The following is a 55564-nucleotide window of genomic DNA, read 5'->3' on the forward strand; positions in this document are numbered from 1 at the left end:
AAACTCTCCGGAGAGCCGAAAGCCAGGGCGAGTTCAACGAGGATCAGCGCCGCGCCGGCGAAGAACGCCGCAGCGACCCAGGCCGCGCTCCTGGTTCGGCGCGCGGGGTGCTGGGATGCCTCGGCGCAGTGCCAGGGAATGAAGGCGTGGCGCAGGCTGCCGCCAGCGCGCCGGATCCCGGGGAGCCGGATTCCGATGATCACGGCAGAGAGCAGAACGCCGCCGGCCAGGACGGCAGCGGCCGTCCACGGGATGGACGCGAACGGCAAGAGTACGGCCAGGACCGCCGCAATGGAGATCGTGACCGGCCCGGCCAGGGCAGCCGCAGACAGTCCCCTCAGGCCAAGGCTGACCGTTACCAGGCCGCCCGGCAACAGGAGGAAAAGCATCGCCTCCAGCACGTATGGCAGCGTCTGGAGCCAGTTCAACTTTTCAGCCCGGGGCTGATGCGGGCACCGGCAAGTAGCGGCCCGCCACAGGCGGGCACATCAAGACAGCAGGGCACGTCAGATGGTCTGGTCCAGCAGTCCCAGCAGATAGGCACCGTAGCCGCTCTTGACCAAGGGTTCCGCACGCTGGCGAAGTTCGTCGTCGGTCAGGAAGCCCAGCCGCCAGGAAATTTCCTCCGGGGCGCCGACCTTAAGGCCTTGGCGGTGCTCGACAGTGCGGATGAAGTTTGAGGCGTCGCTGAGGTCGTCGAAGGTTCCGGTGTCCAGCCAGGCCGTGCCGCGCGGAAGTATCTCTACCTGCAGCTTGCCGCGCTCCAGGTAGGTCCGGTTGACATCGGTGATCTCCAGTTCACCGCGCGCAGAGGGCTTGAGGTTCTTGGCGATGTCGATGACGTCATTGTCATAGAAGTACAGGCCCGGCACGGCGTAGTGGCTGCGCGGCTTCGCGGGCTTCTCTTCGAGTGAGAGGGCCTTGCCGTCGTCGTCGAATTCCACGACGCCGTAGGCCTTGGGATCCCGGACCCAGTACCCGAACACGGCACCGCCGTCGATGTCGGCATGCTTGCGCAGCTGCGTGCCCATGCCCTGGCCGTAGAAGATGTTGTCACCGAGGACCAGCGCCACGGTCTCGTTCCCGATGTGCTCGGCACCGAGCACGAACGCCTGGGCCAGGCCGTCCGGCGAGGGCTGCTGGACGTAGGTGAGGTTGACGCCGAACTTGGACCCGTCGCCCAGGAGCCGCTGGAACTGCTCCGCGTCATGGGGTGTGGTGATGATGAGGATGTCCCGGATGCCCGCAAGGATCAGCGTGGACAAGGGGTAGTAGATCATCGGCTTGTCATACACGGGGACCAGCTGCTTGCTGATGCCGAGAGTGATCGGGTGAAGCCGGGAGCCGGTACCGCCGGCCAGAATTATTCCACGCATGGGCCCAATCCTCCCGTACCTTAGCCGGTCACAGCAAACTCGGAGCCGGATTGGGCGCACGCGACAGCTGGGCCGGGCACCCTGCGCCGGGGGTGCAGGGCCCGTGCAAGGTAGAATAACGGGTCTGGACTAAGTAACGGGTCTGGACTACGCAACGAAGGATACCGGGATTGAGCGCAGCTGTACTGACACCCAAAGCAAAGCCGGCTCCGGCAGTGGGGAGCCGGCTGGACCCGAGGAAGAACAGCCTGAACCTCATCCGGCTGATACTGGCGTTTTCGGTCCTGCTGGCGCATAGCTGGCACGTCGTCGGCGCCGGCAACGGCTGGGGGTTCCGCGGTGAAAACCTTGGCGGCTGGGCCGTGGCCGGATTCTTTGGCATCAGCGGTTACCTGATTACCGCCAGCCGCTTTGGCAGCGGGATCGGCCGGTACCTGGTTCATCGCGTCGCCCGCATCTTCCCGGCGTTTATCGTCTGCCTGATCGTCATGGCGTTCGTCTTCGCCCCGATTGCCTACGTGATCCAACACGGCTCGCTGCACGGTTTCCTGCAGACGGCCACCACACCCCTGAACTCCATCTTCGCGAACCTGTCCCTGCGGATTGTCAGCTATGACATTGCCGGCACCCCGGCAGGCGTGCCCTATCCGGGCGCCTGGAACGGCTCACTGTGGACGCTCTACTTTGAGTTCATGTGCTACCTGATGGTCGCCGTGATGGGGTTCATGCCCTTGGTCCGCAAGACCCCGTGGCCCGTGATTGCCGCGTTCATCGCCAGCGTGGTCCTCTGGGCCAATATCGGCGTCATCAAGCCCTACCTGCAGTCGAACCTGGATTTCGAGCTCGCCGCACGCCTGACCCCGTACTTCCTTGGCGGCGCCGTCGTGCAGGTTCTCAGCAGCAAGATCGGCATCCACAAGGTGGCCGGGCCGGTCTCGATCGTGCTGGCTGGCCTGTCGATCTTCTTCGTGGACGGCTTCGGCGGCCAGCTCGCCGCACCCTTTATTGCCTACGGGCTGCTCTGGATCTCCACCTGGCTTCCCCAGCCGGCCATTGTGGGCCGCCACGACATCTCCTACGGCGCCTACATCTATGCGTTTCCCGTCCAGCAGTTGCTGGCGGTCTTCGGGGCGTACCACTGGGGCGTGTGGTGGTTCACGGTGGCGGCCACGCTGTGCACAATCCCGCTGGCTGCGGCGAGTTGGTTCTTCGTGGAGCGCCCGATCATGCGGCGGGCCAAGAACGCGGGTTAGCGCCGCGGGCTACCGCCGGGGTCTCACGCCGGAGTCCCACTCTCCCGGCGCAGTACAGCTAGCGCCGCGCGCGCCGTCCCGAGACGCCACGGACGCCGTCGGCAACGCCGCGGAGGGCGTTCGCCAGCCGAATGCCGCGGCCGGGGGCCAGCAGCGTGACAATCGCCAGGTGGCGGTAGTCGGCCAGCAGTCCCTTGAGCGTCCACAGCGGGAAGCGCCGGCCATACTGGCGGGCGAGCAGGATCCGGTTCCTGAAGAGATAGTAGTAGCGCCAGTCGGCGGCCGTCCTGACCTTCAGCGGCCGGCCTCCGACGGACACGTCCCGGCCAAAGACGTTGGCTGCGGCCGGGCTGCCGAGGGCGTGATTGAGCGCGGCGTTCGGGGCCAGCACGGTGCGCAGTCCCTGGGTCTCGCACCGGAGGAAGAACTCGCTGTCCACGCCGTCGATGAACAGCGTGCCCTGGAAGAGGCCGAGCCGTTCAAGCACCGGCACGGGCACCAGGAGTCCTGACTGGATGGGCTCCCCTCCGAGCTGGATGCCGTTGAGGACCGGGCCGCGGCGCACGGGCAGGCCCCGGACCGAGGCCGGGGCGACCATGCCGACGGGGACGCCGGCTTCCGCGGCGGCCGCCGCGGCGGCCAGGAGCGCGTCGACGTAGCCGGCGTCCAGCAGCGAATCCTGGTCCATTGTCAGGACATAGTTGGGTTTCGTCTCCGCAGCCAGGGCCGCGGTGATTCCGGCGTTGAGCGCGGCCGCGATTCCGGAGTTCTCCGTGAGCCGCACTGCTTTGCAGCCCATGGACTCCAGTTCGGCCAGGATCCGTGCGGTGTCCTCGGGGCTGCCGTCGTCGACCACCACCACGGAGTCAACCTGGGCGAGCAGGGCAGCGGCGTTCGCCAGCACGCCGTCGTCGGGGTTAAACAGCGAAACGACGGCGGCAGTCTGAGGCACTGGGGGTCCGTCCGGGTCAGGCAGGCTGGACGTCGGGCTGGGCGTCGATCCAGTTGGCGAGGCGGTCGATGCCCTGAGCGAGGTTGTACTGCGGGGTCCACCCGAGCACGTCCTTCGCGGCCGAGATGTCCGCCCACGCGTGCCGGACGTCGCCCTGCCGGTACTGTCCGGTGACGTGGGGTTCGGGGGCGTTGTAGTGCGCCGCGATGAGTTTCGCCGCAGTGCCGATGGTCTGGAATTCACCGGATCCGATGTCCATGGGCTCGCCCTGGACCGTGGGGGAGACGGCGCCGGCGACTATCGCGGAGGCGACGTCGTCGATCAGGATGAAGTCGCGGCGCACTTCGCCGTCCTCGTACAGCGGAATCGACTTTCCGCCCATCGCCATGCGGCAGAACAGGCTCATGATGCCGGTGTAGGGGTTGATCAGCGACTGGCCGGGACCGTACACGTTCTGCAGCCGCAGGATGACGGTCTCGACGCCGTAGGACTTGGCCCAGGCCTGCAGGACGTGTTCCTGGGCCAGCTTGGTGGCGCCGTAGACGCTCACGGGGGCGGGGAACGTTGCGGAGGCCTTCATCGGCAGCGGGGTGGCGGCGGGGAAGTCCCACTGGGCCTGGTCCAGGGTGGCGCTGGTGCGCTGGCCCGGGTAGAAAGGCTTGCCGTCACTGTCGCTCCAGGCGCCCTCACCGTACACGGCGCGGCTGGAGGACAGGACGATCCTGCGCGGGAGCTTGCCGTGGCGGTTGAGCCCGTCCAGGAGCTGGGACGTGCCCACCACGTTGACGTGCGTGTGCCGGGTGGACTCTTCAAGCGACTGGCCCGTTCCGGTCTCAGCGGCCAGGTGGATGACGACGTCGGGGGAGTGCTGCGCCAGGACCGTGTCCCAGGTCTGGGCCTCGGCGACGTCTGCGACGATCAGTTCCGCCCGCCCGTCCAGCTCCGCCGGACGCTCGCCCGTGGCATGGATCTGCGGGTGGAGGCTGTCCACCACGACGACCCGGTCGAACGCGTCAGCGAGGGACGCGGAAATGGCGCAGCCGATGAAACCGGCGCCGCCGGTGACAAGGACAGTTCCGCCGGGGCGTGCGGAGGTTTCAGAAGAAGTCACAGCGGACCTTTCGTTGCGGGGCGTTTACTTGCCGAAGGAATGGCGCACGAGTGCGCTGACGGCTGTGGAGTTGCGGTCCAGGACGGCCTGCGGAAGCAGGGAGAGCGCGTGCGCCCGGGACGTAAGCCTCAGATTTGCGGCGCGCTTTGCCCGGCGCCAGCCGAGCGCGTCGGCCTGCGCCGCGGACAGGGCGAAGTATTCGCGTTCACCGGCGAACCGTGAACCGTCAACGAGCTTGGTTGAGGAGGCGCTGTTGGAGTGCCGGCGGTACTGGAAGCACACCGTGGGCTCGATCAGCAGCTGGTCGCCCTTGTAGATCATGTCCATGATGAGGGCGAGGTCCTGGATGATCGGGAACCCGTCCCGGAAATCCACTTCGCGGATCTTGTCGGTCCGGAAGGCCAGGGAGGGCCAGTACAGCCAGTCCCCGTGCATCAGATTGCTGGCGATGGCCTCGCCGGCGATGAGCTGCTTGCCGCGGCCGCGCGGCCGGACGATCTTCTGCTTGACGGAGTCCGCGAGCGTGGCCACCACCTGGCTTCGTTCGTCGATGACATGCACCCCCGGCTGGATGATCGCTGCGTCGGGGAAGCGCCGGTGGGCGGCAAGAATCACGTCAACGTAGTTCGGCAGCAGGACGTCGTCGCAGCCCAGGATGACCATGACTTCCTGGCTGGCCATCCCCACACACGTACGGTAGTTCTCCGTGATGCCCGCGTTGACGTCCTTGCGGATGTAGCGGACACGGGCGTCCTGGATCCCGGCCATGTACTCGGAAATTTCCGTTCCGGGGTAGGCGTCGTCAACCACAGTCAGGAGCCAATCGCCGTTTTCCTGGGCCAGGACACTGCGGACCGTTTCCTTCATATAGCCGGGGTCGCCCCAGTAAGGAATGAAAATATCGAGGGGCATCTTAGGAATCCGAGCTGTCAGCGGGGCGGTCGGTGGTGTGCATGCCGGCGGGTGCGGCCGCCCCTGGAAGGGGATTCAGGTGGGAATCAGGGAGGGGATTCGGGCGGGAATCAGGGAGGTGACTCGGGTGGGGGGCCGGAAGGGGAGTCGCGACCGGATCGGGGCGGGCCGTGTCCAGCGCAGACAGGTGGCGGTGCTGCTCCAGGGACTCGAGCTGGGTGCGCAGGATGGCCACCTCCTCTGCCAGGGTCCTGGTTTCGTCCTCCACGACGGAGATTTCCCACGACAGGTGCAGGCAGACGCCCAGCAGCATGAGGATGCTCATGGCAAACAGCAGGTTGGACGGGATCTGGACACCGACATATTCGGCGACGATGTTCAGCAGCCGGGGGAAGGCCGCGAGTACCAGGGTGGCGACGCCGACGATCAGCCAGAGGACGGCGTACTTCTCCCGGAGCTTTTTGCGCCGGAGCATTTCGATGACCAGGGCAACGATGGCGAGCGCCAGCAGGAAGGCGGCGATATTTCCCATCCCTAGGCTCCTGCCGGTTCAGCGGCCACGGTGGCCAGTCGTGTGGGTTTCCGGGTGAGGGCGAAGAGCAGGGCGAACACGGACCTTCCGAGGTAGATGGCGGCCTTGACGGGGTTGTGGCTGGGCTTCCCGCCCTGGCGTGCCCGCATCTCCACGGGTACCTGGGTGACCGTGCAGCCTGAGCGGATGGCCACGACGAGGGAGTCGATCGTGTCGCCCAGGTATTCGGCGGGGTAGTGGTCGAGGTACTGGGCGACGGCGCGCTCGTTGGCGGCCCGGAAGCCGCTGGTGACGTCCGTCAGGCGTGTCTTGGCCAGGCCCGAAATGACTTTGGCCAACAGTTGCATGGCCCACTTGCGGGGGCCGGTGACCCTGTATTCGCCGCGGTCGGCGAAGCGGGCGCCGATCGAGATATCCGCGTGCTGAAGGCCCGCGAGGACTTCGTCGATGTTCCGGGGATCGTGCTGGCCGTCGGAGTCCACCTGGATTACCTGGACGTAGCCGAGACGTTGGGCGTACTTGAAGCCGGCCCGCATGGCGCCGCCGACGCCGAGGTTGAAGGGCAGGTTCAGGACGGTCGCGCCGGCCGCTGCTGCCTCGTCCGCCGTCGAGTCCGTGGAGCCGTCGTTGACGACCAGCACGTCGTAGCGGGCATTGGTGCGGAGGACTTCACGCACGGTGCTGCCAACTACGGCGCCTTCGTTCCAGGCAGGCATGATCACCAGGACGCGCGGGGAGGGTTGGGCTTTCATATCGTCCAAACTATATCAATTCAGTGCAGGGTCCTCGCTGGCGCGGGCCGCCCGGGCGGCGTCGGGCGCCCCCGGCGTCAGCGCAGGCGCCGCTCGAGCTCCGCCGGAATGCGCCCCGTGGAGCCCCGGAAAGCGTCCGCGAACCCCGCGGCGGCGGCGCGCAGGAGCTTGCCGCGGCCGGGACTGAAGGTAAAGCGAAGGACGTGGGCCTTCGTCTCTTCAACGAGGCGGCGCAGCACCCAGCCCGGATATTTACGCAGGTAGCGAAGGGTCAGCAGCGTCCCGTTCCGGCAGATGTAGTAGACCCGGCTCGGGGAATGGTAATTGTAGGAAATTTCCCGGCCCAGCACCTTCAACGGCCGGCCGAAGAGCCGGCCGGGTTCGCGCTGCCCCAGGTCGTGGGCGATGTCACAGCCTTCGCCCACCAGTACGGCGAGCCCGGCCGCACGCGTGCGCATGGTGAATTCGGAGTCGACGCCGTCGATGAACAGGGCCTCCTCGAAGGGGCCCATCCTGGCGACCGTGGAGCGCGGGATGAGGAAACCGGACTGCATCGGATCGAAGGCGTGAACGAATGGGCCGTCGGCGTGCAGCACGGGGATCGGGTGTCCGCTGTATGAGGCGGCCGTCACGAATCCGACGCCGACACCGGCGGCACTGGCTTGCGCGTAGGTGGCCAGGCCCCGCCGGACGTACTCGCCGGTGGGACGGGAGTCCTGGTCCAGTGTCAGGAAGAAGTCCGGGTTCCAGTGTGCCCGCGCCGCCGCCACGCCGGCATTCAGCGCGGCCGCGATCCCGGAATTCTGCTGCTGACGGACCACCAGGGCGCCGGCCTCGGCGAGGGCCGCCAGTACGGCTTGGGACCCGGCGGGCGATCCGTCGTCCACGACGACGACGTGGCCCACCTGCTGCTGGAGGGCCCGCACCGTGTCGGTCAGGGATGGGTCCGGGCGGTAGGCGGCGACGACGGCGGCGACGGTCGGGGATGGATCATTCGGCGTCAACGGTTTCCTTGCTTTCTGTGGCGAGCAGTTTCGACCCCGGGATCAGCAAGGTCACGAACAGGATGGCTTCGCTGAGGGCCATGCCCAGGGCGATGCCCGGGGCATTCCCCATGGACCCGGCATAGATCATGGCCGCGACCCCGAACACGGCCGAAATCAGCGTCCAGCGAAGCACAAGGCCCTGTTGGCCGGCCGGGATGAGCAGATTGCGGATGAACGGGGTGCTGGCGCTCAGGAAGAGGAAGGCGAGCCCGTAGTAAAGGCACAACTGGGTGGTGGCCTGGGCCTGCCCGGCAAAAAGGAGGCTGCTGACAAACGGTCCGGCGACCGTCAGGACGGCCGCGCCTATCACGCCGAGCCCGATATGGGACCAAATGGCCGCCAGGTGGCGCTTCTTGCGGCCGGACGCTCCGTGTTCCAGGGTCCAGCCCTGGAAGGCGTTGCCGAGGGCCACCACGGTGAACAGGCCGAAGCGGTACAGCGTGTCCGCCGTCGCCAGGCTGCCCGATGCCGCCGGCGCGGTGGTGGCGGTCGCAATCGGGGCGGGCGTGGAGGCATAGGCATTGCCGGCAAGGCTGATGCCCGCCGTCCGGCCCTGGGCCCCCAGTTCGCGGACGGCGCCGCGGAGATCGCGGGGCCACCAGTTTCCTCCGGGGGAGTAGGTCCGGTGAAACACGATGAGGGAGGCCAGGGTCGTTGCTGCCAGCAGGCCCGTGTAGTACCACATTTGGTGGCTGATCAGCAGTACGGGGACCGCCAGCGCGGTGGCGACAAAGCGGGGGACGGTGTCGTAGACGGCCAGCAGCCGGGGCTGGCCCAGGCCGATGCAGAACCACGACGGCGACATCCCGGCGATGGCGACCGCGCAGGTCATGGCCACGGCTTCCCACCGGAACGCGGGAACGGCCACGATCGCGGCGACAGCTGCGGCGGCGGGCAGGGTCAGGACCAGCAGGATGAGCCTGGTCCGGATGCTGCGCAGGTAGACGCCGGCCCGGTCCGAACTGCTGGCTGCCCGGGCGACGGCGACCGGCCCGTCCACGTTCCAGCCCCACATCAGCACGGTGGCGGCAAAGGTGCCGATCGCCTGCCCGGAGATGACGCTGGAGATTCCTTCGCCGCCGACGAAGCCCGAGATGACGGGGATGAGGAGGAGCGGAGTGATCAAGGACAGCAGGGGCAAAATGGTGAACCCTGAAAGGCGCAGCAGTACGGTTCTCATTCGAGCCGGAATCCTTGTTTCTTAGACATCGTCCCTCGATCCTACGGGATGCCAAGGCGCTGCCCGCGGTCCCCTAGGATGGTGCAGATGAACGATCAGAACCTGTTGCCCGACGTTCCGCTCCGGGCCAGCATCTGCATGGCAACGTACAACGGCGCGGAGTTCGTGGCGGAGCAGCTCGCCTCGATCCTGGCCCAGCTGGGCCCGGACGACGAGATCGTGATCGTGGACGATGCTTCAAAAGATGACACGGTGGCGCGGATCAGGGAGCACGGCGACCCCCGGATCCGCCTGATCGAGGCCGCCGCCAACCAGGGGTACGTCCGCTCCTTTGAGCAGGCCGTGCGGGCCAGCCGCGGCGCCGCGATCTTCCTGGCGGACCAGGATGATGTCTGGATCGAGGGACGGCTGGACGCCATGCTGGACGCACTGGCGACGCACGCCGTCGTGGCCAGCAACTTCGATGTGCTCGGCGGCGGTGACCGTCCCCGGATTCCCCGGCTCCGCGCGGCCGACAGCGGCCGCCACCGGGCCAATCTCTGGGGCATCCTGGTGGGCTACCGCGCGTACTACGGCTGCGGGATGGCCTTCCGCCGTGAAGTCCTCGGCAGCTTCGTCCCGGTGCCCGCGTACCTGCGCGAGTCCCACGACCTCTGGCTGGCGATCCTGGGCAACACGGCCGGCTCGATCGGCCACCTGGACGCCTCGACCCTGCGGCGAAGGCTGCACGAGAGCAATGCCACCCCGCGCGGCTGGCGTTCGCTCCGCGTGATCCTGGCCGCCCGGGTGGTCCTCCTGCGCCTCATGATCGAGGCCCGCCGGAGGCTCCGCGCGGCGTCCTGAGCGGGAAACCCCCATCCGCTGTTCCTAGAAGTAGGAGATGTCCACTGTCCGTTTGGCGAGGCTGTTGGTCAGCTGCCAGTTGTTGCCGCGCACAATGCCGACGGTGGTCAGCCGGTCCCCGTTCCAGTCGCCGGTGATGGGTCGGTCGGTGCCGATCCCGAAGGCGATGAAGTTGGACACAACGGGGGACTTGATGCGGTTGCTGAGCCACCACTCGCCCTTGCGCCACACGCCGATGCTGGTCCTTCCGTCGCCGTCCCAGTCGCCGACGATCGGCGTATCGGAGGGAATCCCGAAGCCGCTGTACTCATTGACCACCGGATTGCTGATGTTGTAGCTGACCTGGAAGCTGGAGTTGCGCCAGATGCCGATCCCGTCGCGGCCGGAGCCGTTCCAGTCGCCAACGATTGGGGTGTCGGATCCGACGCCGAAGCCGACGACCTTCGTGATGGCCCTGGTGTTGATGTCGTCCACGAGCCACCACATGCCGTTCCGGAAGATGCCGATCCCGGCCCGGCCGTTACCGTTCCAGTCTCCGACGACGGGTTTGTCGCCCGGGCTTCCGTAACCGAAGCAGCGCCGCGGGGCCGAGGGCATCTGCAGGCACCAGTATCCGTCCTTGAACCAGCCGGTGTAGGACTTGCCGTCGCCTGCCCATTTGCCGCTGAGCAGGGTGGCGCCGGGAATGAGGCCGATTGGGTAGGTGTCAGGCGTGGAAGCGAGTTTCCGCAGCTGGTCCATCGAGCCGTTGAAGACGTTCTGGTCGCCGGGGAACGTGGCCCTGACGGTCTGGGACGCGTCCGCAAAGGCGTTGGCGTACTGCCAGACCGTGTAGGTGGGCCAACCGCCGGGCACGGACGGTCCGTTGGTGTAGTAGGAGGCCAGCCACAGCGGGTTGACCTTGCTGAATTCGCTGGTGTTGCCCAGGCAGTCGCGCCAGAAGTAGTAGCTGGTGTAGATCATGGCCTGTTTGTTGGTCATCCGGTACACGGTCCGGGTGAAGTCCCTGACCCAGGTGGCCAGCTGCCCGGGCGTGGCACCGTAGCAGCGGTTGAGGCCGGCGTAGGGGTTGTCCTCGATGTCGAGGACCGGGGGCATCGTGACGCCGTCCGGGGACCAGCCGCCGCCGTTGTTGACGAAGAACCGGGCCTGGGCGGCGCCGTCGGAGACATCGGGGCGGCCAAAATGGTAGGCGCCGCGGAGCAGGCCGACGGAACGCGCACCGGTGTACTGCGCCCCGAATTCGCTGTTCCGGAAGGTGGTGCCCTCCGTGGCCTTGACGTACGCGAAGCGGGCGCCGTTGGCGCGCACGGAAGACCAGTTGACGGTGCCTTGCCAGCCGCTGACGTCCAGGCCCAGAGGCTGCCCGCGTGTGGCGAAGGGCTGCTCTGCCACCCAGGGCTCGGTGGCCTGGGCCACCGGGACCTGCTGCGTCGTGGCCATGGCGGCGGAGGTCGAGGCCGGATTGAGGCCCGCCCGGCCCATTCTCGCCTGGCCCTGTTCCGGCGCGGACACCGGCGTGATGGCGGCCTGCGCACGGGCTGACGGGGTCGCCGTTGCCGGCGCCGCCGCGGTCGCCGGGGTGCTGGCCGGCGCGGTCGCCTTTATCGGGGCGGCGCTGGTAACCGCCGTCGCCGTCGGTTTGGGTGTCGCCGCAGCCGCCGATGCGGTGGGCGCAGGGGCCTTGGTGGTGGCGGGCGAGGGGCTGGGCGCCGGTGCCGCAGCGGCAGGACTGGCCCAGGTCAGCGCCAGCGCGAGAGGAAGGCAGAGTGCAGCGGCGGTCCGTAGTTTGTGGATTTTGATAGTCTTCACCATTACTCCGGAGGATCTGGACAGAGGCCAGGATCACCCCCGTATGTGCGTAAAGAGTACCCAATTGCCATCACTGTTACTACTGTGGCCAGTGTTGCGGCTGGTGTGCCGCCCCGGCGAGGGGGAAATGAGGCAGCCGGTAAGCTGGCCTAATGCAGAAACTCCTCGTCACCGGCGGTGCCGGATTCATCGGTTCCAATTTTGTCCACTACGTACTGGAGAACACAGACCACCACGTCACTGTCCTCGACAAGCTCACCTACGCGGGCAATATAGAGTCGCTGGCGGACCTGCCTGCAGACCGCTTTACGCTGGTGCAGGGCGACATCTGCGACGCCGCTGTGGTTGAGAGCCTGGTTGCCGCAACGGATGTGGTGGTCCACTACGCGGCGGAATCCCACAACGACAACTCGCTGCACGATCCGCGACCGTTCCTGGACACGAACATCATCGGGACGTACACCCTGATCGAGGCCGCGCGGAAGCACAACAAGCGGTTCCACCACATCTCCACCGACGAGGTTTACGGCGACCTCGAGCTCGATGACCCGGAACGGTTCACCGAGAGCACACCGTACAACCCCTCCAGCCCGTATTCCTCCACCAAGGCGGGCTCGGACCTCCTGGTCCGCGCCTGGGTGCGGTCCTTTGGCCTGCAGGCGACCATCAGCAACTGCTCGAACAACTACGGCCCGTACCAGCACGTGGAGAAGTTCATCCCGCGCCAGATCACCAACGTGATCGACGGCATCCGCCCCAAGCTGTATGGCAAGGGCGAGAACGTCCGGGACTGGATCCACGCCAATGACCACTCGTCCGCCGTCCTGGCGATCATCGCCAAGGGCCGGATCGGGGAGACCTACCTGATCGGCGCCGACGGCGAGAAGAACAACAAGGACGTCGTCGAACTGATCCTCAAGCACATGGGCCAGGCGCCGGACGCCTACGACCACGTGGTGGACCGGCCCGGGCACGACATGCGGTACGCGATCGACTCCGCCAAGCTTCGCGACGAACTCGGCTGGGAGCCGCAGTTCTCCAACTTCGAGGCCGGCATTGAAGACACCATCGCCTGGTACCGGAACAACGAGGACTGGTGGCGTCCGCAGAAGGCCGCGACGGAAGCCAAGTACAAGGAACAGGGCCAGTAGATAATGACGATCGAGTTCTCGAAGAAGCTCACAGCGCACGAAACCCCGATTCCCGGCGTCGTCCTCTACGACCTTCCGGTCCACGGCGACAACCGGGGCTGGTTCAAGGAGAACTGGCAGCGGGAAAAGATGGTGGCGCTCGGCCTGCCCGACTTCCATCCGGTGCAGAACAACATCTCGTTCAACGAATCGGCCGGCACCACGCGCGGCATCCATGCCGAGCCGTGGGACAAGTTCATCTCCGTGGCCACCGGCAGGATTTTCGGCGCCTGGGTGGACCTGCGCGAAGGCCCGACGTTCGGCGCCGTGTTCACCGCCGAGATGGATCCCAGCCAGGCCATCTTCATTCCCCGCGGGGTGGGGAACGCCTTCCAGACGCTGGAGGACAACACCGCCTACACCTACCTCGTCAACGACCACTGGTCCGCCGACGCGCAGGGCCAGTACACGTTCCTGAACCTCGCCGACGAGACGGCGGCCATCAGCTGGCCGGTGCCGCTGGGCCAGGCGGAGCTCTCGGACAAGGACAAGGCGCACCCGCGCCTGGCTGACGTCACCCCGATGCCGCCGAAAAAGGTCCTCGTGGTGGGCGCCAACGGCCAGCTCGGCAAGGCCCTGCGCCAACAGTACGACGGCGACACGTCCGTTGAGTTTGCCGGCCGGGACGAGTTGGACCTCGGCAGCGAGGACGCCTTCGCCGGACGCAACTGGAAGAACTACTCGGCCATCATCAACGCCGCGGCCTACACTGCGGTGGATGCTGCCGAGTCGGCCGAGGGCCGTGCCGCCGCCTGGGCGGTCAACGTCACCGCCGTGGCCCGGCTGGCCCGCACCGCCGTCGAGCACGACCTCACACTGGTGCACGTGTCCTCGGACTATGTGTTCGACGGCGCCCGCGCCACGCACGATGAATCGGAGCCGGTGGCGCCCCTGGGCGTCTACGGCCAGACCAAAGCCGCGGGCGACGCCGTCGTCAGCGTGGTGCCCCGGCACTACATCGTGCGCACCAGCTGGGTGATCGGCGAGGGCAACAACTTCGTCCGGACCATGGCCTCGCTCGCGGGGCGCGGCATTGAACCGTCGGTTGTCGACGACCAGATCGGGCGGCTGAGCTTCACGGAAGACATTGCCGCCGGCATCCGGCACCTGCTGGAATCGGGCGCCGCTTACGGTGTCTACAACCTCAGCAGCGACGGCGAGCCGCAGTCCTGGGCGGACATCGCCGGGGACGTCTACGAGCTCGCCGGCAAGCCGCGGGAGGCCGTGACCGGCGTGAGCACGGAGGAGTACTTCAAGGGCAAGGCCGTCTCGCCGCGCCCGTTGAACAGCGCCCTCGAGCTGGCGAAGATCAAGGCCACCGGGTTTGTCCCGCCGCTGTCCTCCGAACGGCTCAAGCAGTACATGGGGGCATCGGTTTCCCAGCACTGAGGATTGGCAAAAAAGACCCGTTCACGCGCTTCGCGTGGATGGGTCTTTTTTGGTGCTGGCCTGGTGTTGTTTTGTGCAGGCCGGGGGAGTGCGGTTCAGTTGGCCGCCGTGGCGGCAGCGGGACGCTTGCCGGAGCGCTTCCTCCTGAGCCATGGCCCCTTCGGGAGCAGGGCATGGCCCGGGAAAAGGTAGCCGAAGAGTTTGGACGCACACAGCAGCACCGCGGCAGCGAAGGCCAGGGTGAGGACCTCCCAGGTCAGCGGCGGCTGCCAGCCAGGCACGGTGAACATCGTCTGCCAGTTGGCCGTTTCCTGGAGTCCGACGACGTAGCGCCGGAGCACGTTCACGAACGCGTAGGTCTGCGCGATGCAGCCGGCCAGCAGCAGGATCCGGGCGATCGTTCGGCTCTGCGGGCTCCGTCCGAACGGCCGGAACCGCATGGCAAGCCCCGCCGAGATGATCGCGATGGTGAACAGCGGCAGGCTGTACCGGCCCTGCCAGATGAAGCCGGCGGTGTTGATGAGGGCGGCCTGCACCACGGCTGGGACCACCGCCAGCAACGCGACCGCGACCCAGAACGCGGCCTGCAGCCGGTAGGGCCGGACCAGCAACACCGTGAGGATGAGGCCGAACAGCAACATGTTCCAGAACATGTGGACGGCCTGCGGAACGGGGGCATCCAGCCACCCCGCGACGCCGATGTACTGGCCGGCAAAGTCAAAGGACTTGTCCATCATGGTCAGGAACGCGTTGTAGGGGCGCACCTCGCCTTGGACGTTCGAAATCCCGGCCGGGGCTTCACCGGCGGAGGCCGGCGCCCTGAACATGAGGAAGTTCCACGCCACGCCCAGGACGATTCCCACGGTGGTCAGCGCGGTCACCGCCAGCACCACCCGGTTCCTGAAGATGGCGGCGATGTCCGCGCGCCGGAAGAAGAGGCAGGCAACGATTGCGCCGCAGAGCAGCCACAGGAGGGACACGTTCCGGGTGTTGGCGAGTGCCGCGGCCGCGATGCCGACGGTCAGGATGTCCGGGCGTGCCCGGTCAAGGTGCCGCGAATTCTCCAGCACGGACACCAGCCCGCAGAAGGCGGCCATGGACGCAGCGATTTCCAGCGAGTTGGGGTTGATGCCGCTGGCTAGGAACAGGACCATCGGCGTCGTCCCAATCGTCGCCGCGACGAGCGGCCACTTGGGGTGCCGCAGGCGGGATAAGGCGGTAAAGCCGGCGGCGTAGAAGGCGGCGGACAGCAGGCCGCTGACGATCCGCATGGCGAATATCGCCGGCGCACCGGACATGAAGAGGCTGGGCAGCCCGACGAGCCAGTAGTAGAAGGGGTTGTAGAGCCCGGCCGATGTCACACCGATGGTGAGGTCGTTGTCATCGAGGGGGATCGCCGGGGCGCAGCCTGCCGGTTTCGTCACCTGGAAGGGGAAGCACATCTGTGACTGCACGTTGGCGATGTAGGACGGAACCTGCACGTGGACTCCGTGGCCGTAGGATTCGCCGGGGCCCGGGAAGAACTGCCCCCGGGCGACAGCGGCCGCCTTGATGGTGTGCGAGGGTTCGTCCGGATAGGCCATGAGCGGTGTGGCCAGGATCCACAGGGTGATAAGGATCGAGAGGAGGCCGAAGACGGGAAGGAAGATGCCCATGCCGCTGCGGGTGGCCGGTGACAGTGCGAACCGCCGCGCCTTTCCGGTGCCCGGCGCGGAGCCTGCAGGGGAGGGCTGTTCCGCCTCGGTTGCGTGGATCACTGTGCGTCCCCGATCGTGTCAATCAGTTTCTTGGACTCCCGCATGGCAGCTTCGCTGGGTGAGGCGACATTGGCGAAGTACGCTGACGTGACCTGGCCGTCGGGACTGAGGACGAATTCCCCCCAGGACTTCACGAGGGTGCTGAGTTGGTGGTTCGAATACTCGCTGCAGAACGCCTGGTAGCCGACGACGCCGAGGGCGTAGCCTTGCTCGCTTGTCTCGGGCAGCGCGAATTCCACCCCGGTGGGCAGGGTCCGGGTGCTGCCCTCTTGGGCGGCTGTAGCGGCCGAGTCCTTGGACATGCGCACGTAACCGCCGCCGAAGGAGAGCAGCGCGGTTTCAAAGCGGCTGCCGATCGAGCCGAGGTCCATGAAGGCGATGCCGCCCGGGGTCTTGTCGACCTTGTCGGCAAGGTCGGAGTGTTTCTTGACCGTGACGGCGTTATCGTTCTCGGTCTTCGGCCACGTGGCGGACACTCCCGAGGTCCACGCGGCGTCGGCGCTGAGGTACTTTGTGGCCGCCTCGGTTTCCACGCTGGGCTCCGTGGCCATGATGGGGGCGATGTCGTCGGAGGGCAGGGCGGTCCCGGGGTTGATGTCCGCGATTTCAGGCGCGTCCCAGCGCGTGATGGAGCCGGAGAAGATGCCGGCGAGGACTTCGCGGCTGAGCTTTACGTTGCGAAGGCTCGGGTTGTTGAGGGCCACTCCGATGGAGGTCACGGAAACGGGAACGGAAAAAGCCCCGGCCGGTCCGCACACGTCCTTGGTCTGGTTCTGCTGTTCCGGGCTGAGGGGGCCGTCGAGGGCTGCGAAGTAGGCCTGGCGCGTGGCCAGGGCCGTCAGTCCGACGTTGGATCCGTCCGGGGAGTAGTTCAGCGATGTGGCGGTGAGATCTTTGCTCCAGGCGTTGCTCCAGGCACCGATCGGGTCCTTCTGCACGGGTGTGCCGATCGCCGTGAGTGATCCCCGGACCTCGCTGACGGGCGCGCCGCTGGAGCAACCGGTAACTCCGATTCCTAACAGCAGAATGCAGGCGAGAGCTCCGCCCGTGGACCGATTGCGCAAAAGAAAATCCCTTCCTGTTCCGGAATGCCTCCGAAAACCGTTCCCTATTACCCTAACCGGTCCCGCCGTGTCGAGGGGTTTTCAGATCAGGCCGCCGGGCAGTCCACAGGGCCGGGCAGTCCACAGGGTGGGCGGTGCTGGTCTAGACTTGCCGGATGTCCTTGCTAAACACGATGCCCGGACATATCAACGATTACAGGCGGTTTGTTCGGATCATGGGGATAGGACTGTGAGCCTGGCTCACCGCATGAAGACCATTGTGCGCGACGGCTACTTGGTTAAGTTCCTCGTGGTGGGAGGGCTTTCCTTCGCCATCGACCTCGGACTCCTGGCTCTCCTCCATGAGGTGGGCGGCGTCGATCTGTGGATCGCCACCCCGATCGCCTTCCTCACCAGCCTGGTTTTCAACTTCTTTGTCCAGAAGAATTTCACCTTCCAGTCCGGCGCCCGGGCACACGTCAGCTTCCTTAAATACGGTGCCCTCGTGGTGTTCAACGTCGTGGCTACAGACGTGATCGTCAACGTTATCGCAGATGCCGGCCAGTCCTATGCGCTCGGCAAGGTGATTTCCACCGTCGTCACGACAGTGTGGAACTTCCTGCTCTACAAGCACTGGATCTTCAAGGCCGCGCCGGCGCACGAGGGCGACACCGTCGACCTGGATGCCTCCGCCACTCCTGCCGGCGGTACCCACCACCGCAACTAGCGCAGGCTTGGCTCGGACTTCTACGGTTCCTCGAGCCGGGCCTGCCTGGGGGACAGCTGACGGTAGAGCAGGACTCCCGCCAGCGAGGTCACTGCCAAATAGGCCAGGGTCAGCGGGAGCCAGCCCAGCGGGGGCTCCCACTTGGCCGCGCCGAACATGTCGCCCCAGTTGGCCTCAGTGAAGATTCCGACACCGTACCTGCGCAGGGCGTTGGCGAAAACTGCGGTGTGCGCGGCCGCGGTGATCCCGATCGCCCATTTCGCGATTCTCGTGGCGAAGAGCGAATCCGGAAACGGGTGGAAGCGGAGGGCGAGTCCCGCGGCCAGCAGCATCGGGACTACCACGGGCAGAAGATACCTGCCCTGCCAGATGTAGCCCAGCTCCGAGACCACCTGCGCCTGGAGAATTGGCGGGATGGCGATGGTTGCGGCGAACAGCACGATGAATCCCAGCCGGGGTCGCCATTGTTTGATGGACACCGCTGCGACCATAAGTGCTCCGGTGAGGCAGGCCCACCAATAGAAGACGCCGGTGGGGCCGTTGGTGTCCAGCCATCCGAGCTGGGCCACGTAGGAGGCCGCGATCTCGAAGGTCCGGTCCAGCATGGTTCCGAATGCCTGCTCGGGAGTGGTGGTGCTCGGTGTTCCGAGCAAGCTGGCGAGAGTGTTGGAAGTCTTGAGCCAGAGGAGCCCGCAGGCTGTTGCGAGCGCTATCAGGCCCGTCATGGCGAGGACCAGCTTGTCCTTGAGCAACAGAAGCAGGTCCCGGAGCGGGACCATGAGCAGGGCGGCAATGACCGCCAGAGCAAGCCACAGCAGTGACAGGGCGCGCGTGTTGGCCAGGACGGCGGCGGAGACCCCAACAACAATGATGTTGAACCGGAACCTGGACAGGTCCCGCGCATTTTCAAGGACCAGGCAAAGGTTGACGAACACCGCGGACGTGGTGACGATCTCCAGCGCATTCGGGTTGATCGCCCCGCTGAGGTAGAGAACCATCGGGGTAATGGCGATCCCGGCCGCCACCACGGGCCAGCGGCGGTTGGCGAACTGCGTTGTCGCGAAGAGCGTGGCGGCCAGGAACAGCGAGCACAACAGGCCGCTGAGGATCCGCATGGCATAGATGGCCGGTTCGCCGCTCAGGATCCTGGAGGGCAGGCCCGCCACGAGGTAGTAGAGCGGGTTGTAGTTGCCGGCTGATGTCCCGCCGGGCGTCGGCTGCCGCTCGGCGGCGTCTAGCCCGGGTGAACAATCGGCGGTGACGTTTACCTTGAACGCGAAACAGGTCAGCGATCCGGTGTCGGCGATGTACTTGGGCACCACGACAAGCAGTTGTTCGCCCTGGTTCTGGCCCGACGTTCCCAGGAACTGCCCCCGTGCCACTGCGGCGGCCTTGACGGTGTGGGCCGGTTCGTCGGGGTAGGACATCAGGGGCGAAGCGAGGCTCCACAGGGTGCTGAAGAGGGACAGGAGCAGGAAGATGGCGCCGAAGCGCAGGACCGGTGCGGGGATCTTCGTCTGCGTGGGCCTCTTTTCCGTGGGCTCACTTTGCATGGGCTCAGTCCTGCGGGGCCGCAGCGCTCTGCGCAAGGGAAGGCTCATGGGTTCAGTGCACCATTTCGGTATGAGAGACGCGTCCTGCGCCGTTGGAGCGCCAAGGCGGAATGCTGCCCATGAAGATTCATGCAGAACACCGCGTTGGGACGCCGGGGCCAGTCTGTCCCCCCGTCGATCGTATGGCCACGAGGCTCAGGGTTCAAAAGCGCAGTCTGAGCAACCGGTGGGTTCGGCCCGGCGGAGGCGTGAGACCCGTGAGCCTGCTGTGACCGGTGTGGCTGGTGTTGAATTGCGGCGGCGACTGTTATCCACAGAGGGCCGCCGCACCCCTTGTCCGGCCGGTCAGCGCCGCCTAGGTTTAAGCCAATTTCATCGCCTCGTCACAGGGGCGGCAGTCATATGGGGGGCCACATGGAGGCTGTACGCATTGTCGAGGACGAGGTCCGCGAACTGATCCGCCGGCGCGGCCTGGACCCCCTGCGGCAGTCCGGGGAAGTCCGGCGCCTGGTCGAAGCGGCGGTCAGCGACTACGACGAACGGGCCCTCCTGGCGCCACTGCCTCCCTTGGGTCCGTTGGAGTCGGCCCGGAGATTCGTCTTCGACGCCGTGGCGGGCTTTGGTCCGCTCCAGCCACTTCTGGACGATCCCGGCATCGAGGAAATCTGGCTCAATGCGCCGAACGAAATCTATGTGGCGCGCAACGGCGAATCGGAACTGACCTCCGTGTCGCTGACGGACCAGCAGGTCCGGGACCTTGTGGAACGGATGCTGAAGAGCTCCGGCCGGCGTTTGGACATGTCCTCACCGTTCGTGGATGCGGCCATCCCTGACGGATCCCGTCTGCACGTGGTGATCCCGGATGTTACCCGGCGTCACTGGGCCATCAACATCCGCAAGTTCGTGGTCAAAGCCAGCCGGCTGGAGCACCTGGTGGAGCTGGGAACGCTGACCCCGCAGGCGGCCAGGTTTCTCGGTGCGGCCGTCGCCAGTGGCCTCAACATCCTCGTCTCGGGCGCCACCCAGGCCGGCAAGACCACCATGCTCAATTGCCTCGCCGCGAGCATCGGCACGCGCGAGCGGGTCATCACGGTGGAGGAAATCTTCGAGCTGCAGTTGCCGCTCCGCGACGTCGTGGGTCTTCAGTGCCGGCAGCCCAACCTGGAGGGGCAGGGGGAGATTCCGTTGCGGCGGCTCGTGAAGGAGGCCTTGCGTATGCGGCCGGACCGGCTGGTGGTCGGGGAGGTCCGGGAGGCCGAGAGCCTGGATATGCTCATTGCTTTGAATTCCGGCCTTCCCGGGATGTGCACCGTGCACGCGAACTCCGCACACGATGCGGTGACAAAAATCTGTACGCTGCCATTGCTCGCCGGCGACAACATCTCCAGCGCGTTCGTAGTTCCCACTGTCGCGTCCTGCATCGATCTCGTGGTCCATTGCAGCAGGCACGCCAGCGGGCGCCGGCAGGTCACGGAGATCCTGTCACTCGGCCGCCGGGTGGAAAACGGGATCATCGAGTCTTCCATGGTGTTCACGATCTCGGACGGGCAGCTACTGCCCAAGGCCAACTCCATGCCGGCCGCGGAAAAGTTTGCCCGCTCCGGGTACGACGTCGCTGCGCTGCTGGAGCAGCGCTGATGGCGCCGCTCCTGGGGATGCTGGGCGGCGCCGGTCTCCTGCTGATTTGGTGGTCCGCCTGGGAAAAGCCTGAGCGCGCTCGGCGCAAGTCCCGGACCAGTCGGCTTGAGGACCTCTTGCGGTCTGCGGGCATCGAAAAGGTCAGCGCGGCAGGGCTGCTCGCCTCGTGCCTTGGAATCGGGGCATTCGCAACTCTCGCGTTCTACGCAGTTACAGGGTCATGGCCGATCTCGGGATGCTTTGGCCTGTTTGGCGGCTGGCTGCCGATGGCAATGGTCCAGTGGCGTGCGAGAAAGCGCACGGCGGTCCTCCGCCAGCTCTGGCCCGACGTCGTTGATCATCTGCGTTCAGCCATCAGGGCGGGCCTGTCACTGCCCGAGGCCCTGATCCAACTAGGCGACAAGGGCCCCGTGGAGCTTCGACACGTGTTTGTGGACTTCGGTTCCGACTACCGTTCGGGAGGCCAATTTGATCCCTCGCTCACCCGGCTCAAGGACCGACTGGCCGATCCCGTGGCGGATCGGATCGTCGAGGCCCTCCGGCTCACCCGGGAGGTGGGCGGCTCGGACCTCGGGCGGCTGCTGGGCACCCTCGCCGAGTTCCTGCGGGAGAGTGCCCGGACCAGGAGTGAGCTGGAGGCGAGGCAATCCTGGACCGTCAACGCCGCCCGCCTGGCCGTCGCTGCGCCCTGGATTGTCCTGGTGTTGCTGGCCAGCCGTCCTGAGGCCGTGATGGCCTACAACACCCCGGTCGGTGCTGCGGTTCTTCTGGGCGGCCTCGCCGTCTCCCTGGTGTCCTACGCCATCATGTTGCGAATCGGTGCGCTGCCGGAAGAGCAGCGGGTCCTGCGATGACGGGGCTGATGGCGGGCGCCACGGTGTGCGGGGCCGTGCTCGGGGCCGGCCTCTGGCTGTTCCTCGTCCGGCTTCCCTTCATGCGCCCAACGACGTTTATCGAACGTATCGGCCCGCAATTGAGAACCCACAACCTGGAATCCCGGCTCCTGCGCGCAGCCCCAAGGAATCTCACCCCGTTTGGGCCGCTGGAACGAATCCTCCGCCCTGCGATCCGCGACGGTGTTAGGTCCCTGGGCCGCATCAACCTTGGCGCCACGGCGTTGAACCGCAGGCTGGCGCGCGCCGGCAGCCCCAAGTCAGCAGTGGACTTCCGGGCTGAGCAGCTCCTCTGGGCGGCCGGCGGCTTTGTCCTCGCCGTCGGCGTCGTGGCGCTCGCCGGCTCGATCGGCCGCTTCAGCCCGTTCGTCGCCGTTGTCGCCGTCGTGGGAAGCGCCGTCGGCGGGTTCCTGCTTCGGGACTACCTGTTGGGCGCGCACATCAAGAAACGGGAGACTCGGATGATGGCGGAGTTTCCCAGTATCGCCGAACTCATGGCCCTGGCCGTCAGCGCCGGCGAAAGCGCCACTGGTGCGCTGGACAGGGTCTGCCGCAGCGCACGGGGTGAACTGTCGCAGGAATTTGCCCGTGTCCTCGCCGAAACGCGGTCCGGCAAACCCCTCGTTGAAGCCCTCCACGAGTTCTCGGCCAGGACCGATCAGGGGCCGCTGGTCCGTTTCGTTGACGGAATGATCGTGGCCGTGGAGCGCGGAACGCCCCTCGCCGACGTTCTCCGGGCGCAAGCGCAGGATGTCCGGGACACGGCCAAGAGGGAGCTCATGGAGTCTGCGGGCAAGAAGGAAATCGGCATGATGGTCCCGCTCGTTTTCGGAGTCCTTCCGCTAACGGTCATCTTCGCCGTCTTCCCCGGCCTGGCTGCAGTCAGTCTCGGACTCTGAAGACCTCCCGCACCACGACGACAAACAGGACGAATAGAACGAGAGGGGCCACCCGGGCCGAAAGGGCAGGACTCAAGAAAAGTCATACGACGAGGGAACAGGATACGAAGAACGCCGCGCAGGCCCCAGACCGGCCAAACCGTGGTGCGAAGCGCGCAATCGGCCAGTGAAGCGTCACGAACCAACAGAAACGAAACATTCAGGACTCCAGAAAAACAGAAAAGCCATGAAACCAAAGAACCAAGAAAGAGGACACGGTGAAGAACTTCGGAACTCGGGTGGCGTTGGTGGTCTGCGCGCTCAGCTTGTTGACCTGGTGGTCTGCCGCGTCGCGACCGCGGTTGGGGCACCACACCGAAGGGGGAGCCGACCCTTCCCAGCGCGGGGACGTCCCAGGCTGGGTCATGATCACCCTGATGTCGGCAGTCCTCGTGGCCGCCCTACTGGCCCTCGCCGGTCCTGCGCTTGAGGGACTCTTCAACCAGGCCATGGACAAGGTCGGACAGTAGCCGGTGGCAGCTCAGGGTGAGGGGAACGGGCGCCACAGTAAAAACCTGCAGCTCAGCAACGGCGTTGAGCGCGGCGCCGCCGTCGTGGACTTCGTGCTGATCGGCGCGTTGCTCAGCCTGCTCTTCCTCGCAATCGTCCAGCTCACCCTGATCCTCCACGTCCGGAACACGCTGATCGACGCCGCCGCCTCGGGAGCCCGCTATGGCACGCTGGCCGACCGCAACGACGGGGATGCCAGGGACCGGACGGTCCAGCTGATCACGGCTGCGCTCAACTCCGAGTTCGCGCGGGACGTGGCCACGAGCGAATCGACGTACCAGGGCATCCGCACGCTGGAGGTGACAGTCCGGGCCCCCTTGCCCGTCATCGGGTTCATCGGTCCCCGGGCGCTCTTGGAGGTGAAGGGCCATGCGGCCATCCAGCCGTGAACGGCCACGGTCAGGGTCACAGTCGGGGTCACGGTTCCGTCCCGTCCCTGCTCTCCCCGTTGCCGACGGCGCGGGCCGGCTCTCCCGGAACCCTGGCCTCTCCCGGAACCCCGATCTCTCCCGGAACCCCGGGGGCAACCCGGACCACGGCACCTGCCCGGAGGACGCCATCTCGCCGGAACAGGGGAGTGCCGTGGTCGAGTTCGTCTTTCTCTCCGTGCTGCTGATGGTGCCGCTGGTGTACTTCATCATCACCGTGGGCCAGATCCAGGGTGGCTCGTTCGCGGTGGTCGGCGCCGCTGACCAGGCCGCCAAGGTCTACGTTGCCCAGCCAGACGCGGCAAGCGGCCAGGCCGCTGCGGAGCAAGCCGTGGTTCTGGCGCTCGCCGACTACGGCCAATCGGCGGAAAACGCCAGCGTCGACACCCGCTGCGAGCCGGCCGACTGCCTGGCCCCCGGCTCGGCGGTGACGGTCACCGTCCACCTCACGGTGCCCTTGCCGTTTGTGCCCTTCACCGATGCACTTCACCTGAACGCGAGCCAGCTCAGCGCATCGGCAACCCAGCTGGTGGGCAGGTTCCGGTGAGAATCCCTGCAGGCGCCGTCCGCCACCCCGGGGCCCGGCACTTCGGATACCAGCCCCGAGCCCGCCGGCAAGAGGGCCAGGTGCTGGTGCTGAGCATCGGCTTCATAGTGGTTGCCCTGCTGGTCGCGACCGTCGTGATGGCCGCGTCCAGCGTCTACCTCGAACACAAGAAGCTGCTCTCCCTCGCGGACGGCGCCTCGGTGGCCGCCGCGGACAGCTTCACCCTCGGCCAGCTGGGCAACGCCGGCGGCACACCGTCGGCCGTCCTGAGCGGGGCGAGGGTGCGCAGCGCCGCCGTCGACTATCTGGGCCGCAACGGCGCGTTCGGCCACTTCAGCGGCCTGACCGTGGCGCCGTCCACGGGCAGCCCGGATGGTGCCACCGCCGTCGTGGTGCTGAGCGCGGCCGTCCACCCGCCGGTGGTGAACTTCCTGGTGCCGGACGGCATCCGGATCGAGGCGACGTCGACGGCGCGGTCCCGCCTCAGCCGCTGAGCTGCCCGCGTCACTCCTGTTGCCCTATCAGTAAATGCTGCCAAACAGGCTTTTAGGCAACTCAAAGTGATAGCGCAACCAGTGATAAAGGCAACTCAAAGTGATACGGCAACCCGGGCGGGTCAGGGGGCTAGGACACATAGCGTAGGCTTAAAAAACCATGGCAAACATTGATTTTCCCGCTGAAATCCGCGCGCTGCGGGCCACCTATGCGTCCATCGAGAACGTCTCGAACGTCGAGGCGCTCAAGGAAGACATCGCCGAGCTCAGCGAGCGGGCCGGTGAACCCAATCTGTGGGATGACCCCGCCGCGGCACAGGTCATCACCTCGAAGCTCTCGCACAAGCAGACCGAGCTGGAGCGGCTCAACAAGCTCGTGGCCCGGATCGACGACCTTGAGGTCCTCGTGGAACTCGGCCAGGACGAGGACGACGCCGACTCCATGGGCGAGGCCGCCGCGGAGCTCGAATCGGTCCGCAAGGCGCTCGCCGACCTCGAAGTGGTCACCCTGCTCTCCGGCGAGTTCGACGAGCGCGAAGCCGTGGTGACCATCCGGGCCGGCGCGGGCGGCGTGGATGCGGCGGATTTCGCCGAGATGCTGCTGCGGATGTACCTGCGCTGGGCCGAGCGCCACGGTTACCCGACCACCATCATGGATACCTCCTATGCCGAGGAGGCCGGGCTGAAATCCGCCACCTTCGAGGTCAAGGCGCCGTACGCCTTCGGCACGCTCAGCGTCGAGGCCGGCACGCACCGCCTGGTCCGGATCAGCCCGTTCGATAACCAGGGCCGGCGCCAGACGTCCTTCGCGGCCGTGGAAGTGATCCCGCTGATCGAACAGACGGACTCCATCGACATCCCGGACAACGAGATCCGCGTTGACGTGTTCCGGTCCTCCGGCCCCGGCGGCCAGTCGGTGAACACCACCGATTCCGCCGTGCGCCTGACCCACATCCCCACCGGCACCGTGGTGTCCATGCAGAACGAGAAATCGCAGCTGCAGAACCGCGCCGCCGCCCTGCGCGTGCTGCAGTCCCGCCTGCTGCTGCTGAAGAAGGAACAGGAGGACGCGGAGAAGAAGGCGTTCGCCGGCGACGTCAAAGCCTCGTGGGGCGACCAGATGCGCTCCTACGTCCTGAACCCGTACCAGATGGTCAAGGATCTGCGCACCGAGCACGAGGTCGGCAACACCTCGGCCGTGTTCGACGGCGAAATCGACGACTTCATCGACGCCGGCATCCGCTGGCGGACGGACAACCGCAACGCCGAGAAGTAAGCCCGACGCCCCGGCCGGAACCCCGGCTGGCAGGTCCCTGACAATCGCGCGACACGCCCCGCCGTTCCGGCGGTTCCGCCGTTACCCGTGCGTATAGTCGAGGGGCCGGAGCTCTACTTCCCCCAAACGAAAGCCCTTGCCCCGGCGGCAGAACCGGGCCCTCGCGGCCCCGTCTTGCAGGGTACTTAGGGCCATGATCCGTTTCGAAAATGTCACCAAGGTCTATGACCAGAAGGCGCGGCCGGCGCTGGATTCGATCAACCTTGAGATCGACCGTGGCGAATTCGCCTTCCTCGTCGGTGCCTCCGGCTCCGGCAAATCCACGTTCCTGCGCCTGGTCCTCAAAGAGGACCGCGCCTCCTCCGGCGCCGTCTACGTCGCCGGCCAGAACGTCGCCAACATCTCCAGCTGGCGGGTGCCGCGGCTGCGCCGCGGAATCGGCGTCGTCTTCCAGGACTTCCGCCTGCTGCCGCAGAAAACCGTCTTCGCCAACGTCGCCTTCGCCATGCAGGTCATCGGCAAGAGCCGCAGCGTCATCCGCGACACCGTCCCCGAGGTCCTGAAGACCGTGGGCCTGGAAGGCAAGGAAAACCGCCTCCCGCACGAACTCTCCGGCGGTGAGCAGCAGCGCGTGGCGATCGCCCGCGCCGTCGTGAACCGTCCCGGCATCCTGCTGGCCGACGAGCCCACCGGAAACCTGGACCCCACCACATCCATGGGCATCATGGGCGTGCTGGACAAGATCAACCAGAACGGCACCACCGTGGTGATGGCCACGCACGACGACGACATCGTCAACGAGATGCGCAAACGGGTGGTGGAACTCAAGAACGGCGTCGTGATCCGCGACGAGGCCAAGGCCCTCTACACCTCCATGATTCCCGTGGTGGGCCAGTCGCGCCGCCTGCGCGACGCCAGCGGCCGGGACGAGCCGCCGGTTGTCCCGCCCCGGGCCGGGTCACGCGCCGAAGCCCGCGCCGAGGTCCGCCTTGCTGGGGAGGGACAGGCGTGAGGCTTGCATTCGTCTTGAGCGAGATCGGCAGCGGCCTGCGCCGCAACCTGTCCATGGTGATCTCCGTGATCCTGGTGACCTTCGTGTCGCTGACCTTCGTCGGCGCCGCCGGCATGCTGCAGCTGCAGATCAACCAGATGAAGGGCTACTGGTACGACAAAGTCCAGGTGGCCATCTTCCTCTGCAGTGACGGTTCGACGGCGACCGGCTGCGCCACCGGCCCGGCGACGCCGGAGCAGGAGGACAACCTGCGCAAGCTGCTGCAGTCGCCCGCGGTGGCCCAGTACGTCAACGACTTCCAGTACGAGTCCAAAGACGACGCCTACAAGCACTTCAAGGAACAGTTCTCCAATTCGCCGATCGTTGACTCGGTAACCCCGGACCAGCTTCCGGCGTCCTTCCGGATCAACATGAAGGACCCGGAGAAGTACGAGATCATCAGCGAGACCTTCTCCTCCCAGGCCGGGGTGGAGACCGTGATCGACCAGCGGCAGCTGCTGGAGCGGTTGTTTTCGGCCATGAACGCGGCGTCCCTGGTGGCCGTGAGCATCGCCGGCGTCATGATCATTTGCGCCATCTTGCTGATTGCGACCACCATCCGGCTCTCCGCGTTCAGCCGCCGCCGGGAAACAGGGATCATGCGCCTGGTGGGCGCGTCCAAGATGGTCATCCAGCTGCCGTTCATCCTCGAAGGCGTCATCGCCGCGGTGATCGGCGCGGCCCTGGCCTCAGGCACGCTGTGGGCCGTGGCCCACTTCTTCCTCGGCGAGGTCATGTCCAAGCAGTATCCGGACACCGCCTTCATTTCGCCCGGGCAGACCCTGATCCTGGCTCCTGCCCTGATTGGCCTGGGCGTCGTCCTGGCCGGAATTTCCTCCCTGCTGACCCTCCGCCGGTACTTGCGGGTCTAGCTTTGCGCAACGAAAAGGGAATGCTTATGACACCGATGGCCCGCCGCCCCGTACGGCAATCGCTCCGGCTTCGCTTGGTGGGACGCCGCAGCCGGATGATCAGCGCCACCCTGGCGCTGGTCCTGGCCGGGAGCATGGGAGCCTCGAGTCCGGTGGCATTCGCCGACGACCTTGAGGACCAGCAGGCCGCGCTCCGCGACGAAGCGGCCCGGGTCCAGCATTCCCTCGAATTCGTGGACGGCCGGATCGCCCAGGCGGCGGCGGACCTGGTCCTGTACCAGGGCCAGCTCCCGGGTGCCCAGCAGGCCCTCCTGGACGCCCAGGGCCGGGTGGCCGGAGCGGTCCAGGAAGTCCAGGCCCTCGCGGCCCGCGTGGACCTGGCGCAGCAAAACAAGGCAAAAATCACGCAGCAGCTCGAATCGGACAAGCAGAAGATTGCGGACACCCGGAAGCTGATCGGGCAGATCGCCACACAGGCGTACAAGTCCGGCGGCGTCCCGTCCAACCTGTCCTTGTTCTTCGGCTCGAACCAGGGCAGCAGCCTGACGGACACCATCGACCTCGCGGACCAGGCCCTGCGCAGCCAGAACTCCGCGATGGACAAGCTCACCCAGCAGAACGCCACGAACGTCAACGCGCAGGCGCGGCTGGCGGCCGTCGAGGCCGAGATCACGGACCTCAAGGCCAAGGCCGACGCCGCGCTGGCCCGGGAAAAGGCGGCGCGGGACGAGGCCCAGGCCAAGAAGGCCGCCGTGGACAAGCTGATCGCCGACACCACCCGGCTCGACGCCGAACTCCAGGCCGCCAAGCCCGGCATCCAGAACCAGCTGGCAAAGGTCAAGGCGCAGCAGGACGCCGTCGCCGCCGAAATCGCCGAACGCGACCGGAAGCTGCGTGAGGCCTGGGAGGCCGAGCAGCGGCGCATCGCTGAGGCCGCGGCGGCCGCCGCCCGCGCGCGGGGCCAAGCCACCCAGCCCTATGTCCCGCCGGCCCAGGGCTCACCGTCGGCCTTTGGCCTGCAGCACCCGTTCCCGGGCAATATTCCGATCACCTCCGGGTTTGGCTGGCGTCCGACGCCGGCGGGCACCATCGACTTCTACGGCCAGGGCGGCTACATGCACACCGGCATCGACTTCGGCGCCCCCTGCGGCACGCCCGTCTACGCCGCGGCGGCCGGCACCGTCTTCTCGGCCGGCTGGGCCAACGACGGCGGCGGCAACAACGTCAAGATCTCCCACGGCGTCATCCAGGGCAACTCCCTGACCACGATCTACTACCACAACACGTCCGTGGCGGTCTCGGCCGGCCAGCACGTCAACCGGGGGCAGCTGATCGCCTATTCGGGCACCACCGGCAACTCCACCGGCTGCCACTCGCACTTCGAAACCTGGCTCAACGGCCGGGCCGTGAACCCGATGAACCTGCTGTAGCCAGTCCGGTGGCCGGCGCTGCAGCATCTGCGCCGGCCGCCGCCCTGCCGTAAACTGGAAAGACTCCGCACCATCAGGCCGGAGTGAACCACCAACAAAACCTAGGAGTCCTACCGTGCCCAAAGAAAGTGGCCGTAAGGTAGTGGCCACCAACCGCAAGGCCCGGCACGACTACCTCATCCTTGACACCTATGAGGCCGGCATTGCGCTGATGGGCACGGAAGTTAAGTCCCTGCGCGAAGGCCATGCCTCGATGGTTGACGGCTTCTGCACGTTCTACAACGACGAGCTGTGGATGGAGGGCATCCACATCCCCGAGTACCACCAGGGAAGCTGGACCAACCACGCCGCACGCCGCCGCCGCAAGCTGCTGTTGCACCGCGAAGAGCTCACCAAGATCTCGCACAAGATCCGCGAATCGGGGTTCACGATCGTGCCGCTGCAGCTGTACTTCGTGGACGGACGCGCGAAAGTCGAAATCGGCGTCGCCCGCGGTAAGAAGGAATACGACAAGCGCCAGACCTTGCGCGAACAGCAGGACAAGCGCGAGGCGCAGCGGGTCATGCGCGAACGCAACCGCCGCTAGCCGCAACGGGCCGCTGGGAATGTTTCCTGGAGGCGGTGCGTTATGATTGGTAGTCCGGGAAGGATCCGAAAGTGTCCGGTCCGGGTTTGATAAAAAAATACGGGGATGATCGGTTTCGACGATGTTAGTCGCGACAGGTGAAGCGGGCCGAGGATGCAGAATTATCTCGTAAACGCTGTCTGCAAACCAATAAGTGCCGAATCAAAACGCACTGACTTCGCTCTCGCTGCCTAAGCAGTAAGACAGTCCGTCAGCCCGAGGTTGCTATTGCCCCGGATCCTGGCGTCATTTAGATAGCCACTGCTGTTTACCTCCGTCATCGGGGTAAACGGGACTCTTAGATGACTGGGCCCGGATCAGCCAGCTGTTTGTAGCATGGCTGGGGCCGAGAAAATCCAACGCAAACTGCGCCCGGAGAAGCCCTGACAACACGACATCGGACGGGGGTTCAATTCCCCCCATCTCCACTAGAGTTAGCCCCTAGATCCTTAGGATCTAGGGGTTTTCTTTTTGCCTGTTGGCGAGAAACGGCACCGATAGGGGACAGGCATGGAAGCGACACAGGACAGAACGGGACAACAAGATCTTGCGGGGGAGCGCTACGAGGCCGCCCGCGGCTGGCTGTCCTTCCTGACAAGGCGCTCGAGCTGAAGGCGTTCCTTGATGCCAATGGGAACAGCTACAAGCTTGCAGCCACGGCGAAGGTCCGGAAGGACTCCACGGCGCCGACCGTCTACGAAGTCGTGGTTCGGCACTTTGATCTGCTCCGCAAGCCGCAGCCCGGCACGATCGCGAAGTATCGGAAGATGGCTGCCGCGCACGTCGCCTCCAGCGACCTCGGCCGGACGCCGTGGACAAGGTCAACAAATCCGCCGTCATCGACTGGCTAGACGGACTCACGGTAGAGCAGGGCGCCAACCAGACCAAGGGGCAGCCGCTCTCGCGTAAGACCAAGCAGAACATCCACGCGCTGCTCTCCGCCGCGTTCGTTACCGCCATGGATGCCGAGACCATGACCCGCAACCCGGCCAAGGGGGTGGCCGAGGCCGATCTCAACGAGGCGCGGGAAGCCGTCTACCTCTCGCCCGAGGATCTAGTCATGCTTGCCGAGCGCATCGACCCGCACTACTCCCTCTTTATCCGCTTCCTGGGCGGCACGGGCCTCCGGTACTCCGAAGCAACAGCGCTGCGCCGGCGGGACATCACAATCCGGGACGGGCGCGCCGCGGTGCGCGTCAGCCGGGCATGGAAGTCCAAGGGCAAGGGCGAAGAGATCGGGCCGCCGAAGACGAAGAAGGCCAACCGCACCGTGACCTGTAACGCGAGCCTCTCCGCCGCTCTCGCGGAGCGCCTGCAGGAGATTGGGCTCGATGACTTCGTGTTCCACCGCCCGGACGGCGACTACGTCCGCAACTCCCGCTTCCACAAAGAAGTCTGGCAGCCGCTCATGGGGGAGCTGGTCGGCAAAGAGCTGGACCGCAAGCCTTGGATACACGAGATCCGGCACGCCCACACCACGCACCTGCTTGACGCTGGTGTCCCCGTGCACGTGGTGCAGGCCCGGCTGGGGCACGAGGACCCGCAGACCACGCTGCGGGTCTACGCGAGACTGGCCAAGGCATCCGACGCCGCCGCGGCCGACGCCCTCGGCTGATCGCCCCGCGTCGCTGCTAAGGGCACGGTAGAGGACGCCATTGCGCCATCGCAACTTGGTGCGGGGTTCCTGTACAGACATTGGGTACTTTGCGCACACAGTCCGTAAGGTATGCCTATCCGAAATGAATGAAAGGCACGCGCATCATGAGCAAGGGGACACCTACCCGGTCGATCGGGATTGACGACGAACTCTGGGAGGAAGCCAAAGTAGTCGCCGCCCGGCGCTCAGACACGGTCACGGAGGTTATTCGAGGAGCCTTGCAGAGATACGTCGCTGAGGTGTCTTCGGCGCCGGGGCGACGCGCCAGGCCGCAAGCCGACTCCGATTCTGGCCCGCGATTCCTGTCGGTCTTCGAAGCGACCACAACAACCAGGGTGCACCTCGACCGCGCTGACACGGGGGACCACGGACGTACCTTCGAGCCGGGCTTGTCGGTCACGGCCGTCCCGATGGGCGGCCAGCTTTGGCACCTCACCGCCGTCGCGGAAGGCTACGTCTGGGTGGGCCTCGGGTCGTCGCAGGAAATCGTGGCCACGACGCTCCTGACCACGATCAAAGGGAACGACATTTCTTAGCTCGGCCAGCTAGCGGCCCAGCCAAGGCCTCCGACGGTGCTGCTGCGGACGCGCTCGGCTAGTGGCAGTATGAGCGCATGGTGGACATCATCGAGTTTCTGGAAGCGCGGCTGGACGAGGACGAAGCCGAGTCACTGGATTCCCTCCAGCACGAGCCCTACCCCGAGAGTTGGGCGAACATCATCGCCATGCGGATCCTGCTCGAGTGCGCCGTCAAGCGCAAAATCATCGCGCACTTCAACCGCATCGACTGGGACTTCGAACCAGCAGGAGACCAGGACTACATGGAGAAGTTCCTGTTCATCATCGCCGAGCCGTACATGGACCACCCGGACTACCAGCCGCGCTGGCGCCAATAGGACTGCTCAGGGACCGGCCGCCGGGCCGTCGGTCGCCGAGTCTAGACTGGATCGAGACGGGACATCGGGCTTGCATGCGCGCTTTGGCGGGGACGCGGCCCGCACGCTGGACCTTCCGCACCCACACGAGACTAGCTTGGAGATCACCAGTTGACGCTCATAACCGTCGCCGCTAACCCCGATTTCATCGTTCAGCTTTCGGACCGCCGCCTCAGCACGTTCTACCGCGGTGCAATGGGGGTTTATAGCGAAGACGCAACCAAGGTGACATACTTCAGACGCCAACCTTTCAAGCCTTGATGGGGTATACCGGACTGGCCATTATCGGGAAGAAGAGCCAGCCGACGATTCAAGTCCTCATGGATCTCATGTATGAGGCTCTTGAAGAAGCCGAACTCGACTTCGGTGTTGCCGTTGAAAGGTTTCGCCTCCTCCTCACCGCGGCCTGGAACGAGCCGAGGATCCGGCACCTTGGACCGGCCACTGCCCGCCTAAGCATCGTCCTGACTGGATTCCAACTCTTTGGAGAGGGGAAGTACAAAGGTCCCTACCAGTGGCTAATCACGAACTACCAGGAGTTGGGCGGAAAAAAAGATCACGAGCTGGCATGGCCGGAGTTCCAGAGTTATGTCCGGGCACCGCAGGATGACTGGCCGATGTGGATTTATCGGATCGGAGAGCATCGCGCCCTACCGACCAGCGAGGCAGAAACGATCCGAGAGCGTCTGGCTGAGGGGATACCACCTCAAGCAGTTAAGGACTCAATGCTGAATCTCCTTCCTCGACAGTCGGCCACCCACCCGATAATCGGCACGAGGGCGAACGCCGTTACTCTTCGACCATACGGAGAGCCGGAAGGCAGCTACCACTCCTACGATGGTGGAGTCCACGACATTGGATCCTTCGACAGAGTTGTGGTCGAGGCCCCAGGCGAAATGTTCATGGTCTCCAGCCTGACTGTGAAACGGGCCTCTCCGGGTGCAAAGTTTGTCACTGAGGTTCCAATGCGTCAGCCCTGCCCTTGCGGCAGCGGACTAGAGTATCGGCGCTGCCACGGCAAGACCCCGTTCAAGGCCCCCGAAATCACGTTCCGGGCCGCCAAATGAATCTGCTTCATGCGCGTTGCCGGCGTCAGTAAGGTCTCCTCGGGCAGGAAGCCGGGGAGCCGGTTTCCCCACTTGATGGCGCACAGTTTTTCGGGGCAGCGCCGGTATTCCTCGATGTCCCATTCGGATTCGGTGACGCGTCTGACGTTGCCGGCCGGAACCCATGCCCAGTGCTTATGGTCGTCATCATCAGTCCATGAGACAAGGACGTTGGAGGCGTTCCAGCGCTCGGCGGAGGCGTAGACGTCCACCGTGCCGCCGGCGGCCAACGGGACACGGGCCATCACCCTTGGGTAGTTCCCGTACTCCCACGACTTCGTCTCCTCCGCCGAGTGACCCGCCGCGGACCTGAGGTACTCGTAGGTCTGCCCGTCGAGGGTGAACGATGCCATGCCGTCATCGTAGTGGGACCCAGCCGTATATCAGCTGATGACGGAAGGCATGTGGTGAACACCAAGTCTTTCCTCAATGCTGTGGCAAACCTGCAGCAATTTGGTGCTGAACAGTGCGGGGAGCCGAATAGGCTCTTACGGTCATCGGAATGCTCCGCCTTCGAAAGGACCTCATGGACCGCCGCAAATTTCTGACCGTGCCTTTGGCTGCACTCGCGGCGCCGGGTGCGCTTCTCGCGGCCAACGCGAGTGCCAGCCACGCGGCAACGCCGGCCCTGAAGGGCATCGGCTACTCGAACAGCACCGACCTCGCGAGGGCCCAGATCAAGATGCTGAACGTCGCCTGGCACTACAACTGGGAACCGTACTGCAACCTCACGACCCCGCCTTGGACGCCGATGGTCAAGAACGCCAAGCGCTTGGAAGAAGGCGCCATCGCCAAGATCATGAGCGGACTGCCGCAGACCCAGGCCAAGCACCTGCTCGGCTTCAACGAACCCGACCACACGGCGCAGGCCAACATGAGCGTCGACCAGGCGATCAGCCTGTGGCCGCAACTTCAAAAGACCGGGCTCAGGCTCGGCTCGCCCGCGGCGGTGAATCCCACCAGCCCGTGGCTGTCAGACTTCATGGCGAAGGCCAAGAACAAGGGCCTGCGCGTGGACTTCATGACCATGCACCGCTATGCGTGGCCCAACGTCGAAGACTTCCTCGCCAATGTCACCGGCCTCTACGAGAAGTACGGGAAGCCGATCTGGGTGACTGAATATGCGGTCGCGGACTGGCAGGCCAGCTCAACAAAACCCAGCCGGTACAGCCGGGCCACGACCGAGTACTTCATGAAGGCCACGGTGGCAGAGATGCGGAAGATGCCCTACGTCGAGCGCTTCGCATGGAAGAACCGGCCCATCACGGACCCGGTGATGGGCAACTCCGCACTCTTCGACACGCGAGGCTGGCGGACGTCCACCGGCAAACTTTACGCCTCGTTGTAGGGGGATCGGGAAGAGGGGCTGTAGTGGACACCACTGCAGCCCTTTTTCGTGAGGCCATTTCCGCGGGCCTGGTTGCGTTCTGATCAGGGCTGCCGACTCATTTGACGGCCGAAGGTTGTACGGTTATTCTAGCCTTCGCAGAGCTACATCTCGAAGCGGCTCCGTGATGAGGTCGCTTTCACGGCCAACGACGTCGAAGACATCTGCGAGGTCCTGGGCGAGGATTTGCTGGGGCTCGTGGCCGCCGCGGTGCGAGCCGCCGGCCTCACCAGGAACGGCCGCCAGCGCTAGACCCGAACACGCAAAAAGAGCCCCACCGAAGACTCCTTGTGCAGGAGGTCCGGTGAGGCTCTTTTTGGTGGATTCTTTGTTGGCGCCGCCAACACGACCTAGAACGACGTGAACAAAACATGGGTAAGAACTGCGGAATGTAGAGGGAGCCTAGCTACAACGGTTGTCCAAAAAAGTAGCTAAACGGGTTTTCAATTCCCCCCATCTCCACATCGGAGCCCCGGCAACGGTGCTCCACCCCGTATTGGGTTCACAGAACTCCCCGCTGACTCCGGTTGGCGGGGAGTTCTGTGCGTTAAGGGCGGTCGCTGCAGCGGGCGGTGCACCCGATACACGGTCAGCGTGCCGTGGCAGACCGGAGAAACCCGAATGCCCTTCCATGTCGCGGACAAATTCTCCATACTTGGCAATCATGCAGATGGATGCAGCGAAACAAAACCACTATCACCCGTCCCCGCGCGACTGGTCGGACCAGGTGATCTATTTCCTGCTGATAGACCGTTTCTCTAACGAACTGGAGGACGGCTACAAGGACGCCGCCGGGCAGATCGTGCGGGGCAGTACGCCGCTGTTTTCGCCGGGGGACGCGAACAATGCCGTGCAAGCCGCGACTGATATTCAGAACTGGGAGAACGCGGGAACCCAGTGGCTCGGCGGGACTCTGAAGGGGATACAGTCCAAACTCGGCTACCTGAAGAGGCTCGGGGTCACCGCGCTCTGGATCAGCCCCATACTGCGGCAACGCCCCGGCGTGGATGACTACCACGGCTATGGCACACAGAACTTCCTCGACGTTGACCCCCACTTCGGCACAGCCCGGGACTTCAAAGAGCTGGTCACCGCCGCCCACGACGCCGGGCTCTACGTCATCCTCGACGTCATCCTCAACCATTCCGCGGACGTGTTCGAATACAACACCGTCGATCCCGCCACAGGGCAGCCCTACATTCCAGACTGGACCGGCGCCACCTATCCGGTCACCGGGTGGCGGGACCCCGGCGGCGTTCCCAGCCTGCCGTTCCCCGCGCCGGTTAATCCCCCGAATATGGACAGCGCGGTGTGGCCGAGTGAACTCCAGACCGACGGCGCCTTTACCCGCAAGGGTCAGATCGTCCACTGGGACGATCCCCAGGAGACAACCGAGGGGGACTTCTTTGGGCTGAAGGACATCCATCAGGGAACCGGGCCGGTGGACGGGTATGAGCCCTCGGCAGCCTTCCAGACCCTCGTCGAGGCATATCAGTACTGGATCGCCGACGCCGACATCGACGGCTTCCGCGTGGACACGGTCAAGCACATGGACCCCGGCGCCACGCGATACTTCGCCTCCGCCATTCATGAATTCGCCCAGACCATCGGCAAGGATTCCTTTTTCCTGGTCGGAGAAATCACCGGGAGCCGGGAAGAGGCCATCAGGCTCCGGGACCTGACCGGGCTCGATGCTGCCTTGGGCTTGGCGGACGTGCAAGGACGAATGGTCGATGCGGTCAAGGGCTGGAGCGACCCCGCCGAATACTTCGATCTCTTCCGCAACTCGATCCAGGTCGATAAAGCGACCCACACCTGGTTCCGCAACCACGTCGTCACAAGCTTCGACGACCACGACCTGGTCCGCCAAGGGAAAAGCTACAAGGCACGGTTCGCCGCCGATCAGGACGGCCGGGCCCTGGAACTCGCCGTCCTTGCCCTGAACGCCACCACGCTGGGCATCCCGTGCATCTACTACGGCAGCGAGCAGCGATTCGACGGGAAATTTCCGCCTGAGGTCATTCCGCGGCCCACGGACGACTTCAAGGCAGACCGGTACATCAGGGAAGCAATGTTCGGCGGCCCCTTCGGATCGTTCCGTAGCCGCGACAGGCACTTCTTCGACGAGTCGCGGGACAGCTACCAGGAACTTGGGAAAATCCTTGCCGTTCGGAAGCGGGAGCTCGCGCTCCGGCGCGGCCGGCAGTACCTGCGCCCTATCTCCGACGACGGCGTCACGTTCTGGTACCCGGAACGCGTCGGCGCCGGGAGGATGACATCAATCGTGGCCTGGAGCCGGATTTTGTCGGACAGAGAGGTTGTCTGCGCCATCAACACCGATTGGGCGGCCCGGCGGACAGCATGGGTGACCATCGATGCCGGCCTGCATTCGGCCGGCGACAAGTTCGTGTGCCTCTATTCAACGGACGAGAACACGGTGGGCTCGCTGGTAGCCGCTGAGCCGCGGAACGGCTTGGCGATCAGGATCGACGTTCCCCCGGCGGGCTTCGTCGTCATGGCGCCGTAGATAGTTCTCATGCCTAGATGGGTCCCATGAGAGAGGGAAGGGAAGTGTCTTCTGACATTTCCCTTCCCTCTCGGCTGCCCGGCGTTAGATGCGTGCGTTACATGTCTGCGTTACATGCCAAGGATCTTCGCCTTTTGCGCCACGAACTCTTGCTCCGTGAGTATCCCTTGTTCCTTCAGCGCCCCGAGTTGCTTGAGCTGCTCGAGGGCTTCGTTTGAGATGCCGCCACTGGGGGCAGGGGGAGGGGGCGGCGGCTGCTGGTAGACAGGCTGCTGGTATGCGGGTGGTGGCGGTGGTGGGGGTTGCTGCTGGGCCATCTGCGCATCGTAGGCCTCCTGCTGCTTGGCCGCGGTCGCGGCGTCCTTCTCGGCGAACTTGTTGGCTTGCCGGCGCTGGACGCGGCCACTGACCGCACTGGCTGTCCCGGCAACGACCGCCGTCCGCCCTATACCCCTAAGAAGTCCCATAATTTTCTCCCGTCGGATCGCTTCTTATGATGTGTCAGGTCTTACGCGTCAGGTAACGGCGCCGCGGCAGGTGCCGGCGACTCGGCGTCGCGGGCCTCGAGGGCGTCGAGGGCTTCCATCACGTCCGGCGCAGGGATCCGGGTGCTCGCGATGAGTTCGCCCCCGCTGTCGCGTACCGCCGCCACGAACGGTGCCGCCCAGATGTTCTCGTAGACAATCAGCGCGGCAACCGTCCCTGGGAGAAGCGCGGCCGATGCCTCGGCGATATCGTCATCGCCCAAAAGCCCGGTCTGCGCGCCGTCGAAGTAGGAGAACCCCGCCGCCGGACCACCTGGGTCGGTAAGTTCGAGCACCTCGACAGTGCCGTCGTCATTCTTCATGACGACGAGGAGATCGAATAGGCGGATCACGCCCTGCTCGACGAGCTTGACGAGTTCCTCACTCGCCCGTCCCGTCAGTCCCGCCACGGGGAACTCGAGGAGTACGAAGTCGACCGGCCCGTGGGCCTCAGTCTCCGGTGTGGTTGTCACTGGTATTCCTCCGGTCTGTGTCGAGCACGCTGTCTGGCGCACTGGTCTTAGTGTGGGCGGTCCCTGCCGGGGCGTCACCACCCGCGTCGAATGATTCCGGTGCCGGGCCGGGCGGCCAATAGGTGGAACTGCTCAATAGCTGGAACGGCCTCGCGCGGACAGGGCCACGGAATCGGGGACATGACGGTTGGATCCCAAGACCACTAAAGCGCCAACGGGAGTCCCGCCGCATCATCCGTTTCGGGTGAGCCCCAATGCCCCCGGGGCCCGGCAAACGAACAAGTTAGGGGACACAGCAAGGGGCCGGAAGCAACGGCTTCCGGCCCCTTGAGTGTTCAGCGCTTCTTGATGTGTGCCACTGGATCGGTGTGGGCATCAACGATGTGCTTCGCCTTTTTCTCGGCCCGTTTTTCCTTGATCGTTTTAACCGGCTTTTTCGACACGCTTTGGTGCGGCGTCTTGTCAGGCATGGTGCTCTCCCTCACGGCAGGGGCCCGGAGTAGCCCCGTCTTTTAAGCTACGCCTCGGGAACCGCGGCGTCCACGATCCCTGCGAAGCGGCTGCCGACGCCGTCGTACACACTGCGCACGAGCCCGGGGCCGAGGACGGGGATGTCGCGGGCCTCATGGTGGGCGCAGCAGACATAGGTGAAGTCCGGCCACCATTTCTTGGGCCGTGCGGCTTCGGAGAATCCGCAGACGGCGCAGGTGATCTGGACCCAAATGGGCCGCTTGCCTGTCCGGTTTGCCTTGGACTGGACCAGCCATGCCGGGGGGTTGTCCAGCAGCTCGCCGAGCTCGGCCTCGGACAGCCGGGAGGGGATGCCGTGACGGTGCGCCATCTCCAGGGGAATGTCGAGGATCTGGGCTGCTTCACGTCGGGTAACCATCCTTCAACGATACGGGAACGACGGCGGCCCTGAGCCACCGGAACGCCCCGGTGTAAGGCTCGACACACTCGCTCGCGGGCCCGGTCCTGGCCGGGCTGAGGCAGGCCATCAGCAGGCTGGGGGAGTCTTAGCCGGCGAGGAAGAGTCCGAGGGCCGCGGCCGCGAGGCCCGCAATGAGATTCGAGCCTATGTTGAGCGCCGCCGCCCGGTAACGGGTTTCGCTGACCAGACGGACCGTTGCTGTGGTCCATGAGCTGAAGGTTGTCAGGCCGCCGGCCAGCCCGGTCGCGATGGCGGCGTGCCAGTCGGCCCCCAACTCCAGGTGGCCGGTCAGGCCCACGGACAAGCCGATGATGAACGATCCGGCGACGTTGACCGCAAACGTTGCCCACGGCCAGTGCGGACGGGAACCTTGATGGTGCGCAAACCAGGAGTCGACGGCGAACCGCAGCAGTGCTCCCGCCACCCCGCATAACCCCACCACGAGCGCGGTCATCATCGGGCACCCCCGCCGAGGTCGGCAGTCGCTTTGCCGGTTTTCCAGCCGGCGGCCGCGGCCCCGAGGCCGAGGACGAGCGAGAGCCCGAGGTAGGCCAGCCATGTGGCGTGGAACCCGGCGCGGATCTGCTGGTCAATGACTATCACGAGCGCTGAAAAGGTGGTGAAGGACCCCAGGAGGCCAGGACCGATACCGGCCCGCAGCCAGAAGGCCGTCTGTGGCCGCGCGATCCAGATGGTGGTCAGGGTGGCCAGGATGAAACTCCCGGCCACGTTGATCGCCAGCGTGGTCCATGGCACCGCGCCGGCGCTTTCGGGAAAAATCAGGCCGGCGCCGAACCGCAGCTCAGTTCCGATCAGCCCGCCGACGGCGACGGCGGACCAGGCTTTCCAGCCCGGCACGCCGGGGCGTGGCGCGGCCCGGCGCTCGTCCAGCACGCTCTTCACTCAGCTCACTTTTCACTCATGGGCCGGTAACGCTGCAGCCTGCGTGCGCGGCGTCGCTGTGGACCCAGAGGGCCGAAGCGACTTCCTCGGCAAAATCGAATTCCCGCGGCTCCGCGGCGGAACCGATCCGCACCACGATCGGGCCGCCGAACGGCCTCCGGCCCACCACCTCCACTTCGGCGTCGAGATCGATGTCCTCGGCGGCGAGGTAGCGCAGGAGCTCCGGGTTCTCGTCGCTGATCCGCGTGATCCGGCCGGTGTGGCCGTCGTCGAGTTCGCTCAGCCGGTGGGCGGCGGGCACCAGCACGGAGCCGTCCGCGGCGGGGATGGGATCGCCGTGCGGGTCCCGTGTCGGGTTTCCCAGCTTGGCGGCCATCCGTTCAATGAAGGTGTCGGAGACGGCGTGCTCAAGGAGCTCTGCTTCGTCGTGGACCTCGTCCCAGCGGTACCCGAGCTCCCGGACGAGGAAAGTCTCGATCAGCCGGTGCCGCCGGACCATGGACAGGGCGAGCCGGACGCCGTCGCTGGTCAGCGTGACGGCGCTGTAGGGCTTGTGGTCTACGAGGCCCTGGTCCTTGAGCTTGCGGACCATTTCCGAAACCGAGGAGTTGGCGACGCCAAGGCGTTGCGCCAGCTGCGTGGAGGTGATCGGCTTCCGCTGCCACTCGGTGAACGAATAGATGACCTTGACGTAGTCCTCGATCGAGGAGGAGGGCGTACTGGTCTTCACAGACCTAAGCCTACCTTCAGCTGCCTCCGGAGAAAGTGAGCCACAGCAGGACCAGGTTAAGTGCCACGACGAGCACCACGCTGATGATGGCGGCGACTCGGAGGGCCGGGCCGTCGGCAAACCGGCCCATCAGGGTCTTATTGCTGGTCAGCACCACCAGCGGGACCAGGACAAAGGGAATCCCGAAGCTGAGGACCACCTGGCTCAACACGAGTGCCCAGGTGGGGTCGAAGCCGACTGCCAGCAGCACAACGGCCGGAATCAGGGTCACCACGCGGCGGGCCATGACAGGGATCCGGATCTTGAGCAGACCCTGCATGATGGTTCCGCCGGCATAGCAGCCCACCGATGTCGATGCCAGGCCGGACGCGAGCAGCCCGACTGCGAAGATCACGCCGACGATGGGCCCGAGGTTGGCGGTGATGGCGGCGTGCGCGCCCTCGATTGTGTCCGTGCCCTCTTCGCCGCCGAGGGTGGAGGCGGCAAGGAGCAGCATGCCGATGTTGACCAGGCCGGCGATGGCCAGCGCGGCCACGACGTCGAACCGGGTAGCCCGGACCAGGCGCGCGACGGCCGCCGGGGGAACATGCTGGTGTTCGTCTGGCCGGTGCCGGTCCCGGGACAGGGCCGAGTGGACGTAGATGGCGTGCGGCATGACGGTGGCGCCTAGCATGCTGGCGGCCAGCAGCACCGTGTCCGGGCCCTGGAAGCCGGGCACGAGCCCGGCCAGGGCCGCCCCCGGATCCGGCGGGCTGATGAACAGCCCGGCGAGGAAGCCGATGGTGATGATGCCGAGCAGGAACATGATGATGAATTCGAAGGGCCGCTGTTTCTGCCGGGCCTGCACCGCGAGCAGGAGCATCGACACCGCGCCGACAATCACGGCGCCGAGGGGGAGTGGGAGTCCGAAAAGCAAGTACAGGGCGATTGCCCCGCCCACTACCTCTGCGAGGTCGGTGGCGGCGGCCACGACTTCGGCCTGCAGCCAGAAGGCGCGCCGCCAGAAGGGCTTGAGCCGCTCGCCGAGAATCTCCGGGAGGCTCTTGCCCGTGACGATCCCGAGCTTGGCGGACTGGTACTGGACCAGGACTGCCATGATGTTGGCGGCCACGAGGACCCACACAAGCAGGTAGCCGTATTGGGCGCCGGCGGTCAGGTTGGCGGCCACGTTTCCGGGGTCCACGTACGCGATTGACGCCACGAACGCTGGCCCCAACAGGCCGATCAGCGCCCTGCGGGCACCCGGATGCTTGTAGGTCTGTGCGCCCTGGGGCGGTTGCTCGTGGCCCTTTACATCCAGCACTGCCGCTCCTGTGATTTGGCGCGTCCACGTTGACGCGATGATTGGCTGGCCGGAATAGCAGCCAGTGTCAAAGTTTTGTGCGACTACAAGTAATTATTAGGTATACCGAAACGATAAGCCCCGGCGATGGCCTCACGCAATCCGGAAGGCCCGCCACGTCTGGGTCAGGTAAGGCAACCGGAGCACGTCGCCGGGGGCGTGGCCCAGGTGCTCGTGCAGGTACCAGTCGAGGTTGGCCATGACTTTGGCCCGGGTGGACTCCGATGCCGCGAGGTAGTAGCTGCGGGACTTGGTCAGCTCCTGGATGTCCTCCGTGGTGACGGAATCCTCCCACCGGGTCAGGTGGCTCTCCACTCCGGTGAACTCGGGGCCCACCGGCGGGCGGAAGTGTGGCTTGAGGACGTCCCCGGCGTGCATGATGCGTGAGAGCCGGTGCACCCAGGGCACAGCGGTGTCCAGTTGGTTCCAGGTCAGGCCCAGCACGCCGTGCGGCCGCAGGATCCGGGCAATCTCGGCGCTGGCCAGGCGAGGGTCGCACCAGTGCCATGCCTGGGCGACCGTGACGAGATCGAACGTCTCTGGCTCCAGGCCCGTCTTCTCGGCACTGCTCTCGATGGCGGTGACACCGGGCAGGGTCCGGCGCAACTGCTCGAGCATGTCCGCTGAGGGGTCAACAGCCACCGTGCGCAGTCCACGTTCTGCCAGAAGCGCCGTGAACTTTCCGGTGCCGGCGCCAATGTCCGCGGCGTCCTTGGCCCCCGCCGGAATCAGCCAGTCGGCCGACTCCTGCGGATAGCTAGGGCGGACGCGTTCATAGTGCTCCCCGCCGTCCTGGAAGCTTTGTCCGAGTTCCTGGCGACGTTCACTGTGCAGTTTGGGGCCACTGTGCAGTTTGGAACCACTGTGCAGTTTGGAGCTACTGTGCAGTTGGGGTCCGCCGCTTGCCACGTGCGATCTCCTTCGGGAAGGTCCTGCTGGTTTCAGATACCTTTCGAATTTACCGCACCGGCGCTGGGGTCCTGATCCTGCCTCGGGTTAGTACACCTGCTTAGTCCGCCGTGCCTAGTCCTCCGTGCACGGCGCGGCACCAGCGGTGCCCGGGGTGTTCGGCGCCCAGTGAGGGTAGCTGCGGGTATCGTTGGCCGGCACCCAGCGGCCGGCGTCCACCACGTAGTCCCAGCCGAGTCCCGTTTGCCGCAGCTGCTGCAGGCCGGCCAACAGGCGCTCGGCGTCCTCCAGCCGTGAGCCGAGGCCGAAGCTGGCGCGCAGGGAGCCTGCAGGCAGGCCGAGCCGCTTGAGCAGCGGGTGGGCGCAGAAGCGGCCGTCGCGCAGGCCAATGCCGTGTTCGGCCGACAGGTAGGCGGCCACCAGCCCGGCGTCGTAGCCTTCCACCGAAAAGTTCACGACGCCGATGGTGCCGGTGCCCGGTAGATCGACTCCGGGGGAAGAAGCGGGAGTCGAATCGGCAAAGATCCGGTGAACGGTCACGCCGTCAATGCCGTGCAGACCCTCGACGAGGAAGGACCGGATGGCGTCCTCGTGGGCCTGCCACTGCTCCGGGTCCAGGGCCGCGATCACTTGGGTGGCGCGGGCCAGGGCGGCCGCGCCGAGGACGTTCGGCGAGCCGCCCTCGTGCCGGGCGGGTCCGGTGGTCCAGCTGACGGAGTCGAGCCGGGCGTCCCGGACCGCGCCGCCGCCGGCCAGGTGCGGGGTGCCGGCGTCGAGCCAGTCCGTCCGCCCCACCAGCACGCCGGCGCCGAACGGGGCGTAAAGCTTGTGCCCCGAGAAGGCGAGGTAGTCGACGTCGTCCGCGGCGATGTCGATCCGCCGGTGCGGGGCCAGCTGCGCGGCGTCGACGACGATCCTGGCGCCGTACTCGTGCGCCAGTGCGGCAAGAGTCCGGATCGGCAGGATCTCCCCGGTGACATTGGAAGCGCCGGTGACGGCCAGCAGACTCACGCCGCCGCGGGCGAGCTCGTCCCGCAGGCGGTCCACAGTGGCCGCGAGGGTGGGGGCGGCCACGACGCTGCGGTGCGGGACGTTCTGCCAGGGCAGGAGGTTGGCGTGGTGCTCGATGTCGAGGTAGAGGACCTCGCCCACCGGCCGTCCGTCGCGGAGCGGCAGGCAGCCGGCCAGCAGGTTCAGGGAATCGGTGGTGTTGCGGGTGAAGATCACCGAATCGTCCGGCCGGCCGCCCACGAAGTCCCGCACGATGTCCCGGGCGTTCTCGTAGACGGACGTGCTGATCTGCGAAGCGTAGCCGGCGCCGCGGTGCACGCTCGCGTAGTACGGCAGGATTTCGTTCAGGTAGGCCGAGACGACGGACAGTGCCGGGGCGGAGGCGCCGTAGTCGAGGTTGGCGTAGCGGGCGTGGCCGCCGGTGATCAGCGGGGCCTGGATTTCGGCGCCGGTGACGGCGGCCAGCGGGCGGGCCGCAGCGGCGTGGAATTCGGGGGCTGCGGGAAAAATGGCAGTTGTCATGGGACCTCACTCGACCAGGACCCCACATCATGGGAATCCGCGCTTGCCGGGTCCGTTCCGGACCGGCCAGGTCGTCACCCGGGGCACCCCACCGCGTCTGGAGGGTTGCCGGCCAGCAAACCGGGGTTTAGCGCTGGCACTCGTGACCTGCATCGAGCGTAGGACATCCGCGCAGCCGGGGAAAAGACGGCCAGCGATTGTGAAGCGGATTGTTACGTGCGAAAAACGCATGTTCGTCGAACAAAAAGCGGCGGCAGGCCCCGGGTGGGGGCTGCCGCCGCAGTTTGTTCGATTGCGCCGTGATTGAGCCTAGAGGAGGTCGTCGAGTCCGGGGTTGAGCCGCTTGAGGACTTCCGAGTGGAGGATCGAATTGGTGGCGAGGGCGTTGCCGCCGAAGGGGCCGTCCTCGCCCTCGAGCGACGTGAAGCGGCCGCCGGCCTCGGTCACGATCGGAACCAGCGCGGCCATGTCGTAGAGGTTCAGCTCGGGTTCGCAGGCGATGTCCACAGCCCCCTCGGCCACGAGGCAGTACGACCAGAAGTCACCGTAGGCGCGGGTACGCCACACTTCCTCGGTGAGGCCCAGGAACTCGTCCAGGTTCCCGCGTTCCTTCCAGCCGCCAAGGCTGGAGTAGGACAGCGAGGCGTCCTCGAGCTTGGAGACGTTGGATACTTTCAGCCGAGTGGCGGCGGCGAGCGAGCGGCCCGTGTAGGCGCCCGCACCCTTGGCGGCCCACCAGCGCTTGCCCAGTGCCGGTGCGCTGACGACGCCGACCACCGGCTCGCCCTCATCGACGAGGGCGATCAGGGTGGCCCAGACCGGGACGCCGCGGACAAAGTTCTTGGTGCCATCGATCGGGTCAATGATCCAGCGGCGGGAGCCGTGGCCCGAGCTGCCGAATTCTTCGCCCAGGACCGCGTCGCGCGGACGGGACCGGGAGAGCTGGCCGCGGATGGCCTCTTCGGCGGACTTGTCGGCATCGGTCACGGGCGTGAGGTCCGGCTTCGTCTCGATCCGAAGGTCGAGCGCCTTAAAGCGGCTCATGGTCTGGGAATCGACCGAATCTGCCAGTACATGGGCAAGGCGCAGGTCATCGTTGTAGCTCGAAGCGGGTTGGCTCATGGTTCCAAACTACCGTCAAACCGGGCCGCCGGGCGGGAGGCCGCGGCACGGCGCCGCAGGCCCTGTTGCCGGGCGGGCTTAGGAAACGGTGCCCAGTTCCTTGGTTTCCTGCGCTTCCAGCCGCGGATCCGTGCCCAGCAGCCGGCGCAGGGACGCGAGCCTGGCGGGTCCGGAGGGCCCCGCGTGCCCGGCCGCAACCCACTTGTCGACGCCGCAATTGACGGCGGTGGAGTCGTGTTTGCAGCCGCGTTCGCAGTCGTCGGTGCCCGGTTCCAGGTCCGGGAAGGAGCGGAGGATCCGGTCCGGATCCACATGGGCCAGCCCGAAGGACCGGATGCCTGGGGTGTCGATGATCCAGCTGCCGGCTGGCGCATCGTTGACTTTGAGCGCCAGGGCGGAGGAGGACGTGTGGCGGCCGCGGCCGGTGACCGCGTTGACGCCTCCCGTGGCCCGCTCGGCCCCGGTCAGGGCGTTGACCATGGTGGACTTGCCGACGCCGGAATGGCCCAGCATCACGGTGACCTTGCCGTCGAGGTAGTCGCGCAGCTGGGACACCGCGTCCTTGTCGAGCCGGGCGGAAAGCCCGTCGTCGGAACGGGCGTCGATGCCGGAAGCGGCGGAGTCCGCGGTCTTGGAGATGATGACGGGGAAATCGAGGTGCTGGTAATTGGAGAGCAGCTCGGCGGGATCCTTGACGTCGGCCTTGGTGACGAGCAGCAGCGGCTCGATGCCGGCGTCGTACGCGGCCACCAGTGCACGGTCGATGAACCCGGTCCGCGGCTCGGGATTGGCGGCGGCGACCACCACAACCAGCTGGTCGGCGTTGGCCACGACGGCGCGTTCGATCGGGTCCGTGTCATCGGCGCTGCGGCGCAGGAGCGTCTTGCGGTCCTGGATCTTGACCAGCCGCGCGAGGGTGTCGGGCTCGCCGGTGACGTCCCCGACGAGGGACACGAAGTCGCCGGCGACCACGGGGTTGCGGCGCAGCTCCCGGGCCCGTGCCGCGATGATCTTGCGTTCGTCGGGAGTTCCTTCGCCGACGACGGCGGTGTAGCGGCCGCGGTCAACGGTGATGATGCGTCCGGTCACGGCGTCGTCGTAACTGGGCCGGTCCTTGGTGCGGGGGCGGGTGCCCTTCTTGTTCGGTCGGATCCGGACGTCGGACTCGTCCCAGGAATCAGTGCTGCGTGCCACCGGCGGTGTCCTCATCTGCGGCGGATCCCTGTGCCAGCATCGCTTCCCAGAGTTGCGGGAAATCGGGCATGGTCTTGGCCGTGGTCGCGATGTCCTGGACCTCTACGCCGGGCACGGCAAGGCCAAGGATGGCGCCGGCCGTGGCCATGCGGTGGTCCGCGTAGCTGTGCACCACACCGCCGTGCAGCGTGGCCGGGCGGATGATAAGACCGTCGGCGGTCTCTTCTGCGTCGCCGCCGAGGCGGTTGATTTCGGTGACGAGGGCAGCGAGCCGGTCCGTTTCGTGGCCCCGGAGGTGGGCGATGCCGCTCAACCGGGAGGGGCCGGCGGCGAGGGCGCAAAGCGCCGCCACGGTGGGGGCGAGCTCGCTGGTCTCGTCGAAGTCGCCGCCCTTGATCTCCGGGCCGCCGCTGACGGTCAAGGTGCCGCCGTCCACTGTCACGGTTGCGCCCATAGCGGTCAGGATGCCGCGCCAGAGGTCACCGACCTGCGTGGTCTTCGCGGGCCAGTTCGGGATCCGCACGGTGCCGCGGGTGGCCAGGGCCGCCGCGAGGAACGGCCCGGCGTTCGAGAGGTCCTGCTCGATCCGCTGGTCGAAGGCGCGGATCGGGCCAGGGGAGACGACCCAGTGGTTCGGCACCGAGTCATCGACCGCCACGCCCACCCCGCGCAGCACGGCCACGGTCATGTTGATGTGGTCCAGGCTCGGCACGGGCTTTCCGACGTGTTCGAGATGGAGTCCCTCGGTAAAGCGGGCCCCCGCCAGCAGCAGGGCGGAGACGAACTGGGACGATGCGCTGGCGTCGATGATGAGGTGGCCGCCGCGTACTTCGCCAGTGCCGTGGACGGTGAAGGGCAACGACGACGCCGAACCGCCGTCGGGTGCGGTCACTGCCACTCCCAAACCGGCCAGGGCCTCGATGATGGTGCCCATCGGGCGATTGCGGGCGTGCGGGTCGCCGTCGAAGCGGGACTCACCGCGGCGCAGCGCCGCCACCGGAGGCACAAAGCGCATGACCGTGCCGGCCAGGCCGCAGTCGATCGCGGTGTCCGCCGCGTCGCCGTCAATGCTGATCGGGATGATTTCCAGGTCGGGGCCGAAGGCGCCGTCGCCGGGAACCTCCGTGACGGTTGCCCCCAGCTGCCGCAGGGCCTCAATCATCAGTGCCGAGTCCCGGGAGTGCAGGGGGGCCCGCAGACGGGACGGTCCGTCCGCGAGGGCGGCGAGCACGAGGTACCGGTTGGTCAAGGACTTGGAGCCTGGAACCGTGACAGTGGCATCGACCGGCCGTGCGGCAAAGGGTGCGGGCCAGTGCGGACCGACGTCGGCAGAATAGGGGCCGGCAGGGTGGGAAAGGGCAGCTGCAGAGGGGGTGGTGCCAGTCATTACCGTCTTAAGCTCCGGCTGAGTGGTCTACGGCTTTGCGGACGACTTTGTCGGCCTTTTTCAGCTGCTTGTTGGTGTTCTTCCGGGCATCGGCGGCGAGGTGTCCGGCGCTCTTCTTGGCATCCGCGGCCAGGTGGCCGGCGCGCCAGGCCAGGCTGGGCTTGCCGGCGGTATCGACGGCGGCGAGGAGCACACCGCCGGTGAGGGTGACGTTTTTCAGGAGCTGTTTGCGGCGGGCGTCGCGGGCTTCCTTTGAGGAGATGTCCGCGCTGCGCCATTCAACGTAGCTGTTCAGGACCGAAATGACGGCGAGCAGGGTGGCTGCCAGCCGGGCGGACTTGCCGAGGGCGAAGCAGACGCCTGCACCGATCTGGGTGCCGCCGATCACCCGGGCCAGGACTTTTTCGTTGGGCTGGAACGGCAGTGCGTCGGCCGTGCGGCGCAGCAACGGGGACAGCTGTGCCGCAGTGTCATCCGCGTTCTTGAGCTTGTCCATGCCGGCGAGGACGAAACTGGAGGCGAGCATGGGCCGGGCGAGAAAGCGGACAAACGACATGAATTTCCTCCTGGATGGACGAACCGCGGCTTCACTGCGGGGGAACCGGTTCTAGTCTTGCACTTTTGCGGAATATTTGCCCGCCGGACGTGGTTGTGAAAGGCAGATCCCAGCAGGCTACGGAAGGCAGAGATTTGACGAGGGTGTTGGACAGGACGGAACCGGAAGCCCGTTCCGGGCAAACATGGACCCTCGCGCCTCCGGCTGTTCCGGGTGCCCGGTGGAAGGTGACAGTAGACTTGAACGCAATGAGCACCATGGACCCGGCCGTTGCGGCCATGCACGAGGTTGCCGGAAACGACGCCACGCCCACCAAGACACCGGACGCCGGCGCGGCCGCCGCCTTGGAAACCGAGGTGGACGGAAAGCCCCTGGACCTCTCCACCGAGTCGGCGGAAGAGCGCCGCGTGCGCTTTGAACGCGACGCCATGCAGTACGTGGACCAGTTGTATTCGGCGGCCATGAGGATGGCCCGGAATCCCTCCGACGCCGAGGACCTGGTCCAGGAGGCGTACACAAAGGCGTTTTCCGCGTTCCACCAGTACAAGCCCGGAACCAATCTGAAGGCCTGGCTGTACCGCATCCTCACCAACACCTACATCAACCTGTACCGGAAACGTCAGCGTGAGCCGCTGCAGTCGAATTCGGACACCATCGAGGACTGGCAGCTCGCCCGCGCCGAGTCGCACACGTCGTCGGGACTGCGTTCGGCCGAGGCCGAGGCCCTTGACCACCTGCCCGATTCCGATGTAAAGCGCGCACTCCAGTCGATTCCGGAGGAGTTCCGGCTGGCCGTGTACTTCGCCGATGTCGAGGGCTTCGCGTACAAGGAAATTTCAGACATCATGAACACCCCCATCGGGACCGTCATGTCCCGGCTGCACCGCGGCCGGAAGATGCTGCGGGACATGCTTGCGGACTATGCCGCCGAACTGGGATTCAGGGCCGCAACCGAGTCAGGCGCCGCGGCCGACAGCAACAAACAGGAGAACAGGAAATGAGCGACTGCCAGGGACTGGGCGACTGCGACGACGCCCGGATGCAACGTATCTATGAATATCTGGATGGTGCGCTCACGCGTGACGACATCGCAGAGATCAAGGACCACCTGGACAGCTGCCCGGAGTGCCTGGAGCAGTACGACCTCGAATGTGTCATCCGCGTGATGGTCAAGCGTTCGTGCACCGAAGCAGCTCCGGAAAACCTCAAAAACTCCATCCTGGACCGGATTCACTCGATCCGGACTGTGGAAGCCTGAGCCCGGCTCCATACCTGGAAAACAAATGACCCCGGAAGCCGTAAGGACTCCGGGGTCATTCGTCTAAAGCTGTCATTCCAAGCTTTGCTTAGGCGTTGGGGCGCTTACCGTGGTTCGCGCCGCCACGCTTACGGTCACGACGTTTACGTGCACGTTTGCTCATAGCTGGCCTCCTTAATCTTGGTACTCAAAAGAGCTGCCCTCAAGTCTCCCACATCGCGGCACCCGCCGCGAACCGGGGGCCCGCCCGCCGCTGCAGGCACGGCCAGGTTGCGCGCGGGGTCAGTCCTCCAGCGAATTGCGGATCGAGATCCGGGCCTGGTCCAGCACGGTCTTGACCGTTTCGAGCGTGACGGCCGTGACGGGATGGCTCCCGGCGTGGCGCCGCAGTTCCACCCGCATGTCGTCGCGGAAGGCCTGCACCAGCATTTCCGCCTCCTTCAGCCGCCGTTCGCCCTCCGGGGAGTACCACGGGCTCCCCGCGCCGCCGGCAGAGCCCGCGGCGCGGGCCGAGGTCCGCGCCGCCTCCGCCGTTGCCGCGAGATCGGCCCGGAGGCCGCGCATGTTGACGCGGATGTCCTGGCGCAGGTTGTCTGCCAGCCGCCGAACCGAGGCCGAAATGTCGTTTTCGACGCCGGCGAGTTCGTCCCGCCGGCTGTTCAGCTCTGTGAGTCCCGCCGGGGTGATGCTGTAGTTGGTGCGGCGGCCCTCCGTGTGGGTGGCCACGAGCCCTTCTTCTTCGAGCTTGCCCAGGCGCGGGTAGATGGTTCCGGCGCTGGGGGAGTAGGTGCCGCCGAAACGCTCGCTGAGCGCCTTGATGAGTTCATAGCCGTGCTTGGGGCCTGATTCGAGCAGGGCGAGCAGGTACAGCCGCAGCGCGCCGTGGGCGAAGACGGGAGGCATCAGAGGGCCGTTTCGGTATCCGCGGTGGGCTGGCCGTGGAAGATTGACGTTTTTCCCGAGACCGAGTTGGTCCGGACCAGCATCAGCTTGGCGTCCGGTCCCGCGATGGTCTGCACCGTGCCGCTGGACTGGGCGTACCTCAGGTCATCGATGACCACCGCCCCGCTGGCTGATTTGGCGACGATGTCCACGCCGATGTCGTGCGGAAGCCGGATGGTGACGTCGCCGGAGACTGAATTGGCGCCAAAATCTTGAGTGAAGCCGTGCAGGTCGAAGTTCAGGTCCCCGCTGACGGTGTTCGCGCGGATGTGGCTGAATTCCCCCGAGGCCGTCACTTCGCCGGAGACGCTCTTGGCGGTCAGGACGCCGCGGTGGTTGCGGGCAATCACCTCGCCGCTGACCGTGTTGACGGACAGGTCCCCGGCGGTGCCGTCCGCCAGCACGGAACCCGAGACGGTGTTGAGCCGGGCGTGGCCGCTGATCCCGGAGACCATGCCGTCGCCACTCACCGTCCCGGCTTCGACCTCGACGCCGGCGGGCAGGGCAATGCTGATGACCACGGAGTTGCTGCTGCCGTTGTTGACGGTGCCCATCAGGTTCTTGAACCAGCCCTGCGGCCCGTGCAACTGGTGGCGGACTTCCAGGCGGCCGTTGACGACGGAAACCGACAGCGGATCGCCGACAATTTCGGAGACTTCGATCCTGGCCACGTCCTCGTCATGGGTGACGATATCGAAGCGGCCGCGGACGATGCCGAGCTTGAGGGAGCGGACGCCGTCGACGTCGATGGTCTGCGGGCCGGTCACGGTCCACGTGTTCTCTGACATGGTTCCTCCGGAAAAGGCGAAAGGGGCGGTACAACTGACGATATATCGCGACTATGAAGTCACGATATATCGCGCCCGCTGCCAGGTCAAGATATATCGCGAAATTCCGGGACGGGTGCGGCCCGGTAAGGCCGGGTGCCGGGTGCCCGGCCTATTCCGGTGCGTCCAGGCCCAGCCACTGGAACCAGCCGCGGTGCAGCACGAGCCACGCCATGAGGCCATATCCGGCCTGGCCGGGCGTGCCGCCGTTGGCCGCGAGGTCCTGGCGCCATTGCTCGTGGTTCAGCAGCGGCGAGAAAGTGTCGACGTAGAGGTGCTTCCGGCGCGTCGTGACGTCGGCGAAGGCGGTGTTCAGTTCGCCGAGCCTGCGGTTCTGGGCGGGGTCCAGCGTGGGCGGCGGGCCCACGACGAAGACCTCGATCTTGTTCTGCGAGGCGGAGTCCAGGATGTTGGCCAGGTTCAGGCGGCTGCGCGCCGTGGACAGGCCGAACTCAATGTCGCGTCCGGACAGGCCGATCACCAGGCGGTTTTCGTGGTGGTTGCCGAAGCGGCGGCCTGCCTCTTCGAGCCAGCGCGCGGCAATTCCCTCCGTGCCCTCCTCCGGGCATGGCAGGGAGTAGCACTCCAGTGCGACGCTGTCCTGCGGCGTGCGGGCCAGGACCCGCCCCAACCAGCCCAAGGCGCGCGGATCACCGAGCCCGGCCAACAGCTCGTCCCCAACGGCCGCGATCCGCAGCTTCCGATCTTCCACGACTACCTCTTCACTTCAACGCTGTCCATCAAGCTGACCACTAACAGTCCATTAAACAGAACTGCCCGGCCGGAAGGTTGTGTTTCAGTCTCCGGCCGGGCAGCAATGACGCTATTTACGTGCAAATGCCTGCTTGAGCAAGCTGTCCTGCTCTGCCGAGTGGCGCTTCATCGACCCTGCCGCGGTGGAGGCCGAGGCGGGGCGGGAGATGAGGCGGACCCGGCGGTCCAGGGCATCGGGCAGGTTCAGGCCGATGAACGGCCACGGACCCTGGTTGGCCGGTTCGTCCTGCGCCCAGACGACTTCGGCGTTCGGGTACTTGGCCAGCTCCGCGGCGATTTCGGCGGCCGGCAGCGGGTAGAGCTGCTCGACACGCACGATCGCCGTGGTCTTGTTCTCGGTCTTCTGCCGGGTGGACAGCAGATCGTAGTACAGGCGTCCGGAAACCAGCAGCACGCGTTCGACGGCGTCGGCCTGCAGCTCGGCGTGCTCCGGAATGACCGGGCGGAACGAGCCGGTGGTGAAGTCCTCCACGGAGGACGCCGCGGCCTTCAGGCGGAGCAGCTGCTTCGGCGTGAAGATGATGAGCGGCTTGCGCGGCCTGCTGTAGGCCTGGCGGCGCAGCAGGTGGAAGTGCGAGGCCGACGTCGTGGGGTTGGCCACGATCATGTTCTCTTCAGCGCACATCTGCAGGAACCGCTCGATGCGGGCGGAGGAGTGGTCCGGTCCCTGGCCCTCGTAGCCGTGCGGCAGCATGAGAACCAGCGAGGACCGCTGGCCCCACTTCTGCTCGGCGGAGGAGATGAACTCATCGATGATGGTCTGCGCGCCGTTGACGAAGTCACCGAACTGCGCCTCCCAGAGCACCAGGGCGTCCGGGCGCTCCACGGAGTACCCGTATTCGAAGCCCATGGCGGCGTATTCGGAGAGCAGGGAGTCGTAGATCCACAGCTTCGCCTGGTCATCCGACAGGTGGGACAGGGGCAGCCATTCGTCGCCGTTGGCACGGTCGTGGAAGACGGCGTGCCGCTGCACGAACGTGCCGCGGCGTGAGTCCTGGCCGGCGAGCCGGACGGGAACGCCCTCCATGATGAGCGAGCCGAACGCGGCAAGCTCACCGAAGCCCCAGTCGATGCCGCCTTCACGGGACATCGCTTCACGCTTCTCCAGCAGCTGCTTGAGCTTGGCGTGGACGGTGAAGCCCTCGGGGATGTCGGTGTGGGCCTTGCCGATGCGGGCCAGGGTCTCCGCAGAGATCGCGGTGGAGACCGGGGCGCTGACACCGGAATCGGACTGCTGGGCCATGGGGCGTTCGAGATCGGACACCGCGGCGGAATCGGCCGTGATGATCGGGATCGGGGACGTCTGGGCCGCGTGGGTTTCGGCGAAGACGCGCTCCAGGCGTTCCTGGTAGTCGCGCAGCAGCTGCTCGGCTTCTTCCTCGGTGATGTCACCGCGGCCGATCAGTGATTCGGTGTACAGCTTGCGGACCGAGCGCTTGGCTTCGATCAGGTTGTACATCAGCGGCTGGGTCATCGAGGGGTCGTCGCCCTCATTGTGGCCGCGGCGCCGGTAGCACACCATGTCGATGACAACGTCCTTGTGGAAACGCTGACGGAACTCGTAGGCAAGCTGCCCGATGCGGACCACGGCCTCCGGGTCGTCGCCGTTCACGTGGAACACCGGCGCCTGGATCATCTTGGCGACGTCCGTGGAGTAGGTGGAGGAACGCGAGGAGGACGGCGCGGTGGTGAAGCCGACCTGGTTGTTGACCACGATGTGGATGGTGCCGCCGGTGCGGTAGCCGCGCAGCTGGGAGAGGTTGAGCGTTTCCGCGACAACACCCTGACCGGCGAAGGCGGCGTCGCCGTGCACCATGATCGGCAGGACGGGGAACGCCTCGCCCTGGTCGAGGCGGTCCTGCTTGGCGCGGACGATGCCTTCGAGGACGGAGTCCACGGCCTCGAGGTGGGACGGGTTCGCGGCGAGGTAGACCTTGGTCTCCTTGCCGTTGTCCGAGGTGAAGGTGCCCTCGGTGCCGAGGTGGTACTTGACGTCGCCGGAGCCCTGCACGGAGCGCGGGTCCTGGGTGCCTTCGAATTCGCGGAAGACCTGGGCGTAGGTCTTGCCCGCGATGTTGGTCAGCACGTTGAGCCGGCCGCGGTGGGCCATGCCGATCGCCACTTCGTCGAGTTCGTCGTCGGCGGCGTCGGAGATGATCGCGTCCAGCAGCGGAATCAGGGACTCGCCGCCTTCGAGCGAGAAGCGCTTCTGGCCGACGAACTTCGTCTGCAGGAAGGTCTCAAAGGCCTCGGCGGCGTTGAGCTTGGAGACGATGCGCAGCTGCTCGTCGCGGCTCGGCTTCGAGTAGGCGTGCTCCAGCTGGTCCTGGAACCACTTGCGCTCGGCGGGGTCCTGGATGTGCATGTATTCGATGCCGGCGGTGCGGCAGTAGGCGTCGCGGAGGACGCCGAGGATGT

Annotated in this window: 58 protein-coding genes, 1 other RNA gene and 1 riboswitch (2 of these 60 cut by a window edge); of the genes, 26 read left to right on the forward strand and 33 right to left on the reverse strand. The window is 66.0% G+C overall.

Annotated elements, in window-relative coordinates:
- Both MRBLAR12_RS10910 and rfbA read right to left on the reverse strand, forming a co-directional pair.
- Positions 1 to 428 carry the start of a DUF6541 family protein gene (locus MRBLAR12_RS10910; protein ID WP_364745869.1) on the reverse strand. 1588 nt of this gene lie to the left of the window's left edge, so the window shows 428 of its 2016 coding nt (coding positions 1-428); the start codon lies at positions 426 to 428; its stop codon lies off the left edge, out of view.
- Between the two features lie 78 nt (positions 429 to 506).
- Entirely contained in the window at positions 507 to 1376 is an 870-nt protein-coding gene (rfbA, locus tag MRBLAR12_RS10915; protein ID WP_229993148.1) for a glucose-1-phosphate thymidylyltransferase RfbA, read from the reverse strand.
- 170 nt (positions 1377 to 1546) lie between these two features.
- Here rfbA and MRBLAR12_RS10920 point away from each other — a divergent pair, with 170 nt between their 5' ends.
- The gene (locus tag MRBLAR12_RS10920; protein WP_229993147.1) at positions 1547 to 2629 is read left to right on the forward strand and encodes an acyltransferase family protein; all 1083 of its coding nucleotides are present in this window, start codon (positions 1547 to 1549) and stop codon (positions 2627 to 2629) included.
- A 58-nt stretch (positions 2630 to 2687) separates the two neighbouring features.
- Here MRBLAR12_RS10920 and MRBLAR12_RS10925 read toward each other — a convergent pair whose 3' ends face one another.
- The 7 genes from MRBLAR12_RS10925 to MRBLAR12_RS10955 form a co-directional block, all read right to left on the reverse strand.
- A complete protein-coding gene (locus MRBLAR12_RS10925; protein ID WP_364745873.1) occupies positions 2688 to 3581 on the reverse strand; it encodes a glycosyltransferase in 894 nt (297 codons plus the stop codon).
- A gap of 16 nt (positions 3582 to 3597) precedes the next feature.
- Positions 3598 to 4692 carry an NAD-dependent epimerase/dehydratase family protein gene (locus MRBLAR12_RS10930; protein ID WP_229993145.1) on the reverse strand — a complete coding sequence of 365 codons (1095 nt, stop codon included), beginning with the start codon at positions 4690 to 4692 and terminating at the stop codon, positions 3598 to 3600.
- A 24-nt stretch (positions 4693 to 4716) separates the two neighbouring features.
- Entirely contained in the window at positions 4717 to 5604 is an 888-nt protein-coding gene (locus MRBLAR12_RS10935) for a glycosyltransferase family 2 protein (protein ID WP_364745876.1), read from the reverse strand.
- Between the two features lies 1 nt (position 5605).
- Positions 5606 to 6136, reverse strand: a complete 531-nt coding sequence (locus tag MRBLAR12_RS10940; protein ID WP_364745878.1) for a DUF2304 domain-containing protein — start codon at positions 6134 to 6136, stop codon at positions 5606 to 5608.
- A 2-nt stretch (positions 6137 to 6138) separates the two neighbouring features.
- A complete protein-coding gene (locus MRBLAR12_RS10945; RefSeq protein ID WP_229994911.1) occupies positions 6139 to 6888 on the reverse strand; it encodes a glycosyltransferase family 2 protein in 750 nt (249 codons plus the stop codon).
- 77 nt (positions 6889 to 6965) lie between these two features.
- Positions 6966 to 7892 (reverse strand): glycosyltransferase, encoded by a 927-nt coding sequence (locus MRBLAR12_RS10950; protein WP_364745881.1) that lies wholly within the window; start codon positions 7890 to 7892, stop codon positions 6966 to 6968.
- Complete coding sequence (locus MRBLAR12_RS10955; RefSeq protein ID WP_229994913.1) at positions 7879 to 9114, reverse strand: polysaccharide biosynthesis protein; 1236 nt, start codon at positions 9112 to 9114, stop codon at positions 7879 to 7881. The genes MRBLAR12_RS10950 and MRBLAR12_RS10955 overlap by 14 nt, the downstream gene beginning before the upstream one ends.
- 87 nt (positions 9115 to 9201) lie before the next feature.
- Here MRBLAR12_RS10955 and MRBLAR12_RS10960 point away from each other — a divergent pair, with 87 nt between their 5' ends.
- Complete coding sequence (locus tag MRBLAR12_RS10960; RefSeq protein ID WP_229994914.1) at positions 9202 to 9957, forward strand: glycosyltransferase; 756 nt, start codon at positions 9202 to 9204, stop codon at positions 9955 to 9957.
- 24 nt (positions 9958 to 9981) lie between these two features.
- Here MRBLAR12_RS10960 and MRBLAR12_RS10965 read toward each other — a convergent pair whose 3' ends face one another.
- The gene (locus MRBLAR12_RS10965; protein ID WP_364745885.1) at positions 9982 to 11772 is read right to left on the reverse strand and encodes a GH25 family lysozyme; all 1791 of its coding nucleotides are present in this window, start codon (positions 11770 to 11772) and stop codon (positions 9982 to 9984) included.
- 149 nt (positions 11773 to 11921) lie between these two features.
- On the opposite strand from MRBLAR12_RS10965, the gene rfbB reads away from it, so the two are divergent.
- Together rfbB and MRBLAR12_RS10975 are read left to right on the forward strand one after the other, a co-directional pair.
- Entirely contained in the window at positions 11922 to 12920 is a 999-nt protein-coding gene (gene rfbB, locus MRBLAR12_RS10970) for a dTDP-glucose 4,6-dehydratase (protein WP_229994916.1), read from the forward strand.
- Positions 12921 to 12923: 3 nt separating this feature from the next.
- Positions 12924 to 14348 carry a bifunctional dTDP-4-dehydrorhamnose 3,5-epimerase family protein/NAD(P)-dependent oxidoreductase gene (locus tag MRBLAR12_RS10975; RefSeq protein ID WP_364745888.1) on the forward strand — a complete coding sequence of 475 codons (1425 nt, stop codon included), beginning with the start codon at positions 12924 to 12926 and terminating at the stop codon, positions 14346 to 14348.
- Positions 14349 to 14443: 95 nt separating this feature from the next.
- On the opposite strand, the gene MRBLAR12_RS10980 is transcribed toward MRBLAR12_RS10975, so the two are convergent.
- A complete protein-coding gene (locus MRBLAR12_RS10980) occupies positions 14444 to 16105 on the reverse strand; it encodes a DUF2142 domain-containing protein (protein ID WP_364745891.1) in 1662 nt (553 codons plus the stop codon).
- Positions 16102 to 17169, reverse strand: a complete 1068-nt coding sequence (locus MRBLAR12_RS10985; RefSeq protein WP_364745894.1) for a substrate-binding domain-containing protein — start codon at positions 17167 to 17169, stop codon at positions 16102 to 16104. The genes MRBLAR12_RS10980 and MRBLAR12_RS10985 overlap by 4 nt, the downstream gene beginning before the upstream one ends.
- Before the next feature lie 247 nt (positions 17170 to 17416).
- On the opposite strand from MRBLAR12_RS10985, the gene MRBLAR12_RS10990 reads away from it, so the two are divergent.
- Positions 17417 to 17875 carry a GtrA family protein gene (locus MRBLAR12_RS10990; protein WP_364745896.1) on the forward strand — a complete coding sequence of 153 codons (459 nt, stop codon included), beginning with the start codon at positions 17417 to 17419 and terminating at the stop codon, positions 17873 to 17875.
- A 20-nt stretch (positions 17876 to 17895) separates the two neighbouring features.
- Here MRBLAR12_RS10990 and MRBLAR12_RS10995 read toward each other — a convergent pair whose 3' ends face one another.
- Positions 17896 to 19428 carry a DUF2142 domain-containing protein gene (locus MRBLAR12_RS10995; protein WP_364745899.1) on the reverse strand — a complete coding sequence of 511 codons (1533 nt, stop codon included), beginning with the start codon at positions 19426 to 19428 and terminating at the stop codon, positions 17896 to 17898.
- A gap of 414 nt (positions 19429 to 19842) precedes the next feature.
- Here MRBLAR12_RS10995 and MRBLAR12_RS11000 point away from each other — a divergent pair, with 414 nt between their 5' ends.
- The 17 genes from MRBLAR12_RS11000 to MRBLAR12_RS11080 all read left to right on the forward strand — a co-directional run bounded on the left by MRBLAR12_RS11000 (position 19843) and on the right by MRBLAR12_RS11080 (position 33788).
- Positions 19843 to 21066, forward strand: coding sequence for a CpaF family protein (locus MRBLAR12_RS11000; protein WP_229994922.1), 1224 nt, complete (start codon positions 19843 to 19845; stop codon positions 21064 to 21066).
- Positions 21066 to 21920, forward strand: a complete 855-nt coding sequence (locus MRBLAR12_RS11005) for a type II secretion system F family protein (RefSeq protein WP_364745902.1) — start codon at positions 21066 to 21068, stop codon at positions 21918 to 21920. The genes MRBLAR12_RS11000 and MRBLAR12_RS11005 overlap by 1 nt, the downstream gene beginning before the upstream one ends.
- The gene (locus tag MRBLAR12_RS11010) at positions 21917 to 22858 is read left to right on the forward strand and encodes a type II secretion system F family protein (protein WP_229994924.1); all 942 of its coding nucleotides are present in this window, start codon (positions 21917 to 21919) and stop codon (positions 22856 to 22858) included. The genes MRBLAR12_RS11005 and MRBLAR12_RS11010 overlap by 4 nt, the downstream gene beginning before the upstream one ends.
- Positions 22859 to 23115: 257 nt before the next feature.
- The gene (locus MRBLAR12_RS11015) at positions 23116 to 23367 is read left to right on the forward strand and encodes a hypothetical protein (RefSeq protein ID WP_229994925.1); all 252 of its coding nucleotides are present in this window, start codon (positions 23116 to 23118) and stop codon (positions 23365 to 23367) included.
- Between the two features lie 45 nt (positions 23368 to 23412).
- Positions 23413 to 23796, forward strand: coding sequence for a TadE family protein (locus MRBLAR12_RS11020; RefSeq protein WP_229994936.1), 384 nt, complete (start codon positions 23413 to 23415; stop codon positions 23794 to 23796).
- The gene (locus MRBLAR12_RS11025; protein WP_229994926.1) at positions 23777 to 24382 is read left to right on the forward strand and encodes a TadE/TadG family type IV pilus assembly protein; all 606 of its coding nucleotides are present in this window, start codon (positions 23777 to 23779) and stop codon (positions 24380 to 24382) included. The genes MRBLAR12_RS11020 and MRBLAR12_RS11025 overlap by 20 nt, the downstream gene beginning before the upstream one ends.
- Positions 24379 to 24876: a pilus assembly protein TadG-related protein gene (locus MRBLAR12_RS11030; protein WP_356815791.1), complete on the forward strand. Its 498-nt coding sequence runs from the start codon at positions 24379 to 24381 to the stop codon at positions 24874 to 24876. Before MRBLAR12_RS11025 ends, MRBLAR12_RS11030 begins: the two co-directional genes overlap by 4 nt.
- Before the next feature lie 160 nt (positions 24877 to 25036).
- Positions 25037 to 26152: a peptide chain release factor 2 gene (prfB, locus tag MRBLAR12_RS11035; RefSeq protein ID WP_018775243.1), complete on the forward strand. Its 1116-nt coding sequence runs from the start codon at positions 25037 to 25039 to the stop codon at positions 26150 to 26152.
- Between the two features lie 193 nt (positions 26153 to 26345).
- On the forward strand, positions 26346 to 27164 hold the full coding sequence (ftsE, locus tag MRBLAR12_RS11040) for a cell division ATP-binding protein FtsE (RefSeq protein WP_229994927.1): 819 nt from the start codon (positions 26346 to 26348) through the stop codon (positions 27162 to 27164).
- Positions 27161 to 28075 carry a permease-like cell division protein FtsX gene (gene ftsX, locus MRBLAR12_RS11045; protein WP_364745907.1) on the forward strand — a complete coding sequence of 305 codons (915 nt, stop codon included), beginning with the start codon at positions 27161 to 27163 and terminating at the stop codon, positions 28073 to 28075. Before ftsE ends, ftsX begins: the two co-directional genes overlap by 4 nt.
- 26 nt (positions 28076 to 28101) lie before the next feature.
- A complete protein-coding gene (locus MRBLAR12_RS11050) occupies positions 28102 to 29505 on the forward strand; it encodes a M23 family metallopeptidase (protein WP_229994938.1) in 1404 nt (467 codons plus the stop codon).
- Between the two features lie 115 nt (positions 29506 to 29620).
- A complete protein-coding gene (gene smpB / locus MRBLAR12_RS11055) occupies positions 29621 to 30091 on the forward strand; it encodes an SsrA-binding protein SmpB (protein WP_090581234.1) in 471 nt (156 codons plus the stop codon).
- A 101-nt stretch (positions 30092 to 30192) separates the two neighbouring features.
- Positions 30193 to 30561: a transfer-messenger RNA gene (ssrA, locus tag MRBLAR12_RS11060) on the forward strand.
- 380 nt (positions 30562 to 30941) lie between these two features.
- Entirely contained in the window at positions 30942 to 31745 is an 804-nt protein-coding gene (locus MRBLAR12_RS11065; protein ID WP_229994929.1) for a tyrosine-type recombinase/integrase, read from the forward strand.
- 146 nt (positions 31746 to 31891) lie between these two features.
- Positions 31892 to 32323, forward strand: a complete 432-nt coding sequence (locus MRBLAR12_RS11070) for a hypothetical protein (protein WP_229994930.1) — start codon at positions 31892 to 31894, stop codon at positions 32321 to 32323.
- Positions 32324 to 32400: 77 nt separating this feature from the next.
- Positions 32401 to 32682 (forward strand): DUF6221 family protein, encoded by a 282-nt coding sequence (locus MRBLAR12_RS11075; protein WP_229994931.1) that lies wholly within the window; start codon positions 32401 to 32403, stop codon positions 32680 to 32682.
- A gap of 299 nt (positions 32683 to 32981) precedes the next feature.
- Positions 32982 to 33788 (forward strand): SEC-C domain-containing protein, encoded by an 807-nt coding sequence (locus tag MRBLAR12_RS11080; protein ID WP_364746013.1) that lies wholly within the window; start codon positions 32982 to 32984, stop codon positions 33786 to 33788.
- Here the strand turns inward: MRBLAR12_RS11080 and MRBLAR12_RS11085 are convergent.
- Positions 33692 to 34180: a hypothetical protein gene (locus tag MRBLAR12_RS11085; protein WP_364745912.1), complete on the reverse strand. Its 489-nt coding sequence runs from the start codon at positions 34178 to 34180 to the stop codon at positions 33692 to 33694. The two genes, MRBLAR12_RS11080 and MRBLAR12_RS11085, sit on opposite strands and share 97 nt — an antisense overlap.
- Positions 34181 to 34329: 149 nt before the next feature.
- Between MRBLAR12_RS11085 and MRBLAR12_RS11090 the strand changes: the two genes are divergently transcribed.
- Positions 34330 to 35175, forward strand: a complete 846-nt coding sequence (locus MRBLAR12_RS11090) for a glycosyl hydrolase (RefSeq protein WP_229994934.1) — start codon at positions 34330 to 34332, stop codon at positions 35173 to 35175.
- 703 nt (positions 35176 to 35878) lie between these two features.
- Entirely contained in the window at positions 35879 to 37741 is a 1863-nt protein-coding gene (locus MRBLAR12_RS11095) for an alpha-amylase family glycosyl hydrolase (RefSeq protein ID WP_364746016.1), read from the forward strand.
- 110 nt (positions 37742 to 37851) lie between these two features.
- On the opposite strand, the gene MRBLAR12_RS11100 is transcribed toward MRBLAR12_RS11095, so the two are convergent.
- The 14 genes from MRBLAR12_RS11100 to MRBLAR12_RS11165 form a co-directional block, all read right to left on the reverse strand.
- A complete protein-coding gene (locus MRBLAR12_RS11100) occupies positions 37852 to 38208 on the reverse strand; it encodes an SHOCT domain-containing protein (RefSeq protein WP_364745915.1) in 357 nt (118 codons plus the stop codon).
- Between the two features lie 41 nt (positions 38209 to 38249).
- A complete protein-coding gene (locus MRBLAR12_RS11105; protein ID WP_229995339.1) occupies positions 38250 to 38738 on the reverse strand; it encodes a DUF6325 family protein in 489 nt (162 codons plus the stop codon).
- A gap of 335 nt (positions 38739 to 39073) precedes the next feature.
- Positions 39074 to 39208 (reverse strand): hypothetical protein, encoded by a 135-nt coding sequence (locus tag MRBLAR12_RS11110; RefSeq protein WP_290369394.1) that lies wholly within the window; start codon positions 39206 to 39208, stop codon positions 39074 to 39076.
- A gap of 47 nt (positions 39209 to 39255) precedes the next feature.
- Positions 39256 to 39627, reverse strand: coding sequence for a hypothetical protein (locus MRBLAR12_RS11115; RefSeq protein ID WP_229995340.1), 372 nt, complete (start codon positions 39625 to 39627; stop codon positions 39256 to 39258).
- A 127-nt stretch (positions 39628 to 39754) separates the two neighbouring features.
- Entirely contained in the window at positions 39755 to 40123 is a 369-nt protein-coding gene (crcB, locus tag MRBLAR12_RS11120) for a fluoride efflux transporter CrcB (RefSeq protein ID WP_229995354.1), read from the reverse strand.
- Positions 40123 to 40572 carry a fluoride efflux transporter FluC gene (locus MRBLAR12_RS11125; protein WP_364745920.1) on the reverse strand — a complete coding sequence of 150 codons (450 nt, stop codon included), beginning with the start codon at positions 40570 to 40572 and terminating at the stop codon, positions 40123 to 40125. Before MRBLAR12_RS11125 ends, crcB begins: the two co-directional genes overlap by 1 nt.
- A 16-nt stretch (positions 40573 to 40588) precedes the next feature.
- Positions 40589 to 41302 (reverse strand): metal-dependent transcriptional regulator, encoded by a 714-nt coding sequence (locus MRBLAR12_RS11130; protein ID WP_229995342.1) that lies wholly within the window; start codon positions 41300 to 41302, stop codon positions 40589 to 40591.
- A 16-nt stretch (positions 41303 to 41318) separates the two neighbouring features.
- Positions 41319 to 42605 carry an Nramp family divalent metal transporter gene (locus MRBLAR12_RS11135; protein WP_414645494.1) on the reverse strand — a complete coding sequence of 429 codons (1287 nt, stop codon included), beginning with the start codon at positions 42603 to 42605 and terminating at the stop codon, positions 41319 to 41321.
- Positions 42606 to 42737: 132 nt separating this feature from the next.
- Complete coding sequence (locus MRBLAR12_RS11140; protein WP_414645499.1) at positions 42738 to 43514, reverse strand: class I SAM-dependent methyltransferase; 777 nt, start codon at positions 43512 to 43514, stop codon at positions 42738 to 42740.
- A 153-nt stretch (positions 43515 to 43667) separates the two neighbouring features.
- Complete coding sequence (locus MRBLAR12_RS11145; RefSeq protein WP_364745923.1) at positions 43668 to 45086, reverse strand: aminotransferase class V-fold PLP-dependent enzyme; 1419 nt, start codon at positions 45084 to 45086, stop codon at positions 43668 to 43670.
- 34 nt (positions 45087 to 45120) lie between these two features.
- Positions 45121 to 45234, reverse strand: a riboswitch (SAM riboswitch).
- A 161-nt stretch (positions 45235 to 45395) separates the two neighbouring features.
- Entirely contained in the window at positions 45396 to 46208 is an 813-nt protein-coding gene (gene hisN, locus MRBLAR12_RS11150) for a histidinol-phosphatase (protein ID WP_229995344.1), read from the reverse strand.
- A gap of 78 nt (positions 46209 to 46286) precedes the next feature.
- A complete protein-coding gene (rsgA, locus tag MRBLAR12_RS11155; RefSeq protein WP_229995345.1) occupies positions 46287 to 47402 on the reverse strand; it encodes a ribosome small subunit-dependent GTPase A in 1116 nt (371 codons plus the stop codon).
- Positions 47386 to 48789 carry a 3-phosphoshikimate 1-carboxyvinyltransferase gene (aroA, locus tag MRBLAR12_RS11160; RefSeq protein WP_229995346.1) on the reverse strand — a complete coding sequence of 468 codons (1404 nt, stop codon included), beginning with the start codon at positions 48787 to 48789 and terminating at the stop codon, positions 47386 to 47388. Before aroA ends, rsgA begins: the two co-directional genes overlap by 17 nt.
- Before the next feature lie 7 nt (positions 48790 to 48796).
- The gene (locus tag MRBLAR12_RS11165) at positions 48797 to 49345 is read right to left on the reverse strand and encodes a DoxX family protein (RefSeq protein ID WP_229995347.1); all 549 of its coding nucleotides are present in this window, start codon (positions 49343 to 49345) and stop codon (positions 48797 to 48799) included.
- Between the two features lie 248 nt (positions 49346 to 49593).
- Here MRBLAR12_RS11165 and MRBLAR12_RS11170 point away from each other — a divergent pair, with 248 nt between their 5' ends.
- On the forward strand, positions 49594 to 50346 hold the full coding sequence (locus MRBLAR12_RS11170; protein ID WP_229995348.1) for a sigma-70 family RNA polymerase sigma factor: 753 nt from the start codon (positions 49594 to 49596) through the stop codon (positions 50344 to 50346).
- Positions 50343 to 50603, forward strand: a complete 261-nt coding sequence (gene rsrA, locus MRBLAR12_RS11175; protein WP_229995349.1) for a mycothiol system anti-sigma-R factor — start codon at positions 50343 to 50345, stop codon at positions 50601 to 50603. The genes MRBLAR12_RS11170 and rsrA overlap by 4 nt, the downstream gene beginning before the upstream one ends.
- Before the next feature lie 88 nt (positions 50604 to 50691).
- Here rsrA and MRBLAR12_RS23740 read toward each other — a convergent pair whose 3' ends face one another.
- From MRBLAR12_RS23740 to MRBLAR12_RS11195, 5 genes are all read right to left on the reverse strand, one after another.
- Positions 50692 to 50766, reverse strand: a complete 75-nt coding sequence (locus tag MRBLAR12_RS23740; protein ID WP_104061284.1) for a 50S ribosomal protein bL37 — start codon at positions 50764 to 50766, stop codon at positions 50692 to 50694.
- Between the two features lie 119 nt (positions 50767 to 50885).
- Positions 50886 to 51506 carry a PadR family transcriptional regulator gene (locus tag MRBLAR12_RS11180; protein WP_364745929.1) on the reverse strand — a complete coding sequence of 207 codons (621 nt, stop codon included), beginning with the start codon at positions 51504 to 51506 and terminating at the stop codon, positions 50886 to 50888.
- The gene (locus tag MRBLAR12_RS11185) at positions 51506 to 52333 is read right to left on the reverse strand and encodes a DUF4097 family beta strand repeat-containing protein (RefSeq protein ID WP_364745932.1); all 828 of its coding nucleotides are present in this window, start codon (positions 52331 to 52333) and stop codon (positions 51506 to 51508) included. The genes MRBLAR12_RS11180 and MRBLAR12_RS11185 overlap by 1 nt, the downstream gene beginning before the upstream one ends.
- A 151-nt stretch (positions 52334 to 52484) precedes the next feature.
- Positions 52485 to 53084, reverse strand: a complete 600-nt coding sequence (locus MRBLAR12_RS11190) for a GDSL-type esterase/lipase family protein (RefSeq protein ID WP_026538458.1) — start codon at positions 53082 to 53084, stop codon at positions 52485 to 52487.
- A 111-nt stretch (positions 53085 to 53195) separates the two neighbouring features.
- Positions 53196 to 55564, reverse strand: the 3' portion of a protein-coding gene (locus MRBLAR12_RS11195; protein WP_229995352.1) for a multifunctional oxoglutarate decarboxylase/oxoglutarate dehydrogenase thiamine pyrophosphate-binding subunit/dihydrolipoyllysine-residue succinyltransferase subunit. Its footprint extends 1432 nt past the window's final position; the window shows 2369 of its 3801 coding nt (coding positions 1433-3801); its start codon lies off the right edge, out of view; the stop codon is at positions 53196 to 53198.

The sequence above is a fragment of the Arthrobacter sp. LAR12-1-1.1 genome (assembly GCF_040676555.1).
Taxonomy (GTDB): domain Bacteria; phylum Actinomycetota; class Actinomycetes; order Actinomycetales; family Micrococcaceae; genus Arthrobacter.

Excerpts from the sequence above, each read along its gene's own strand:
- rfbA (WP_229993148.1), bottom strand. The coding sequence starts at position 1,376 with ATGCGTGGAATAATTCTGGCCGGCGGTACCGGCTCCCGGCTTCACCCG.
- MRBLAR12_RS10935 (WP_364745876.1), bottom strand. The coding sequence starts at position 5,604 with ATGCCCCTCGATATTTTCATTCCTTACTGGGGCGACCCCGGCTATATG.
- MRBLAR12_RS10940 (WP_364745878.1), bottom strand. The coding sequence starts at position 6,136 with ATGGGAAATATCGCCGCCTTCCTGCTGGCGCTCGCCATCGTTGCCCTG.
- MRBLAR12_RS10945 (WP_229994911.1), bottom strand. The coding sequence starts at position 6,888 with ATGAAAGCCCAACCCTCCCCGCGCGTCCTGGTGATCATGCCTGCCTGG.
- MRBLAR12_RS10955 (WP_229994913.1), bottom strand. The coding sequence starts at position 9,114 with ATGAGAACCGTACTGCTGCGCCTTTCAGGGTTCACCATTTTGCCCCTG.
- MRBLAR12_RS10960 (WP_229994914.1), top strand. The coding sequence starts at position 9,202 with ATGAACGATCAGAACCTGTTGCCCGACGTTCCGCTCCGGGCCAGCATC.
- MRBLAR12_RS10965 (WP_364745885.1), bottom strand. The coding sequence starts at position 11,772 with ATGGTGAAGACTATCAAAATCCACAAACTACGGACCGCCGCTGCACTC.
- rfbB (WP_229994916.1), top strand. The coding sequence starts at position 11,922 with ATGCAGAAACTCCTCGTCACCGGCGGTGCCGGATTCATCGGTTCCAAT.
- MRBLAR12_RS10975 (WP_364745888.1), top strand. The coding sequence starts at position 12,924 with ATGACGATCGAGTTCTCGAAGAAGCTCACAGCGCACGAAACCCCGATT.
- MRBLAR12_RS10990 (WP_364745896.1), top strand. The coding sequence starts at position 17,417 with ATGAAGACCATTGTGCGCGACGGCTACTTGGTTAAGTTCCTCGTGGTG.
- MRBLAR12_RS10995 (WP_364745899.1), bottom strand. The coding sequence starts at position 19,428 with ATGCAAAGTGAGCCCACGGAAAAGAGGCCCACGCAGACGAAGATCCCC.
- MRBLAR12_RS11000 (WP_229994922.1), top strand. The coding sequence starts at position 19,843 with ATGGAGGCTGTACGCATTGTCGAGGACGAGGTCCGCGAACTGATCCGC.
- MRBLAR12_RS11005 (WP_364745902.1), top strand. The coding sequence starts at position 21,066 with ATGGCGCCGCTCCTGGGGATGCTGGGCGGCGCCGGTCTCCTGCTGATT.
- MRBLAR12_RS11010 (WP_229994924.1), top strand. The coding sequence starts at position 21,917 with ATGACGGGGCTGATGGCGGGCGCCACGGTGTGCGGGGCCGTGCTCGGG.
- MRBLAR12_RS11025 (WP_229994926.1), top strand. The coding sequence starts at position 23,777 with ATGCGGCCATCCAGCCGTGAACGGCCACGGTCAGGGTCACAGTCGGGG.
- prfB (WP_018775243.1), top strand. The coding sequence starts at position 25,037 with ATGGCAAACATTGATTTTCCCGCTGAAATCCGCGCGCTGCGGGCCACC.
- ftsE (WP_229994927.1), top strand. The coding sequence starts at position 26,346 with ATGATCCGTTTCGAAAATGTCACCAAGGTCTATGACCAGAAGGCGCGG.
- MRBLAR12_RS11050 (WP_229994938.1), top strand. The coding sequence starts at position 28,102 with ATGACACCGATGGCCCGCCGCCCCGTACGGCAATCGCTCCGGCTTCGC.
- MRBLAR12_RS11070 (WP_229994930.1), top strand. The coding sequence starts at position 31,892 with ATGAGCAAGGGGACACCTACCCGGTCGATCGGGATTGACGACGAACTC.
- MRBLAR12_RS11075 (WP_229994931.1), top strand. The coding sequence starts at position 32,401 with ATGGTGGACATCATCGAGTTTCTGGAAGCGCGGCTGGACGAGGACGAA.
- MRBLAR12_RS11080 (WP_364746013.1), top strand. The coding sequence starts at position 32,982 with ATGGGGTATACCGGACTGGCCATTATCGGGAAGAAGAGCCAGCCGACG.
- MRBLAR12_RS11085 (WP_364745912.1), bottom strand. The coding sequence starts at position 34,180 with ATGGCATCGTTCACCCTCGACGGGCAGACCTACGAGTACCTCAGGTCC.
- MRBLAR12_RS11090 (WP_229994934.1), top strand. The coding sequence starts at position 34,330 with ATGCTCCGCCTTCGAAAGGACCTCATGGACCGCCGCAAATTTCTGACC.
- MRBLAR12_RS11095 (WP_364746016.1), top strand. The coding sequence starts at position 35,879 with ATGCAGATGGATGCAGCGAAACAAAACCACTATCACCCGTCCCCGCGC.
- MRBLAR12_RS11100 (WP_364745915.1), bottom strand. The coding sequence starts at position 38,208 with ATGGGACTTCTTAGGGGTATAGGGCGGACGGCGGTCGTTGCCGGGACA.
- MRBLAR12_RS11110 (WP_290369394.1), bottom strand. The coding sequence starts at position 39,208 with ATGCCTGACAAGACGCCGCACCAAAGCGTGTCGAAAAAGCCGGTTAAA.
- MRBLAR12_RS11115 (WP_229995340.1), bottom strand. The coding sequence starts at position 39,627 with ATGGTTACCCGACGTGAAGCAGCCCAGATCCTCGACATTCCCCTGGAG.
- crcB (WP_229995354.1), bottom strand. The coding sequence starts at position 40,123 with ATGACCGCGCTCGTGGTGGGGTTATGCGGGGTGGCGGGAGCACTGCTG.
- MRBLAR12_RS11145 (WP_364745923.1), bottom strand. The coding sequence starts at position 45,086 with ATGACAACTGCCATTTTTCCCGCAGCCCCCGAATTCCACGCCGCTGCG.
- hisN (WP_229995344.1), bottom strand. The coding sequence starts at position 46,208 with ATGAGCCAACCCGCTTCGAGCTACAACGATGACCTGCGCCTTGCCCAT.
- aroA (WP_229995346.1), bottom strand. The coding sequence starts at position 48,789 with ATGACTGGCACCACCCCCTCTGCAGCTGCCCTTTCCCACCCTGCCGGC.
- MRBLAR12_RS11165 (WP_229995347.1), bottom strand. The coding sequence starts at position 49,345 with ATGTCGTTTGTCCGCTTTCTCGCCCGGCCCATGCTCGCCTCCAGTTTC.
- MRBLAR12_RS11170 (WP_229995348.1), top strand. The coding sequence starts at position 49,594 with ATGAGCACCATGGACCCGGCCGTTGCGGCCATGCACGAGGTTGCCGGA.
- rsrA (WP_229995349.1), top strand. The coding sequence starts at position 50,343 with ATGAGCGACTGCCAGGGACTGGGCGACTGCGACGACGCCCGGATGCAA.
- MRBLAR12_RS11180 (WP_364745929.1), bottom strand. The coding sequence starts at position 51,506 with ATGCCTCCCGTCTTCGCCCACGGCGCGCTGCGGCTGTACCTGCTCGCC.
- MRBLAR12_RS11185 (WP_364745932.1), bottom strand. The coding sequence starts at position 52,333 with ATGTCAGAGAACACGTGGACCGTGACCGGCCCGCAGACCATCGACGTC.